This window comes from Streptomyces sp. NPDC048696 (genome assembly GCF_043198895.1).
In the GTDB taxonomy this organism is placed as follows: Bacteria; Actinomycetota; Actinomycetes; order Streptomycetales; family Streptomycetaceae; genus Streptomyces.
Map to the genome: position 1 here is coordinate 339,606 of NZ_JBICVJ010000008.1, position 56,611 is coordinate 396,216.

The 56,611-nt window shown below is 71.4% G+C and carries 51 protein-coding genes and 1 pseudogene (2 of these 52 only partly in view); 24 read left to right on the plus strand and 28 right to left on the minus strand.

Features of this window, described 5'->3' with window-relative positions; genetic code table 11:
- Positions 1-2,011 carry the 3' portion of a type 2 lanthipeptide synthetase LanM family protein gene (locus ACGFRG_RS19590; RefSeq protein ID WP_393265482.1) on the plus strand. Its footprint begins 842 nt before the window's first position, so only the last 2,011 of its 2,853 coding nucleotides appear in the window; its start codon lies beyond the left edge, outside the window; it ends in the stop codon at positions 2,009-2,011.
- A gap of 146 nt (positions 2,012-2,157) precedes the next feature.
- The gene (locus ACGFRG_RS19595; protein ID WP_361425664.1) at positions 2,158-3,180 is read left to right on the plus strand and encodes an ETX/MTX2 family pore-forming toxin; all 1,023 of its coding nucleotides are present in this window, start codon (positions 2,158-2,160) and stop codon (positions 3,178-3,180) included.
- Positions 3,181-3,291: 111 nt separating this feature from the next.
- Here the strand turns inward: ACGFRG_RS19595 and ACGFRG_RS19600 are convergent, their stop codons facing one another.
- Both ACGFRG_RS19600 and ACGFRG_RS19605 read right to left on the minus strand, forming a co-directional pair.
- Positions 3,292-3,696, minus strand: a complete 405-nt coding sequence (locus tag ACGFRG_RS19600) for a DUF664 domain-containing protein (protein WP_393265485.1) — start codon at positions 3,694-3,696, stop codon at positions 3,292-3,294.
- A gap of 178 nt (positions 3,697-3,874) precedes the next feature.
- Positions 3,875-4,972: an ArsR/SmtB family transcription factor gene (locus tag ACGFRG_RS19605; RefSeq protein ID WP_393265487.1), complete on the minus strand. Its 1,098-nt coding sequence runs from the start codon at positions 4,970-4,972 to the stop codon at positions 3,875-3,877.
- Positions 4,973-5,221: 249 nt separating this feature from the next.
- Between ACGFRG_RS19605 and ACGFRG_RS19610 the strand changes: the two genes are divergently transcribed.
- From ACGFRG_RS19610 to ACGFRG_RS19635, 6 genes are all read left to right on the plus strand, one after another.
- Complete coding sequence (locus tag ACGFRG_RS19610; protein WP_393265489.1) at positions 5,222-5,746, plus strand: MepB family protein; 525 nt, start codon at positions 5,222-5,224, stop codon at positions 5,744-5,746.
- Between the two features lie 65 nt (positions 5,747-5,811).
- Complete coding sequence (locus ACGFRG_RS19615; RefSeq protein ID WP_393265491.1) at positions 5,812-6,459, plus strand: HAD-IA family hydrolase; 648 nt, start codon at positions 5,812-5,814, stop codon at positions 6,457-6,459.
- Between the two features lie 176 nt (positions 6,460-6,635).
- Complete coding sequence (locus tag ACGFRG_RS19620) at positions 6,636-7,280, plus strand: dihydrofolate reductase family protein (RefSeq protein WP_361425649.1); 645 nt, start codon at positions 6,636-6,638, stop codon at positions 7,278-7,280.
- 276 nt (positions 7,281-7,556) lie between these two features.
- A complete protein-coding gene (locus ACGFRG_RS19625) occupies positions 7,557-8,657 on the plus strand; it encodes a serine hydrolase domain-containing protein (protein ID WP_393265494.1) in 1,101 nt (366 codons plus the stop codon).
- Positions 8,658-8,929: 272 nt separating this feature from the next.
- Entirely contained in the window at positions 8,930-9,391 is a 462-nt protein-coding gene (locus ACGFRG_RS19630) for a calmodulin-binding protein (protein ID WP_393265496.1), read from the plus strand.
- Positions 9,392-9,610: 219 nt separating this feature from the next.
- Positions 9,611-9,853: a DUF5302 domain-containing protein gene (locus ACGFRG_RS19635; RefSeq protein ID WP_361425641.1), complete on the plus strand. Its 243-nt coding sequence runs from the start codon at positions 9,611-9,613 to the stop codon at positions 9,851-9,853.
- Between the two features lie 171 nt (positions 9,854-10,024).
- Here ACGFRG_RS19635 and ACGFRG_RS19640 read toward each other — a convergent pair whose 3' ends face one another.
- The 7 genes from ACGFRG_RS19640 to ACGFRG_RS19670 form a co-directional block, all read right to left on the minus strand.
- On the minus strand, positions 10,025-13,153 hold the full coding sequence (locus tag ACGFRG_RS19640) for a BTAD domain-containing putative transcriptional regulator (RefSeq protein ID WP_393265500.1): 3,129 nt from the start codon (positions 13,151-13,153) through the stop codon (positions 10,025-10,027).
- Between the two features lie 155 nt (positions 13,154-13,308).
- Positions 13,309-14,604, minus strand: coding sequence for a YhgE/Pip domain-containing protein (locus tag ACGFRG_RS19645; RefSeq protein ID WP_393265503.1), 1,296 nt, complete (start codon positions 14,602-14,604; stop codon positions 13,309-13,311).
- A 185-nt stretch (positions 14,605-14,789) separates the two neighbouring features.
- On the minus strand, positions 14,790-15,692 hold the full coding sequence (locus tag ACGFRG_RS19650) for an SMP-30/gluconolactonase/LRE family protein (protein WP_393265505.1): 903 nt from the start codon (positions 15,690-15,692) through the stop codon (positions 14,790-14,792).
- 265 nt (positions 15,693-15,957) lie between these two features.
- Positions 15,958-17,118: an RNA polymerase sigma factor gene (locus ACGFRG_RS19655; protein ID WP_393265617.1), complete on the minus strand. Its 1,161-nt coding sequence runs from the start codon at positions 17,116-17,118 to the stop codon at positions 15,958-15,960.
- 17 nt (positions 17,119-17,135) lie between these two features.
- Complete coding sequence (locus ACGFRG_RS19660; RefSeq protein WP_361425630.1) at positions 17,136-17,543, minus strand: YciI family protein; 408 nt, start codon at positions 17,541-17,543, stop codon at positions 17,136-17,138.
- 148 nt (positions 17,544-17,691) lie between these two features.
- A complete protein-coding gene (locus ACGFRG_RS19665; protein WP_393265510.1) occupies positions 17,692-18,630 on the minus strand; it encodes a GlxA family transcriptional regulator in 939 nt (312 codons plus the stop codon).
- A gap of 71 nt (positions 18,631-18,701) precedes the next feature.
- The gene (locus tag ACGFRG_RS19670; RefSeq protein WP_361425624.1) at positions 18,702-19,322 is read right to left on the minus strand and encodes a TetR/AcrR family transcriptional regulator; all 621 of its coding nucleotides are present in this window, start codon (positions 19,320-19,322) and stop codon (positions 18,702-18,704) included.
- 102 nt (positions 19,323-19,424) lie between these two features.
- Between ACGFRG_RS19670 and ACGFRG_RS19675 the strand changes: the two genes are divergently transcribed.
- The 4 genes from ACGFRG_RS19675 to ACGFRG_RS19690 all read left to right on the plus strand — a co-directional run bounded on the left by ACGFRG_RS19675 (position 19,425) and on the right by ACGFRG_RS19690 (position 25,247).
- Positions 19,425-20,036: a hypothetical protein gene (locus tag ACGFRG_RS19675; protein ID WP_393265513.1), complete on the plus strand. Its 612-nt coding sequence runs from the start codon at positions 19,425-19,427 to the stop codon at positions 20,034-20,036.
- Positions 20,037-20,149: 113 nt separating this feature from the next.
- Complete coding sequence (locus ACGFRG_RS19680; RefSeq protein WP_393265516.1) at positions 20,150-20,965, plus strand: hypothetical protein; 816 nt, start codon at positions 20,150-20,152, stop codon at positions 20,963-20,965.
- On the plus strand, positions 20,962-23,097 hold the full coding sequence (locus tag ACGFRG_RS19685) for a bifunctional serine/threonine-protein kinase/ABC transporter substrate-binding protein (RefSeq protein ID WP_393265519.1): 2,136 nt from the start codon (positions 20,962-20,964) through the stop codon (positions 23,095-23,097). Before ACGFRG_RS19680 ends, ACGFRG_RS19685 begins: the two co-directional genes overlap by 4 nt.
- Before the next feature lie 2 nt (positions 23,098-23,099).
- Positions 23,100-25,247 (plus strand): bifunctional serine/threonine-protein kinase/ABC transporter substrate-binding protein, encoded by a 2,148-nt coding sequence (locus ACGFRG_RS19690; RefSeq protein ID WP_393265521.1) that lies wholly within the window; start codon positions 23,100-23,102, stop codon positions 25,245-25,247.
- A 27-nt stretch (positions 25,248-25,274) separates the two neighbouring features.
- Here ACGFRG_RS19690 and ACGFRG_RS19695 read toward each other — a convergent pair whose 3' ends face one another.
- Both ACGFRG_RS19695 and ACGFRG_RS19700 read right to left on the minus strand, forming a co-directional pair.
- Positions 25,275-25,442, minus strand: coding sequence for a hypothetical protein (locus ACGFRG_RS19695; RefSeq protein ID WP_393265523.1), 168 nt, complete (start codon positions 25,440-25,442; stop codon positions 25,275-25,277).
- Between the two features lie 32 nt (positions 25,443-25,474).
- A pseudogene (locus tag ACGFRG_RS19700) lies at positions 25,475-25,597 on the minus strand (phophatidylserine decarboxylase associated domain-containing protein); the annotation flags it as partial.
- 46 nt (positions 25,598-25,643) lie between these two features.
- Between ACGFRG_RS19700 and ACGFRG_RS19705 the strand changes: the two are divergent.
- Complete coding sequence (locus tag ACGFRG_RS19705) at positions 25,644-26,486, plus strand: methyltransferase domain-containing protein (protein WP_361425609.1); 843 nt, start codon at positions 25,644-25,646, stop codon at positions 26,484-26,486.
- A 41-nt stretch (positions 26,487-26,527) separates the two neighbouring features.
- Here the strand turns inward: ACGFRG_RS19705 and ACGFRG_RS19710 are convergent, their stop codons facing one another.
- The 3 genes from ACGFRG_RS19710 to ACGFRG_RS19720 all read right to left on the minus strand — a co-directional run bounded on the left by ACGFRG_RS19710 (position 26,528) and on the right by ACGFRG_RS19720 (position 28,459).
- Entirely contained in the window at positions 26,528-26,731 is a 204-nt protein-coding gene (locus ACGFRG_RS19710) for a hypothetical protein (RefSeq protein ID WP_393265526.1), read from the minus strand.
- A gap of 55 nt (positions 26,732-26,786) precedes the next feature.
- Positions 26,787-27,464, minus strand: a complete 678-nt coding sequence (locus ACGFRG_RS19715; RefSeq protein ID WP_393265619.1) for a response regulator — start codon at positions 27,462-27,464, stop codon at positions 26,787-26,789.
- 86 nt (positions 27,465-27,550) lie between these two features.
- Entirely contained in the window at positions 27,551-28,459 is a 909-nt protein-coding gene (locus ACGFRG_RS19720; protein WP_361425603.1) for a histidine kinase, read from the minus strand.
- A 137-nt stretch (positions 28,460-28,596) separates the two neighbouring features.
- On the opposite strand from ACGFRG_RS19720, the gene ACGFRG_RS19725 reads away from it, so the two are divergent.
- From ACGFRG_RS19725 to ACGFRG_RS19745, 5 genes are all read left to right on the plus strand, one after another.
- On the plus strand, positions 28,597-29,340 hold the full coding sequence (locus ACGFRG_RS19725) for an ABC transporter ATP-binding protein (RefSeq protein WP_393265529.1): 744 nt from the start codon (positions 28,597-28,599) through the stop codon (positions 29,338-29,340).
- On the plus strand, positions 29,337-31,682 hold the full coding sequence (locus ACGFRG_RS19730) for an FtsX-like permease family protein (RefSeq protein WP_393265532.1): 2,346 nt from the start codon (positions 29,337-29,339) through the stop codon (positions 31,680-31,682). Before ACGFRG_RS19725 ends, ACGFRG_RS19730 begins: the two co-directional genes overlap by 4 nt.
- 66 nt (positions 31,683-31,748) lie before the next feature.
- Positions 31,749-32,657 carry a LysR family transcriptional regulator gene (locus ACGFRG_RS19735; RefSeq protein ID WP_393265534.1) on the plus strand — a complete coding sequence of 303 codons (909 nt, stop codon included), beginning with the start codon at positions 31,749-31,751 and terminating at the stop codon, positions 32,655-32,657.
- A 105-nt stretch (positions 32,658-32,762) separates the two neighbouring features.
- The gene (locus ACGFRG_RS19740; protein WP_393265536.1) at positions 32,763-32,924 is read left to right on the plus strand and encodes a hypothetical protein; all 162 of its coding nucleotides are present in this window, start codon (positions 32,763-32,765) and stop codon (positions 32,922-32,924) included.
- 13 nt (positions 32,925-32,937) lie between these two features.
- Positions 32,938-33,582, plus strand: coding sequence for a disulfide bond formation protein B (locus tag ACGFRG_RS19745; protein WP_393265539.1), 645 nt, complete (start codon positions 32,938-32,940; stop codon positions 33,580-33,582).
- A gap of 76 nt (positions 33,583-33,658) precedes the next feature.
- Here the strand turns inward: ACGFRG_RS19745 and ACGFRG_RS19750 are convergent, their stop codons facing one another.
- Positions 33,659-33,955 (minus strand): hypothetical protein, encoded by a 297-nt coding sequence (locus ACGFRG_RS19750; protein ID WP_361425585.1) that lies wholly within the window; start codon positions 33,953-33,955, stop codon positions 33,659-33,661.
- Positions 33,956-34,216: 261 nt separating this feature from the next.
- On the opposite strand from ACGFRG_RS19750, the gene ACGFRG_RS19755 reads away from it, so the two are divergent.
- Complete coding sequence (locus ACGFRG_RS19755; RefSeq protein ID WP_393265542.1) at positions 34,217-36,289, plus strand: SpoIIE family protein phosphatase; 2,073 nt, start codon at positions 34,217-34,219, stop codon at positions 36,287-36,289.
- Between the two features lie 58 nt (positions 36,290-36,347).
- Here the strand turns inward: ACGFRG_RS19755 and ACGFRG_RS19760 are convergent, their stop codons facing one another.
- Positions 36,348-36,689 carry a hypothetical protein gene (locus ACGFRG_RS19760; protein ID WP_393265544.1) on the minus strand — a complete coding sequence of 114 codons (342 nt, stop codon included), beginning with the start codon at positions 36,687-36,689 and terminating at the stop codon, positions 36,348-36,350.
- Between the two features lie 203 nt (positions 36,690-36,892).
- Between ACGFRG_RS19760 and ACGFRG_RS19765 the strand changes: the two genes are divergently transcribed.
- Positions 36,893-37,960: a polyprenyl synthetase family protein gene (locus ACGFRG_RS19765; protein WP_361425579.1), complete on the plus strand. Its 1,068-nt coding sequence runs from the start codon at positions 36,893-36,895 to the stop codon at positions 37,958-37,960.
- Positions 37,961-38,272: 312 nt separating this feature from the next.
- Positions 38,273-39,160, plus strand: coding sequence for an oxidoreductase (locus ACGFRG_RS19770; protein ID WP_393265548.1), 888 nt, complete (start codon positions 38,273-38,275; stop codon positions 39,158-39,160).
- A gap of 15 nt (positions 39,161-39,175) precedes the next feature.
- Here the strand turns inward: ACGFRG_RS19770 and ACGFRG_RS19775 are convergent, their stop codons facing one another.
- The 7 genes from ACGFRG_RS19775 to ACGFRG_RS19805 all read right to left on the minus strand — a co-directional run bounded on the left by ACGFRG_RS19775 (position 39,176) and on the right by ACGFRG_RS19805 (position 48,268).
- Positions 39,176-40,936 carry an ATP-binding cassette domain-containing protein gene (locus ACGFRG_RS19775; RefSeq protein WP_393265551.1) on the minus strand — a complete coding sequence of 587 codons (1,761 nt, stop codon included), beginning with the start codon at positions 40,934-40,936 and terminating at the stop codon, positions 39,176-39,178.
- On the minus strand, positions 40,933-42,636 hold the full coding sequence (locus tag ACGFRG_RS19780; protein WP_393265554.1) for an ABC transporter ATP-binding protein: 1,704 nt from the start codon (positions 42,634-42,636) through the stop codon (positions 40,933-40,935). Before ACGFRG_RS19780 ends, ACGFRG_RS19775 begins: the two co-directional genes overlap by 4 nt.
- A 44-nt stretch (positions 42,637-42,680) precedes the next feature.
- Positions 42,681-42,782, minus strand: a complete 102-nt coding sequence (locus ACGFRG_RS19785) for an ALQxL family class IV lanthipeptide (protein ID WP_361425567.1) — start codon at positions 42,780-42,782, stop codon at positions 42,681-42,683.
- Between the two features lie 5 nt (positions 42,783-42,787).
- Positions 42,788-45,556: a class IV lanthionine synthetase LanL gene (lanL, locus tag ACGFRG_RS19790; protein ID WP_393265557.1), complete on the minus strand. Its 2,769-nt coding sequence runs from the start codon at positions 45,554-45,556 to the stop codon at positions 42,788-42,790.
- 429 nt (positions 45,557-45,985) lie between these two features.
- On the minus strand, positions 45,986-46,696 hold the full coding sequence (locus tag ACGFRG_RS19795; protein WP_393265620.1) for a class I SAM-dependent methyltransferase: 711 nt from the start codon (positions 46,694-46,696) through the stop codon (positions 45,986-45,988).
- 198 nt (positions 46,697-46,894) lie between these two features.
- Positions 46,895-47,551, minus strand: a complete 657-nt coding sequence (locus tag ACGFRG_RS19800; RefSeq protein WP_361425558.1) for a DUF6629 family protein — start codon at positions 47,549-47,551, stop codon at positions 46,895-46,897.
- A 63-nt stretch (positions 47,552-47,614) separates the two neighbouring features.
- Positions 47,615-48,268 carry a DUF4232 domain-containing protein gene (locus tag ACGFRG_RS19805; protein WP_393265560.1) on the minus strand — a complete coding sequence of 218 codons (654 nt, stop codon included), beginning with the start codon at positions 48,266-48,268 and terminating at the stop codon, positions 47,615-47,617.
- Between the two features lie 392 nt (positions 48,269-48,660).
- On the opposite strand from ACGFRG_RS19805, the gene ACGFRG_RS19810 reads away from it, so the two are divergent.
- Complete coding sequence (locus ACGFRG_RS19810; RefSeq protein ID WP_361425552.1) at positions 48,661-49,443, plus strand: SDR family oxidoreductase; 783 nt, start codon at positions 48,661-48,663, stop codon at positions 49,441-49,443.
- A gap of 136 nt (positions 49,444-49,579) precedes the next feature.
- Positions 49,580-50,164 carry a HutD family protein gene (locus tag ACGFRG_RS19815; protein WP_361425549.1) on the plus strand — a complete coding sequence of 195 codons (585 nt, stop codon included), beginning with the start codon at positions 49,580-49,582 and terminating at the stop codon, positions 50,162-50,164.
- Here the strand turns inward: ACGFRG_RS19815 and ACGFRG_RS19820 are convergent.
- Both ACGFRG_RS19820 and ACGFRG_RS19825 read right to left on the minus strand, forming a co-directional pair.
- A complete protein-coding gene (locus tag ACGFRG_RS19820) occupies positions 50,161-50,922 on the minus strand; it encodes an endonuclease/exonuclease/phosphatase family protein (protein WP_393265563.1) in 762 nt (253 codons plus the stop codon). The genes ACGFRG_RS19815 and ACGFRG_RS19820 overlap by 4 nt on opposite strands.
- Positions 50,923-51,058: 136 nt before the next feature.
- Positions 51,059-51,370, minus strand: a complete 312-nt coding sequence (locus ACGFRG_RS19825) for a hypothetical protein (protein ID WP_393265565.1) — start codon at positions 51,368-51,370, stop codon at positions 51,059-51,061.
- A gap of 448 nt (positions 51,371-51,818) precedes the next feature.
- Between ACGFRG_RS19825 and ACGFRG_RS19830 the strand changes: the two genes are divergently transcribed.
- Positions 51,819-52,160: a hypothetical protein gene (locus ACGFRG_RS19830; protein WP_393265568.1), complete on the plus strand. Its 342-nt coding sequence runs from the start codon at positions 51,819-51,821 to the stop codon at positions 52,158-52,160.
- Between the two features lie 192 nt (positions 52,161-52,352).
- On the opposite strand, the gene ACGFRG_RS19835 is transcribed toward ACGFRG_RS19830, so the two are convergent.
- From ACGFRG_RS19835 to ACGFRG_RS19845, 3 genes are all read right to left on the minus strand, one after another.
- The gene (locus ACGFRG_RS19835) at positions 52,353-53,342 is read right to left on the minus strand and encodes a winged helix-turn-helix domain-containing protein (RefSeq protein ID WP_393265571.1); all 990 of its coding nucleotides are present in this window, start codon (positions 53,340-53,342) and stop codon (positions 52,353-52,355) included.
- Between the two features lie 338 nt (positions 53,343-53,680).
- On the minus strand, positions 53,681-55,102 hold the full coding sequence (locus ACGFRG_RS19840) for a protein kinase (protein ID WP_393265574.1): 1,422 nt from the start codon (positions 55,100-55,102) through the stop codon (positions 53,681-53,683).
- A gap of 177 nt (positions 55,103-55,279) precedes the next feature.
- Positions 55,280-56,611, minus strand: partial view of a lipase family protein gene (locus ACGFRG_RS19845; RefSeq protein WP_361425531.1) — the 3' portion only. 12 nt of this gene lie beyond the right edge of the window; the window shows 1,332 of its 1,344 coding nt (coding positions 13-1,344); the start codon falls outside the window, past its right edge; it ends in the stop codon at positions 55,280-55,282.

Sequence of the window (56,611 nt, forward strand, 5' to 3'; positions counted from 1 at the left end):
CATGATCGCCGCAGGTCCGGTCCCGGTGATCGTGGACGCGGAGACGCTCTTCGACGCCCCCGCGCCCTTCCCGGCCAGCGGTCGCGGCGACGCGGTGGACGTGGCGGCGGCGGCCATCCGCCGGACGGTGTTGCGTACCGGACTGCTGCCCGTACGCGGTACCGGCTTCGCGCTCGCCGGGGTGGACATCTCCGGCGCCGGGGCCCTGCCCGGCCAGCAGCCGCTGATCCCGAACCCGGTGATCGCGGACGGTGGCACGGCGGCGGCCCGCTTCGAGGTGGACCTGGTGGCCATGCCCACCGCGGCCAACCATCCCAGCCCCGCACCGGTGTTGAGTGCGTACTGGGACCGGATCCTGGCCGGTTTCCGTGAGATGACCGCGTATCTGCACCGGCCCGGCACCGATCCGTACCGGCTGCTGCGCCGCTTCGAAGGCGCGCGGGCACGGCGGATCCTGCGGCCCACCCAGGCGTACGTCGACATCGGCCGGATGCTGTGGCACCCCGCGTCGCTGCACGACGAGGCGGCGGCCGTCGAGCGCGCCCGCGACATCCTGCGGCGCAACGCCGAGGTGCTGCCCGGCGCCCCGACCGACCGTGCGGCCATCGACGGCGAGATCGCGGACCTGCTGGCCGGGGACGTACCCATGTTCACGTTCACCGTGGACGCGGCCGCCGTGCGGACCACGGTCGAGGACTGGCGCACCGCCGATCTGCCGCTGGAGGAGGCGGTGATCCAGGACGCGCTGGTGGGCGCGTATCTCAACGAGCGTTCGCTGCCGGCGCGCGCGCAGGCCGCCGCCGACGCCCCGCACGCCCGCGACCGCGAGCGGCGCCGCCGCGAGCTGGCCGCGCAGATGGTACGGCGGCTGTGCGACGGGGCGGTGCGCGGCGAGGACGGCACGGTCACCTGGATCAGCCCCGTCTTCACCCCGGCGGGCTGGTCCATCAGGGTGCTGCCCGCCGACCTGTACACCGGGCAGGGCGGGGTGGCGCTGACCCTCGCGGAGTACGTGAGTGAGGTGCGGGCCGGGCGGGCGGACGAGGTGGCGGGGGTTGCCGAGACGTTCGAGGGCGCGCTGCGGGTCCTGGTCGGCACCGAGGACCGGACGCCGACGCCGTCCGCCGGGGCGTTCAGCGGCGCGGCGTCGCAGGTGTGGACGTGGCTGGCGCTGCACCGGGTGCTCCGCGAGGACTGGCTGCTGGAGCGGGCCGCCGAACGAGCGCTGCTGCTCGCGCACGGCCCGCTGGTCGACGACGACGTCGAGGTGGACCTCCTCAACGGAGCGGCCGGGGCGGTGGTTCCGCTGCTCGATCTGGCCGAGGCGACCGGCCAGGACCGCTGGCTCGCGGCCGCCGCGCACATCGGCCGTCGGCTGTCGGGTATCGCCACGGTGGACGCGAGCGGTGCGCGCTGGACGACCCGGCTCAACCCCGAGGGCATCGGCGGCTTCGCCCACGGAGCCACCGGCATCGGCTGGGCGCTGCGCCGCCTGGCGCTCACCGAGGCGGGCACCGCCGCCGAGCGAAGCGACTGGGTCCACCTCGCCGAACGTGCCTTCGCCTACCAGGAGTCCCTGTGGCAACCCGAGCAGGGCAACTGGCTCGACGTGCGCGTCGGCGCCGAGGAGGACTTCTTCACCAGCTGGTGCCACGGCAGCGCGGGAGTCGGCATCGCCATGCTCGACCTGCACCGCCGCACGGGCGATCCCGCCCATCTGGACATGGCCCGACGCGCCGCAGGGGCCTGCGCCGCCGAGGGCTTCGGCTGGAGCCACACGCTGTGCCACGGGGACCTCGGCCTGTGGGAACTCCTCACCTCGATGCACGTCGGTGACCGCGACGACCTCGACGGCGAGATCCTCACCGGTCTCGAACAGCGGGGCCCGGTCGGCGGGCTGGCCCGCGAGGCGTTCTCGCCGAGCCTGATGTCCGGCCTGTCCGGAGTCCTGCACACTCTCCTGCGGATGCACCCCGCGGCCGACCTGCCCAATCCACTGCTCCTCGACTGAGACAAAGGGAGGACTTTCAGCCAAGGTCGGCGGGGCTGATGCGATCAAGGACTTAAGTCCCTAGGCCACCATGGGGATCGGGGATTGCATGGCGTACCAGGAATTCCGTCCCGTACGCCCATGCCGCCGAAAGGTCTCGAATCCCCATGTCCCACACCCCCACGCCCGGGATATCCGGTGTCTCCCGGCGCAGCCTGCTGGCCATCGCGCCCGCCGCCGGAGTCGCCGCCACGATTCCGGTGACGCTCGCCGCCGCGACCCCCGCGCAGGCAGCACCGCCCAAGAAGGGCGCCGCCCGCTCCCTCCAGGAGATCACCGACGCCTGGGGCGGCTGGATGGCCCGCGAACGCTATCCCTCCTCCCGGGGCTGTCGGTTCACCGCCTCCACGGAATACGGAAAGCAGAGTTTCCTCGCCGACTATCACCGCCATCAGGTCCGGGCGAAGTATTCCGGCATCACCTACGACCCGAGTGCGCCCTCGCCGATTCCCGGCCAGGTGAGTTCGATCACCACCAACTACCGTAACGGTACGGAAGTCGAGCAGACCGTCACGTACAAGCAGAGCAAGACGACGGAACAGGATCTGCGGATCTCGGTGACCGAATCGCTGAAGATCGGCGTGACGATGGAGGTCTCGGCGGAGATCCCGGCGGTCGCGAAGGTGAGCGAGACGACGTCGATCGAAGCGAGCCTGTCCTCCACGCAGGAGTTCGCGCACAAGGAGACGCAGACCTGGAGCGTCGACCTGCCGTTGAAGATCCCGGCGAAGTCGGTCGTCGAGGCGTCGCTGGTGGTGGGGACACAGCGGTACGACATCGACTGGTCGGCCACGGTGTCGATGTCCGGGATGGTGGCCGTGTGGTTCAACGAAAAGGTCGACCTCAATGGCGGCTCGGACGCGCACTGGCTGTGGTTCGTCCCGATCCAGGACGTCTTCCGCGACTGCCGCACCAACGGCATCGTGGACACAACGGGCTACGAGATCACGGCGGACGCGACGGTGAACGCCTTCGCGACGGGCACGTTCAGCGGCGGCCAGGGAGTCTCCCTGAACATCAACACGGTCCAGAACCCCCTGTCCGGCCGCACAGCACGCGAGGCCGCCCCCCAGACGGTCACGATCCCCCTGACCCCGGACGGGAAGCGGTCTGTGGTGGCGGGGCGCTGAGGGGGGCGTCGTGGTGAAAGGCGCCGCCACTGTCGGCGGTGCCGACACCACGTCGCAAGCTGACGTCAGGCCGACCCGACCCGACCCGATCCGGTCCCGTCCGACCGGAGCCTATTCTCCGACCACTCCGTCGACCGCTTCGCGCAGCAGGTCGGCGTGGCCGTTGTGGCGGGCGTACTCCTCGATCATTTGCGTGAGGACATAGCGCAGTGAGATGGTTTCGCCTCGGAACTCCACGGTGTCATCGAGGGATTCGAAGGCGTCCGCGACCGTGCGGGAGGCTGCGCAGGCCTCCCGCCAGAACGTGAACGCCTCGTCGACGTCGGCGTCCTCCACCAGGAACTCGCCGTAGACGCCGTCGACCGCGGGCCACAGGGCCTTGCCCTGTTCGGCGCTCAGGACCATGCGGAACCAGCTGCGCTCGACCTCGGCCGCGTGCCGTATCAGGCCGAGGAGGGACAGGCCCGAGGTGGCGACTGCCTTGTGTTCAGCTGATCGCTGTTCAGCCCTCGGCACTTCATGGCCAAAGTGGCGCGTTGGTAGTCGAGGAACGAGGTCAGTGACTCACGCTCGGCGGCCACCTTGGGAGGGTTTATGCGCTGGTCATCACTCACTGGTCGATCATGGCAGAGGGCTGCCCGAGGGGTGACGTGGGGGAGGGCCGTCAGGGGTTCGGGTGGGCTGAGGCGCACACTCACCGGGCTCGTTGCCGGACCGCTCGACGGCCGTCCTCGGTGCCCGCCCTCATCTCGACCGGTTCGGGGTTCGTGGCGAGGAGGTCGTGGCCGAGATGGCTGAGGGTGTGGCAGACCTCGCGGCCGTGGCGTTCGGTGGTGATGGCTCCGGCGGTCCGCAGCGCATTGGTGTGGGCGGAGACCGAGGGTGCGGTGATGCCCAGTCGGTCGGCGAGTTCCTTGGTGGTGCACGGTCCTCGGCCGATCGCACGCAGGGCCCGGGCCCGCGCGGGGCCGATCAGTGTGGTCAGCCCGTCCAGCCCCGGCGCGCTCCGGTCACCCCCGGGCCAGGAGCCCGTGGGGTGGAACAGCACCGGTTGACGCCCCGGCGGGAGGAAGAAGCCGATCCCCCCTTCGAGGAAGATCGAGGGCCGGAGTTCCAGGCCGTACCCGCCGAGCGTGAAGACACCGTCGGCGCTCGCGGGAGCCTCGGCGTATCTGAGGATGCCCCCGTCGTTCCAGCTGAGCCGGGGGTACACCCCCTCCAGGAGTCCACCGGCACCCCGCTGGGCGCAGGTGTGCATCCGGCGTGAGATGTCGGCCCGTAACTGCCTTTGAATGTCCGGCCAGTCGGGAGCCAGACACCGCGTGTACAACGCCCGGGCCGCATGGGTCAGCCCTCGCAGCCCGTCGCTTCCCGCGTCGTACAACTCCCTGATGACTCTGGGTGGTTCGGGTCTCCTTCTGGTTCCGATACGGCCGTTGGTGGACTCGGGGCCGTAGAGATCGTCATAGGCGGCGGACAGGTCCGCGCGGACCTGTTCGTCCGGCACGGTGCGGATGGCGTCGAGTTCGTCGCCGATACGCCGGTGTTCGACATCGATCTGAGCGCCCAGGAAGTCCGGTAGACCGTACGGGCTCGCGGCGCAGAGCTCCATCAACGGCCCGGCCGCCTGCGGTACATGTGCCCGCACTCGCCGCCACCAACGGTCGCGCGCTGTCGAGCCGACGTAGTGGGGGCATTCCTGCGGGATCAGACCGAAGATCAAGTGGTCCAGAGGTGAGGTGGCGAACCGCGTACGGGACAAGTCCTGGACGGTGAAGGCCAGTTGCAGCACGGAGTCTCCCTCGGTCGGCGCAGTGATCGTCGCGATGGGCCGAGGGCAGCATGCCAGTCTCCCGCGTGTTTCGCGGGTGTTCCCGGTAGTTCTCGGTGCCGTGGGGGCCGGGCGCGCTCCTGTCGCGTTCTGGCTTCCACGGCCTTCGAGGTATTGCCGGCCGTGGCCTTGGTCGCGGCATCGAGGCTGAAGACCTGCGCGACGCGATCACTCGGCAGTGCGTGGCGGGTGTGATGGCAGGATGGGGGGATGGCGACGCATCAACCCTGGGCAGGGCTCCCCGATGATCTGCTGGCGGCGAAGGCGCTGGTGTACGACCCGAGTGGGATTGTCTGCTCACAGCCGGTGCCCGAGCCCGAGAGCGCGGAGTACGCGGCGTACGGGTTCACGCTCGACGGGTTGTCGGTCAGGTTCCGCGTGGGCAAGACCACCCCGACGAAGGTCGGCCAGTTCGTCACCGTGTGGCAGCGGTCCGCGGAAGGCCCGATCCGGCCCTTCGATGCCGCTGACGGGGTCGACCTGTTCGTCATCAGCAGCCGCGGCAGCGGACACTTCGGTCAGTTCGTGTTCCCGCGAGAGGTGCTGTGCGAGCGCGGCATCGTGTCCCGGAACGGCTCCGGCGGGAAGCGAGGGTTCCGCGTCTACCCGCCGTGGGTGACCACGACCAACCGCCAGGCAGGCAGTACGCAGGCGTGGCAGGTGAAGTACTTCCTGCGTCTCGACGAGGACGGATCTGTCGACGCGACGCGTGCCCGAGCCCTGTACCACCCGTAGGCCCACCGCCGGCCTTCACCGGTGCGGACGGTGTGGTGGCACTGCCGGGCGATAGGCTCCCTGCCATGCACCTCTCGGCCGACGCCATCCTGTTCGACAGCGACGAAACACTCGTCTCCTCCATGCGCTCTGTCGTGCGCGCCTGGACGCAGTGGGCCGAGTCGTACGGGATGACCCTCGCGGATGTCACCCGCGTCGAGGTGCACGGGCGCCCGGCCGCCGCGATCGTCGCCGACCTGTTGCCCGCCCATCTGGTGGCGGAGGCGGTCGCGCGCCTGGAGGACGCGGAAGTCGCCGACGCGGTCGGGGGCGGCGTCGTTCCGGTCCCCGGTGCCGCCGAGCTCCTGGCCGGATTGCCCGCCGACCGCTGGGCCGTGGTGACCTCCGGCACCCGGCGGGTGGCCGAGGCCCGTCTCGCGCAGGCCGGTATCCACCCCAAGTTCCTCATCACCATCGACGACATCACCCACCACAAACCCCACCCCGAACCGTTCCTCCTCGCCGCCCGCCGACTCGGCGTCGACCCGGCCCGCTGCGTCGTTGTGGAGGACGCGCCCGCCGGACTCGCCGCGGGGCGGGCGGCGGGCATGAAGACCATCGCCGTGACCACGACACACAGTGCGGCCGAGCTCGACGCCGACGCGATCGTGGCAGACCTGACGGCCGTGTCGGCCCGAGCCACGGGCACCGGCCTCACCCTCACGGTCGAGTGACGCGGAAGCGTCCCCCTGCCTCCTGCTTCTCTCCCCTCGCCACAGCCATGCACCAGCCCGCACCACCACACACCCCGGAGTGGCGACAGCCGGCAGCCGGTCACGGTCGCAGCGATGAGTTTGTCCCGCCCGGGCAGTCTCATCGTTGTCGACCATGACAACGCAGGAGGAACGACGTGGGTCAGCTGCTGAGGGTGCAGAACTTCAATGTCTCGTCCGACGGGTACGGCGCCGGCGAGCATCAGAGCTTGGAAAGGCCGTTCGGTGACGCCGATCCCGGGGCCATGTTCGCCTGGGCCGGGGCCACGGCGAGCTGGCCCATGCGGACTGAACCCGGCGGCAGCCGCGGTCTCGACGACTACTTCACCCGGGACTTCGCACGCAACATCGGCGCCGAGATCATGGGCCGCAACAAGTTCGGGCCCCAGCGCGGGCCCTGGCAGGACCACGACTGGCGCGGTTGGTGGGGTGACGAACCCCCCTTCCACACCCCGGTGTTCGTCATGACCCACCACAAGCGCCCTTCGTTCACGCTCGCCGACACGACCTTCCACTTCGTCGACGACGACCCGGCCACCGTCCTCGAACGGGCCCGGGAGGCCGCGCGGGGCAAGGACGTACGGCTCGGCGGCGGGGCCACCACCATCCGGGAGTTCCTCGACGCCGACCTCGTCGACACCATGCATGTGGCGGTCTCGCAGGTGCGGATCGGATCCGGTTCACGGCTCTGGAAGTCACCCGACGAACTCCTCGACCGGTTCCACCTCGACGTCGTCCCCAGCCCGAGCGGTGTGACGCACCACCTGTTCTGGCGAAAGTAGAGGTCCGTCCCGCCCCCACCCCGTTCCCCGCGGCCCAGCGCACCGGGGGCTACCCCTACCTGGGGCGGGGTGGGTGGCAGGATCGCTCGGGCCGGTCGCATCCGGACATGCTTGGGCCCCGGCACTCACCGCCGGTTTCCCCGTGTATGCGTAGGAGTTGGCGTCGTGCGTGAGCAGGTATGGCAGAGGTTTCGTTCTTCCGGGGATGCCGGGGATGCCGGGGATGCCGGGGATTCCGGGCGTTCTGCACGGCCGGGCGGTGGTCGGCGCAGAGCCGTGCCGGCTGCGGTCGCCGTGGCGGTCGGCGTCATGACGATGGGTGCGCTGGCGCCGCCCGCCGCGTTCGCCGCCCCGAGGCCGGAGGCGGTCCAGCAGGGTCTGAACGCGCTGGTGCACACCGACGGCCTGCCCGCCGCGCTGGCGAGTGTCCAGGACCGGCCGGGGCATACCCGTACGTACACCGCGGGGGTGGGCGACCTGGCCACCGGTGCGAAGGTGCCCAGAGACGGCCAGGTGCGGATCGGCAGCAACACCAAGGCGTTCACCGCGGTGGTCGTGCTGCAACTGGTCGGTGAAGGGAAGATCGGCCTCGACACCCCGGTCGACACATACCTGCCGGGCCTCGTACGCGGGGAGGGGATCGACGGACGTCACATCAAGGTCCGTCAGCTCCTCCAGCAGACCAGCGGACTTCCCGACTACACCCCTTACCTTAGCGACGACGTCCGCTACTACGAACCCCGCGACCTGCTAGACCTCGCCCTCCAGCACAAGGCCCACTTCGCCCCCGGCGAGAAGTGGGAGTACAGCAACACCAACTACGTACTGGCCGGCCTGATCATCGAGAAGGTCACCGGCCGCCCCGTCGCGCAGGAGATCGACCGCCGGATCGTCCAGCGCCTCGGACTGCGCCACACCTACTTCCCCGCTCCCGGTGACGCGACCATCCGAGAGCCCCACCCCAAGGGCTACGACCGTGATGCGGCGGGCGCCCCGCTCGACGTCACGGAGTTCGACCCCTCCTGGGCCTGGTCGGCAGGCCAGATGGTCTCCACCAACTCCGACCTCAACCGGTTCTTCACCGCGCTCATGACCGGCGGCCTCCTGCCGCCCGCCCAGCTCGCCGAGATGCGCACCACCGTCCCCGCCGGAGAGCCCTTCGCCTCCGGCGCCCGCTACGGACTGGGGCTGGTGAGTACGCCACTGTCGTGCGGCGGTGTCTACTGGGGCCACGGCGGAAGCATGACGGGATACGAGACCCGGGGCGGCGTCACCGAGGACGGCCGCGCGGTCAACGTCGCCGTAACCACCCAGCCGAGCGACAAAGCCGCCATGCGGCACGTGGAACGGCTCGTGGACGCGGCCCTTTGCCGCTGAACCAGGCCTTCTGAGGACCGCGGCCCACCGTCGATGCCCGGATGGCGACGGCGGTGGGCCGCGCCACGATGACGGCGATCGTCACATCGGGCGCAGATCGCTCCAACGACGCTTCCGGGAGACTTCAGGGCAATCCTGGATGCCCCTTGGTGCACTATTGATAGTTACTTGGGGCCCTATTGGGGCTTAGCAGGCCATTTCATTAACTTCCGGATTACGTTCGCCGCAGACGGGTCGTGGACGCGACCCGCCCGACACTGGAGGTATCACTCATGCGACGGACCATCACCAAGGCCGGTAGTCTCGCGGCGGTTTCGCTGTTCGCCCTGGCGTTAGCCCAGCCCGCGCAGGCGGCGCAGAACGGCGGCGCCGGAGCGGGTGCCGCGGCTGCGTCGGCGTCCTACTTCGAGTTCACCGACGGCCACAACACGTTCGTCTTCAAGCTCACCGACCCCGCCCGTATCCAGCAGGCCCGCGCCATCCTGAGCGGCGCGGACACGGAGAACGTCAGCGTCATGGGCACGGTCGTCAAGACGCCCACCTCGTACAACAAGCCCTGGAAGTACCAACTCGCCCCCGACTCCGTGAAGTTCTTCTCCATGGCCATGGAGGTGTGCGATGCGAGCATCTCCTACGTCAACGACCACCTGAGCGAGGTGGGCGGCGCCCTGCTGCCGAAGTCGACGTGGTGTCCCTGGCAGTCGAAGCTGACGCGCGAGGTCACCGCCCCGTAAGGCGTCACGCCCGGGGGCATTGATTGACCTCGGCCGCACTCCGGTCGCCGGACCGCCGGCGGCCGGAGGTGCCGGGGCGGGGGCGCGGCGAGCGCGATCGGGCGGGGCCCGAGGCGGCTGCCGGGCAGCCCGCGCGATCGGATAAACAGGTGCCGGAACCCGGCGATGTGCTCATCATGGCAAGCTGTACGTTCCACAGCCCGAACCCAGGAGGTCACCATGACCGCAGAGCACGCATCGCAAGAAGGTTCGGAGCCGACCGAGGCCGAGGGCACTGCCCTGGCGCCGGACGATGACGGCCAGTACGACCTGAAGCGCAAGTTCCGCGAAGCCCTGGCGCGCAAGCGCGGCGGGCAGGCGGACGCCGCCGCCCGCGGCGCGGACTCCGACGCGTCGAAGGTCCGCAGCGCCCACGGCCCGGCATCGAGCCAGAAGTCGTTCCGGCGCAAGAGCGGCGGCTGAGCCCGAGCGGGCCGCCCACGAGGCCCGGCGGCGCACCGAGCCCCGTCCAGCCCGCCCGGGCTGGACGGGCCTCGCCACCGCTGTGCGAGGCCCGCGAAGGCGGCCTGCTCCGCGGTGAGGCGAGGGCTCACGCCTGCCGAGGTCGGTCCTCGGGGCCCTTCGGGTCGGCTTTCACGCGTCGGTGGCGTACGCGTTCAGCGGCTCCGGTATGGGGATGCCCAGGCGTACGTGGAGGGTGTGGGCGGTGCGTAGGCAGGTGTCCGCGCGTTCGGTGTGGCCTGCGGCGGACAGGGTTGTGCCCAGGGAGAGCAGGGACACGGCTTGGAGCGGGTCGTTGCCGAGTCGTCGCGCGCCCGCGAGGCTGCGTTCCAGGTGCGCCGCCGCCTCTTCGTACCGGCCGAGTGTGTGCAGTGCCTCACCCATGCCGCGCTCGACGTGGAGCTGCATGTGCTCGGAGCCGATTTCCCGGCAGCCGTCGAGGGCCTCGGTATAGCTTGCCACCGCGTCGGCGGGGCGGCCGAGGCGGACCAGGGTGCGGGCTTGGCCCGCCTGTACGTATACGCGTACCGCCGTCCATCCGAGGGGTCTCGCGCGGGACAGGGCGTCGTTGAGGCAGTCCAAAGCTTCGGAGTGGCGGCCCAACTGGCGCAGTGGATGGGCGGTGTTGTGACGCGTCTCCAGCTCGCCCCAGAGGTTGCCACGCCGGACGTGTACGGCGACGCCCTCACGGAACAGGGCGAGAGCTGCCTCGTGGCACTGGGAGGTGGCTCTCGTCGTCTCCAACAGACCGCTCACATTGAGGAGTTGACCGAGTATCGCGTCGTCGCCCGTGGCGCGGCTCAGCTCCAGTGCGCGGTCCACCTGTGCGCGCCCCTCGTCCCGGCGGCATACCTGCCACAGCCCGCCGCCCAGCATGTAGCGCGCGCGGATCTCGGCGGCCGGTGCGCCGCGCAGGGCGGCGGCGTCGGCGAGCGCGGCGGCGGGGCCGTTGAGGTGCGGCCACAGGAAGTCGATTTCGCCGAACGGGTCGAGGGCCAGCAGCAGATCGGCGGCGGGTGCGATCCGTACGCCCGGTCTGCGCGCGGCCTGCCGTAATACCCCGAGCAGGGTGTCGAACGCGTCGCGTACCCACTCCTGCCCCTCCGTCGCGTGCTCGAAGCGGACGGGGGTCGCGCGCGTGACCGCCATGGTCTGCGGGGTGGTGCAGGCGGGGCGGGACAAACGGTAGGCGCCGCGCACCGTGGCCAGGCAGAAGTCGATGAGACGGTCGAGGGCGGCGTCGGCCTCCGAGGGGCGGTCGGGTGATGCGTCGGCATCCGGGGCTTGCGAGGCTTCCGGCTCGTTCGGCGGCGTTCCCGGCGCCCGCGTTTCCTTCGCGCGAGCGCCAGCGCCCGTGACCGTCCCCGTGCCCGCCGCCCTCTCCTCCCCCTGCGCCCGTGCGAACAATCGCAGCAGGTCGTGGTAGCGGTAGCGGCGCTCGCCCGACGACTCCAACAGGCCCACGTCCACGAGCTGTTCGAGCAGCGACTCGGTCTGCCGCTCGTCCCGGTCGAGCAGTGCGGCGGCCATCGGCACCGAGAAGACCGGACCCTCGGCGAGCGAGGCGAGGCGGAAGGCGCGCGCGAGGTCGGGCGGCAGCTGGTCGTAGCTGAGCCGGAACGTCGCGTCGACGGCCAGATCGCCGATCCTGATCTGGTCGAGCCTGTGCTGTTCCTCGGTCAGCCGGTCCACCAGCCAGGCGACCGTCCAGGCGGGGCGCTGGGCGAGGCGCGCGCCCACGATGCGTACGGCGAGCGGCAGTTGACCGCAGGCGGCGACGAGTTCGGCGGCGGCCTGCGGCTCGGCGGCGATACGTTCCGGGCCGACGATCCGGGACAGCAGCACCATCGCCTCGTCCGTCGAGAAGACATCGAGTTCGAGAGCCCGGGCCGTGTGCAGGGACAGTTTCACGCGACTGGTCACCAGGGCCGCGCAACCCGGCGTGCCGGGCAGTAGTGGAGCCACCTGCCGAGGGTCGCGCGCGTTGTCGAGCAGGACCAGGACCCGGCGCCCGGCGAGTACGGAGCGGTAGAGCGCCGCCCGTTCGTCGAGACCGTCCGGTACGGAGGTGGCGCCGAGGGCGCGCAGGAACCGGCCCAGCACCTCCGCCGGTTCGACGGGGTCGGCCGACATCCCGCCGAGGTCGACGTGGAGCTGGCCGTCCGGGTAGCGATCGCGGACACGATGGCCGGCGTGCAGGGCGAGCGCGGTCTTGCCGACGCCGCCGAGACCGGACACCGCGGAGACGACGATCTGCGGGGAATCGGTGTCGAGCGCGGCCAGCAGATCCTCGACCGCCGCCGTACGGCCGGTGAAGTCCGATGGGGGTGCGGGGAGTTGGGCGGGTGTGGGGTGCTGGTAGTCGGCCGTATCGCTCGCTGCCGTGTTCGTCGTCCGGCCGGGAGTCGGATCCGGCGCCGTGTCGGCTTCCCGGAGCGGACCGCTCGTGGCAGCCGGGTTCGCGTTGGCGGCATGCGAGGGGTCGGCGGCAAGGGATGGGTCGGCCCGTAGCACTCGCTCGTACAGGTCCCTCAGCTCCGCGCCCGGCTCCACGCCGAGTTCGGCGGCGAGCACGGAGCGGCCGTCGGCGTACGAGGCGAGCGCTTCGGCCTGCCGCCCGCCACGGTAGAGGGCGAGCATCAGCAGGGCTCGCAGCTTCTCACGCAGGGGGTGCTCGGCGACGAGCAGCGTCAGCTCCGGGATGCTCTCGGCGTGCGCGCCCAGCTCCAGGTCGATGCGGATCCGGGTCTCCAGAGCGGTGAGCCGCCGTTCGACGAGCACGCCCCGCAGACTGTCGGCGTGCGGCCCGCGCACACCGGCCAGGGGTTCGCCGCGCCATAAGGAGAGCGCTGCGCGCAGCAGTCGGCGGGCGTCCTCGCGGTCACCGTCCCGGTCCGCCAGGTCGGCCTCGGCGAGGTATCGGTCGAACTGGTCGATGTCGCAGGCGTCGTCGCCGGTCAGCAGCCGGTAGCCGCCGGGTGCGGAGGTCAGGACCGTCGCGGGTGCGCGCCGTGGCCGACCCGGCTCCAGCTTGCGGCGCAGCTGGAAGATCTGGCTCTGCAGGATGGACAGGGCCTTCGGCGGAACGGTGTGTCCCCACACCCCGTCCGCGAGGTCGTCGGTGGTGACCGCCCGGCCCCGCCGTGCCAGCAGTATCGCCAGGATCGCCCGCTGCTGCGGCGTGAGCGCTAGAGGTTCCCCCGCGCCGCGCACCACATTGACCGGCCCCAGCAGCGCGTAACGAAGCGTGCCTTCGTGCATCGTCCCCCCCGTACTTTTCGCGGGTTTCTCCCTGTGCCCCCGAGGCGCCTGAATTTTGTCCGGACATTTTAGTGAGCACAGCGGTACGAGTGGGTGTGGTTGGCCGTGCGCGGCGGGTCGGACAGATCGCAGGCGTGTTCCGTCCGAAAACGCGCCTACGCGGTCTCCGGAACCATCCGGTGCAGCCCCTTGCGGTCGTAGTACGAGGTCGCGGCCAGACCGAAGGCCAGGGCCAGCACCGCCGCGATGGCGATCATGATCCAGGCACGGGTGAGACCGGCCTCGGCGCGTGCGTCGAAGTAGAGGATGGCCCGCACACCGCCGCCCAGTTGCCGCATCGGTTCGAACACGGCCAGCCAGCGATAGAAGCCGGGCAGCGCCTCCAGCGGAATCGTCGTGCCGGATGAGGGCAGGGCGAGCACGATGAAGACGAACATGGTGACGAGCTGTCCGATGCCCCCGAACGCCGCGTTGATGGCCTGCGTCCCGAGGCCCACCGTGGCGGTGGCGCAGAACGAGAACACCCACAGCAGCCACAGGTGTGAGGCGTCCACTCCCAGGATCACCACACAGGCCAGCATGATCAGACCGGACGTCAGCGCGGCGATCGCCACGGACATCGCCCACTTGATGATCAAGGTCCGCGTGCGGTTGATCGGCACCACCGGGCGGCGGGTGTGCCAGGGGCCGATCTCGCTGTCCGCGTAGCCAAGACCCACATCGACGCCGTTGCTGATGACGTTGCCGCCCATGAAACCGGCGAGCACCAGCAGCAGGGTGTAGTAGAAGGCGGTGAGGCCCAGACCGCTGTGCGCCCCGATCGGGTGGCCCACCTTGACCGTGACGGTGACCGGGTCGGCGAGCAGCAGCCGCGCCGGGCCGCTCGCGCCGGGAGGGGCCGCGGTCAGCGTCTTGCCCAGCTGCAGCGATGCCTGGTGGGCGGCCGTCTGGTTGATGGTGCTGGCGAACGAGGAGGCGAGGCTGCCCACGCCCGGGTTGGTGAGCACGTTCAGCGTGGGCCGGGCCGGGGTCGGCGCCGAGGCGCCGACGAGTGCCGCCACCGACGCGGTGAAGTCCTCGGGCACCTCCAGTACCCCGTAGAGCTTGCCGGAGGCCAGCTGCTGCCGGGCCGCGGCCCGGTCCAGCTGTCTCCAGGACGCCTGCTTTCCGGCGTCGGCCGTCGCGATCGAATCGGTGATCCGGCGGCCGAGGTCGGTCTGCTTCCCCGCCAGTACGGCACCACGGTCGACGGTGACCAGACCGATGGGCAGCCGGTGCAGATGGGCGTTGGGGTTGACGACGCCGCCCATGTAGAAGAGCGAGAGCAGCAGGACCGCCAGCGAGACGATGACGGTGGGGAACTGCCAGATCTTGGGGTTGCGCAGCACCTGGCCCGGGCGCACGCCACCCGACCTCGCCCGGTCCGCTGGGGGCTGGACAGGAGAAGACATGGCGCTCCAGGGGGCTTCGGCAGGTAGGCAGCAGGGGCAACCTAGCCGCGCCCACGTCCTCAGCCCGGCGCCCCGCGCCCGGTGTTTCCATCCGACGGGCGAAGGACCCGTTCGGCAGACCGGGGCGGCGGGAGGGGCGCCGTCACCACCGGCTCGGGTACGACCGTGCCCGAGGCGCCTTGCCGCTATCCGGCTGTCGGCTCGGCGCCGGCGGGTACTTCGTAGATCTTTCCGTCGACACCGGATCGGTAGAGCCTGCCCGCCGAGAACCCGTGGTCGCCGTGTCCGTAGGTGACCTGGGTGGAAAGGTGCATTCCCGACTGCACGGCGCAGAGGCGTCCGCCCTCGGCCCGCCAGATCTGTCCCGCTGCGTGGGTGGCGATCAGCGGGCGCCCTCGACTGTCGAGGGTGAGGCCGTCGGGCAGGGCGAGGGCGTCGGAGAGGTCGGTGGAGATCCAGCGTCGCGGGTGCGCCGGGTCGTCGACGGGAATGCGGTAGAGCCCGGGGGCGACGGTCGTCTGGATGACGTAGACCTGGCTTCCGTCCGGCGATACGGCGATCCCGTTCGGCTGCGGCACCCGTGCCCAGGCGGGGTCGACCCGGCCGTCCGGGGTGACGCGGCCGATGTGGCGGCCGCCCAGCGTCGTGGTGTAGACGGTGCCGTCGGGTGCCAGAGCGACGCCGTCGATACCGCCGAGCCCCGAGGCGTACGTGGTGACCTTGCCCGACTCCGGGTCCACCAGCAGCAGCTTCGACGTCGGAAGGACGTCGCCGGTGAGTGAATGCCCGAGGTCGTTGCCCGTGCCGACGAGGAGCCGGCCGTCCTCGCGGACGACGATTCCGCCGTTGGCGCCGATGTTCGGGGTGAGGGCGACGGGTGTGCTGCCGGGGGAGTCGATGCGGTAGACCCGGCCGGTGAAGTACGCGGTGGCGAACATCCGGCCCCGCTTGTCGACGGCGATCGACTCGACCCAGTCGGGTAGGTGCGCGACTTGGACGGGCGGCGCCGACGGGGTGGCGTCGCATGCGGGTGCCGCGTGGGCGGAGACCGGTGTGAGCAGAGCCGCGGCGAGCGCGACAGCCGGCATGCCGCTCCGGCGCAGCCCTCGTATCGCGGCGCGGGGAACGTTCCTGGGCGTCATCAATTCCCTTTCCGTCTCGCGGTGTTGGCTGATCGGTTGGTGGGGCATCGGTTCCTGATCTTCCAGCACCGTCGAGTATGACGCGCCCACAACCATGGAGAGGGAGGCGCCGACGGCCCGTCGCCGCCCCCGGGTTCACCGTTGGCCGTAGGTGGGACCTCACGCGGGCAGCGGCTGGACCGGCAGCGTGGGAGCAGCCCGGTCCAGCCGATCACCGACGTCCGGGTCCTCTTGCGGAGCTCGCGTTGAGCCGGGCGGCCTGGCGGGTCAGGTGGTCGCGCTCGGCCAGGTTGGGTGCCTTGTGGGCCGCCTCGGCGTACAGCCGTGCCGCCGTCGCCGGATCGCCGTCGCGCTCGTGGAGGTATGCCGCCACCGCGGTGTGGCGGGGCAGGGAGTCGTCCAGCGCGGCGAGTGCGACCAGTCCGGCGCGCGGTCCGTCGGCCTCGCCCACGGCGACGGCGCGGTTGAGCCGGACGACGGGGCTGTCGGTGAGGCGTACGAGCTCGTCGTACCACTCGACGATCTGTACCCAGTCGGTCTCCTCGGCGGTGAGCGCGTCGGCGTGCAGCGCCGCGATGGCGGCCTGGGCCTGGAACTCGCCGAGGAGGTCGCGGGCGAGGGCCGCCTGGAGGATCTTGACACCCTCGGCGATCGCCTCGGTGTCCCACCGGCTCCGGTCCTGCTCGGCGAGCGGTACCAGGCCGCCGTCGGGTGCGGTCCGGGTGGCGCGCCGGGCGTGGTGGAGCAGCATGAGCGCGAGCAGCCCCGCCACCTCGGGGTGGTCGATCGCGGCCGCCAGCTGCCGGGTGAGGCGGATGGCCTCGGCGGCGAGGTCTATGTCGCCGGAGTAGCCCTCGTTGAAGACCAGATAGAGAACGCGCAGCACGGTGGCGACGTCGCCGGGCCGGTCGAACCGCACGCCGGAGACCGTGCGCTTGGCCCGGCTGATGCGCTGCGCCATGGTCGCCTCGGGCACCAGGTAGGCCTGGGCGATCTGGCGGGTGGTGAGCCCGCCGACGGCGCGCAGGGTGAGCGCGACGGCGGACGACGGGGTCAGCGAGGGGTGGGCGCAGAGGAAGTAGAGCTGGAGTGTGTCGTCCACGCCGGGCGTGGGCCCGGCGGCGGGTTCCTCGTCGACGCGTTCCTCCCGTCGGCGGCGGGCGGTGTCCGCCCGGGCCTGATCGAGGAACTTGCGCCAGGCCACGGTGACCAGCCAGCCCTTGGGATCGCGCGGCGGGTCGGCGGGCCAGACGCGGACCGCCTCGACCAGCGCGTCCTGCACGGCGTCCTCGGCCGCCGCGAAGTCGGCTCCGCGGCGGACGAGGACGGCGAGCACGTTCGGTGTGAGGCTCCGGAGCAGGGCCTCGTCCACCTCGTTCATCCGGGACGTCACTCCGTGATGGTGGGAGGGCAGGCCAGGAACGGGCGAACCTCCAGCCACTCGTGGATCGGCTTCCCACCCGCTCCGGGGGCGGCCGACAGCTCCCCGGCCAGCTCGATGGCCCGCTCGTAGGTGTCGACGTCGATCACCATCCAGCCGGCGATGAGGTCTTTGGTCTCGGCGAACGGGCCGTCGGTGACCGGCGGGCGCCCCTCACCGTCGTACCGGACGAACGTCCCCTCGGGGGTGAGCGCCTGGCTGTCGACGAACTCGCCGGTCTCCTCAAGCCGATCCGCGAAGTCGCGCATGTACTGCACGTGGGCCGAGATCTCCTCGGGCGTCCACTGGTCCATGGGCACGTCGTTGAGGCACGCCGGGGCGCCGCGGTAGTGCTTGAGCAGCAGGTACTTGGCCATGGTGGATCTCCTCGGTGCTGATGCGACCCATTGTGGCCGCGTTCACTGCTGGGACGGAGCCGGTTGCGGGTTCTCGACATGGCCGGGCGATTTATCTTTCGCCCGCGTGGCTGAGCCTGCGCCAGCGGAAACGGAATCCCCGGCAGCGTCAGCTGAAGGAGCGGCGATAGGTGTGGGGGCTGACGCCGGTGGTGCGTTTGAAGCGGTCGCGGAAGGCGGTGGGGGAGCCGAATCCCACTTGGGCGCCGATGCGCTCGACGGAGTGGCGGGTGGTTTCCAGCAGGTGCTGGGCCTGGCGGACGCGGGCGCGGTGGAGCCATTGGAGCGGGGTGGCACCGGTCTGTTCGCGGAACCGTCGGATCAGGGTGCGGGTGCTCATCCGGGCCTGGGCGGCGATGTCGCTGAGGGTGAGCTCGCGGCTCAGATTGCCCTGGAGCCAGGTGAGCAGGGGTTCGAGCTCCGAGCCCTGCGGGGTCGGCGCGTGGTCATGGACGATGAACTGCGCCTGGCCGCCCTCGCGTTCGAGGGGGACGACGGAGAGCCGTGCGGCGTCGGCGGCCACCGCCGAGCCGTAGTCGCTGCGGACCATGTGCAGGCACAGGTCCAGGCCTGCGGCGGCGCCCGCCGAGGTGAGGATGTGCCCGTTGTCGACATACAGGACGTTCGGGTCGACCTCGATGTCCGGGTGGGCTGCGGCCAGGAGGTCGGTCGCGATCCAGTGGGTCGTGGCGCGCAGGCCGTCGAGGAGGCCGGTGGCGGCCAGGGCGAAGGCTCCGGTGCAGATGGAGGCGATACGGGTGCCGTGCCCGGCCGCCGCGCGCAGCGCGTCCCGGACGGCAGGGCTGAGCGGCGCCGTGGGGTCGGCGGTGCCGGGCACGATGATCGTGTCGGCCCCTTCGAGCCCGTCAAGACCCCAGGGCGCGCGCAGGGTGAACGCGCCCGCGTCGACGTCGGGTTGCTCGGCGCACACCCGGACCTGATAGCCGGGGCGGCCGTCCGGGAGCCGGGTGCGGGCGAAGACCTCGATCGGGGTGGACAGATCGAACGGGATCACCTGGTCCAGGGCCAGGACGGCGACGGCGTGCATGGCGGGAAGATACCTGCCCGCACTGTGTCGGCGAGCCTCTTGGAGCGCGAAGGCCGGTCGGCCCGTAAGCGTCAGGGGCGCCGTGTCATGCCGTGCATCAGCAGCGTGACCACGGTGTTGAGGACGGCGTCCAGTTCCTGCGGCGGGATGCGGAGGCGGTCGGCTCGCCAGGTGAGGCCGAGGACGCCGTTCATGGTGGCCCACATGGCGGTGGCGGCGAGTTCGGGGTCCACGTCCGGGGTGAACGAGCCGTCCGCGATGCCGTCCCGCACCGCCGCCACGAGCTTGGCGTTCTGCTCGTCGACGAGATCCGCGATCCCGCCCAGACCCTCGGCGTCGGCCGGCGGTTCCGCGAGGAGCCGGAAGTGGTGCGGGCGCTCCATGGCGAAGCGCGTGTACGCCTCGGCGGCCAGCAGGATGCGTTCGAGCGGGGTGCCGGGGGTGGCGTACGCCGCGTCCATGTAGCCGCGGTTCTCCTCGAAGGCCAGCTCGGCCACCGCGATGAGGACGGCGGACCTGCCGCCCACCCGGTTGTAGACCGTCTGCACGGCGACATCGGCACGCTCGGCGACGGCTTCGAGGGTCAGGGCCGCGGGCCCTCCCGCGACGAGGATGGCTTCGGCCGCTTCGATGATCGACCGCCGTGTCGCGGCCGCCCGTCGTGCCGTTCGGGAGGAATCTTGCGTTGCCACGGCGCCACTTTACAGCGCTTCCAAAGTTGGGATAGCTTCCAACTTTGTGAGTGGTTCCAAGATTGCCGGTTTACCGAGCGTCGACCCGGGGGAGCGATCGCGGTGAGCGCAGGGGCATACGGCGACGAGAAGGCGGCCGGGAAGCGCTCGGCGGCGGGGGACGCGGCGCGGGGATTTTGGCCGTACGAGCCGGAGCTCACCCCCGACGACGAGGAAGCGCTCGGGGAGTTCGGCGGCACCTTCCGGCCCACCTCGCGCCATGTGTGGATGATGGCCGTCCTCACCGTCCTCGGGTCGGCCTTCGCGGCAGTGATCCTCGTCGCCATGCGCCTGAGCAGTCGGGACGGTGAGTCGCCGCCGGCCGCGGACTACGTCTTCCTGGCCGTGTTCGCGCTGGTCGGCCTGGGCTCGCCGTTCGGTGTCCGCGCCGCGGTGCGCGACCGCCGGGAGCGCGTCCACCTCTTCGACGACGGACTGGTCGACGTCGACCGGAACGGTGAGGTCGTCGTCTTCCTGTGGCGCGATGTCGCCCGGGTGGTGCGGTCGGGCGTGGGTGACCAGCCGACCCGGGGCGAGATCTGCAGGTCGTACAGCCTTGTACTGAAGTCCGGGCCCTCACTGATGGTGGGTCAGAACTACGGCAACTGCGATCCGTTGCTGCGGGCCGTCGAGACGGCCATCACCGACGGGCGGCTGCCGCGCCCTCGACGGTGACCGGTCGCAGGTGCCGCTGAAATCCGCACGAGCACGACGGGATGGGGAAGTTCGTGACGCCAATACGGGCGACGGTCCAGGCGCAGACGCAAAGACACCTACGGCGGGGACGCGTGGCGCTGGCCCTGTGCGCGGCCGTGCTCGCGGGCTGTTCGGCCACCGACGACGGTGGGCACGGCGAAGCCCGCCCCGAGCGGACCGGCACCACTGCTGCGGGCGTGTCCCCTGAGCCCGCCCCCGCGAGCGCGTCCGCCGCGCGGACGGGTGCCGCCACGCCCGCCCCCCGCTTCCGGGCCGACCCCGCACGCCTCCCCACGACCCGCGCCGCCGCTCTCGACCTGGTCCGGGCCGTCGCCGCGGGGCCCGACAACTACGGTCCCGGCTACGAGAAGCGCTCGCCGTACGAAAGCGATCCGGCCGACCGGCCGGTGCTCGGCGTGGACTGCGTCTGGCGGCAGGCGAAGCAACCCGACGACATCCTCGCCGGCCTCACCCGCTACAGCCGCCTACCCGCGAGCGGCGGCAGGGGCGAGGTCCGTCTGTCCGCCACCGTCACCGTCCACCGCACCGCGGCACAGGCCGACTTGGAGATCGCCGAGACGCTGGAGGAGGCGCTGCGCTGCCCCGACCAGCAACTGCGCGAGAGCGAGCGGATCTCGGGTCTGAATTCGATCGGCTCCGGCTACGGTGCGAACGGCAACACCTCCGCCGACGACTCCCTCATGGAGATGGGCAGCTACCTTGCCCCGGCCCTGGGCGACGGCCCGACCCCGTACTTCTGGAACCAGGTCCGGCTCGGCCCGGTCACGTTGGCCGTCGCCGTCCAGGGCGGCCGGGGCGTCGGTCAGAACGACCTGCTGACCACTCAGGCACGGGCGGTCGCCGAGATGGAGACCGCGGTGCGCACTCGTCTCGGGGGGCAGGGATGAGCGACCGATCCCTGCGCCCCTTCGACCCCGCCTTCGTCGGCGGCCACCGCGTGCTGGCCCGGCTCGGCGAGGGCGGCATGGGTGTCGTCTACCTCGGCCGTACGCGGACGGGGGCGCTCGTCGCCGTCAAGGTGATCCAGGCCGAGTACGCGCACGACGAGGACTTCCGGGCCCGGTTCCGTCGTGAGACACGGGCCGCGCAGCGCGTGGACTGCCCCTGGGTGGTCAAGGTCACCGGCGCCGACCCGGAGGCCGAACAGCCCTGGCTGGCCACGGCGTTCGAGCCCGGGCCCTCGCTCGCCGACGCGGTTCACCGGCACGGTCCGCTGCCGGTACGGGCCGTACGGGTACTGGGCAGGCAACTGGCCCGCGCACTCGACGCCGTCCACGCGGTGCGTCTGGTGCACCGGGACGTCAAGCCCGGCAACATCCTGCTCGCCGTCGACGGCCCCCGCCTCATCGACTTCGGCATCGCCCGGTCCGCCGACGACACCGTGATCACCTCCGCAGACCTGGTCGTCGGTACCCCCGGCTTCCTCTCCCCGGAGCAGGCGGCCCCTGGCGGTGGCCAACCGGGCCCGGCGAGTGACGTGTTCTCCCTGGGATGCGTGCTGGCGTACGCGGCGACCGGGCGGCCGCCCTTCGGCAGCGGCGCCGTCGACGCCCTGCTCTACCGCACCGTCCACGACCGGCCCGACCTCGACGGCGTCGACGAGGAGCTGGCCGTCGTGCTGCGGCGCTGCCTCGCCAAGGCCCCGGCCGACCGCCCGACCGCGGCCGAACTGGATGCCGCGCTTATCGAGGACGTGCCCCCGGCAACCGCCGACTGGTTGCCCGAAGACATCGTCCGGCTGATCGCCGAGCGGTCCGCCGAGATGATGGCGCTGCCGGACATCGACGCCACCCTCGCCGACACGGCGCACGCTCCCGCGCCGTCGCGCCGCAGGTTCCTCGCCCTCGCCTCCGGCGGCGCGGTCCTCGCCGCCGGAGGCGGCATCGCGGCCTGGGCGGCGCTGCGCGGCAGCGGCGGCGGTACCGGCGGGCAACCCGCCGCGCCCGGCTGGGCGCTGGGTGTCCAGGCCGACCTCAGCGGCCCCGGCAAGGCGGCCGGGCAGGCCCAGGAACAGGGGGCGCGGCTTGCCGTCGAGCAGTTCAACGCTCTCGGCGAGCGGCCGTTCACGTTGCGGTTGGCGACCGCGGACGACGGCGGCAGCGCCGACCGCGCCGTCACGGCGGCGCAGCGGCTGGTGGCCGACCCGGACGTGCTGGCCGTCCTCGGTTCGAGCGCCGACGCCACCACCCAGGCCGCGCTGCCCGTCTACGACGCGGCCCTGCTGCCCGTGATCAGCATGTCCGCCGGGCAGAACCTCCTGCAGAACGTCCGCTCCTTCGTACGTGGCCGCCCCCTGCACAACGCGGTGGCGATGAAGCTCGCCTTCCAGCTGAAAGCCACCAGTTCGGCCACACCGGTCGGCCTCCTGCTGGACCGCAGCGGCGGCGACGTCTCCTGGATGTCCATCCAGATGATCAACCTCATCCTGCGCAAGTACGGCGACGCCACCCACCCCCGCGTCGTCCCGGTCGGCACCACCGACCTGGCGCCGGTCCTCGACGACATGCGGGCCCACGGCATCCGCGCCTTCGTCTACGCGGGACCGGTGGACGGCGCGATCCGCGCGGCCCGGGGGCTGGCGCGCTTCGACGGGCCGAAGTACGCGGCCGAGCCCGCCCTGGACGCCCGGTTCGCCGCCGAGCCGACCGCCGAGGGCTGGACCGTCACGGCCAGCGCGATCGGACCCGAAGCGCCGGCCGTGCACTCCTTCGCGCAGGCGTTCCGCACCCGGTACGGACACGCGCCCGGGCTCTGGGCCGCCGAGGGCTACGACGCCGCGAACCTGCTGATCCGCCGCCTCACCGCGGCCAACGGCAGGCGTCCGGCGCACGCGGCGCTCGCCGCCTCCCTCAAGACCGCCCGGTACCAGGGCATCACCCGCAGCTTCGCCTTCGACGCGGAGACGGCGGGGACGCCGATGCTCGCCACCCCCGCCAGCTTCGTCCACGAGGTACGCGGCGGTTCGTTCCGCTATCTGGGCCCCGCGCCGGACAAGGCACCCCTGCCGAAAGGAAAGTGACGGTGCGTCCGCTGCTGGCGGCCGACCCGGAGTCCATCGGCGGCCACCGTCTCCTCGCCCGGATCGGGTCGGGCGGCATGGGCGTCGTGTATCTGGCCCGCTCCGAGGGCGGCGCCCTGGCCGCACTCAAGGTCATCCGCGCCGAACACGCCGCCGACCCCGGTTTCCGGGCCCGCTTCCGGCGCGAGGCCACCGCGGCGGCCCTGGTCGACGGCCGCTGGACCGCGCCCGTCACCGCGGCCGACGCCGAGGCGGACGAGCCGTGGATCGCCACCGTGTTCGTCCCGGGTCCCTCGCTCGCCGAGACCGTCGTCGGCCATGGGCCGCTTCCGACCGCCACCGTACGTGCGTTGGGCGCGCGGCTCGCCGAAGCGCTCACCGCCGTACACGCGGCGGGCCTCGTCCACCGCGACATCAAACCCGGCAACGTCCTGCTCGCCCTGGACGGCCCCCGCCTCATCGACTTCGGCATCGTGCGCGCGGGCGGTGCCACCGCCCTGACCGCGACCGACGTCGTCATCGGCACCCCCGGCTATCTCTCGCCGGAACAGGCCCGCGTCCGCGAGGAGGAGGTGGGCCCGCCCAGTGACGTCTTCTCCCTCGGCTGCCTGCTGGCCTATGCGGCGACCGGCCGCGCGCCGTTCGGCGGCGGCGGGGCGGCCGCCGCGCTGTTCCGCACCATCCATGAGGAGCCCGACCTCGACGGCATCGCGGACCCGGGCCTGCGGGCCCTAATCGCCCGCTGTCTCGCCAAGGATCCGTCCGACCGCCCCACCGTGCCCGAACTCCGCGCCGCACTGGGCGACTTCCGCGCCGACGACTGGCTCCCGCCCGGTGTGCCCGCGCTCATCGCCGAACGCTCGGCCCGCATCCTGAACCTGCCCGAGCCCGAGGCCGAACGCACCGTCCCGCGTACGACGACGGACGTGCCGCCCGCCCCGGGCCGCCGCCGCTTCCTGCTGCTGGGCGCCTCCGCCGCCGGGGTGCTGGCCGCGGGCGGCACCGCCGCCTGGCTCACCGGCGGCAGCCCCGCGTCACCGGCCACCGCCACCCGCCCGACGCGCACCGTCGCCCTGCACGCCGATCTGACCGGTCCGGGCCGGGGCCTCGGCACCCCGGTCGCGCAGGGGATCCGCCTCGCCGCCGCGGAGCACAACGCCCGTACGGACCGGCTGTTCGACATGGCGTTGCAGGTCCACGACGACCTGGGGGACCCGGACCGGTCCCGGGACGCGGCTCGTCGGCTCGTCGCGGACCGGCGGGTGTGCGCGGTCGTCGGGCCGACCTCCGACGCCACCGCGCTCGCGGCCCGCGACACCTACAACAGCGCGTCACTGCCGCTGGTGACCGCGTGGGCGGGCGCCGACACCCTCTACGCCACGGAGTCGGCCACCTCCCCTGCGGTGTTCCAGCTCCGGCCGCCCGACTCCGCGATCGACGCGCCCCTCGTCCGCTACCTCACCGTCGTCCACCCGGCCGCCCGTACCGCCCTCGTCGACGACCGGGCCACGCGCGACTACAGCTGGCTGATCGGCAACTCGCTGCGAGCGGTCCCGACGTTCGGCGCCACGCTCACCACCTGCACCGTCGCCGCCGACACCGACGACTTCGCCCCGGTCGCGCGGACGGTACGGGACGGGGCCCAGGCCGTCGTCTACTGCGGCGGCTCGCCCGAGCGCGCCGCCGCCTTCGCGCGGGCCCTGCGGGCGGCCGGATTCACCGGTACCGCCGCGGCCACCGAGAAGGTGTTCGACCCGGCGTTCTTCGCCCACGCGGGCGCGGCGGCCGAAGGATGGGTGTTCTCGACGACCTTCGTGGACCCCGAACGCACCACGTCCGCCACGGCGTTCGTCCGCTCCTTCAAACAGCGGTACGGCGTCGCGCACGTGGGAAGGGGGGCCGCCGAGGCCTATGACGCACTGGGACTGATCGCCCGCGCCCTGGCCGACGCGCAACCGAGCGGCACGGAGGTGGACCGGGGCACCCTTGCCCACCGGCTGCGGGCCCTCTCGTACCGGGGCATCACCCGGACCTTCGCCTTCCAGAAGGGCACCGGCGTCGCGGGGATGGCCCCCGGGCTGTTCCTGTGGCGGGTGGAGCGGGGGACGCCGGTCTTCCTCGGACAGTACGAGGGAGTCGGGACAGGATGAGCTGGTGCTTCGGCACCCGATCGAGGATCAGTTGGCCGCAGGCCAGGGGATGTCGGTGGTGGCGACGCTCCAGCGTTCGGCGACCGCGTCCTGGACGGCGTGGTTCAGTTCCCAGGTGTCCAGGCGGACGCGGCCCTCGCCATCCAGGACGAGTGGGCGGGTTCCGGCGAGCAGCCCCTTGGCGGCGCGGAACACGACAGCGCCGGACGGCGGCGTATATAGCCGCACAGTGCGGACATCGGCGGGAAGATCTGCTTGAGCGGATCCCGGTCGTACGACGGCGCCCAGGTGACGATGACGTTCAGATGCTGGATCAACTCGTCGACGGTATGTATTTGCGGTTTGAACATATGCAAGTGGGTTTGTGGCGGCCGCGTTCGGTGGAGGAATGGAGCTATGGCTGAGGACACCGCGGCTCGGGCCGCTGATACCGCACGTGGCTACTACAACACCCGTGACGTCGACGGGTTCTACGCCCAGGCCTGGGGCGGGGAGGACATCCATATCGGGCTGTACACCGATGCGCGCGAGCCGGTCGAGGTGGCGGCCGGGCGCACGGTGCAGCGGCTGGCCGCGAAGGTGGCTGACGCGCTGGGGCCCGACAGCACCGTGCTGGACATGGGGTCCGGTTACGGAGGCGCGGCCCGCAGGCTCGCGCAGGGATTCGGCTGCAACGTCGTGGCTCTCAACATCAGCGAGGTGCAGAACCGCCGGCACCGCGAACTCAACTCCCAGCGCGGCCTCGACGGCCGTATCGAGGTGGTGACCGGATCCTTCCACGACATCCCGGCTCCTGACGCGAGCTTCGATGTCGTGTGGTCGCAGGAGGCCCTGTGCCACAGCGGCGACCGGCCCCGCGTGCTGAGCGAGGCCAGGCGGGTTCTCAGGCCCGGCGGTCATGTGGTGTTCACCGACATCATGGCCGCCGAGGACGCCCCGGAGAGCGAGGTGCGCCCGCTGGCCGAGCGCCTGGCCATCAGCGGGTTCGCCACGCCGGGCTTCTACCTGGAGCAACTGCGGGCGCTCGGCTTCGCGGAGGCGGACTTCGAGGATCTCAGCGATCACATGGTGACCCACTACGAACGCCTCGTCGACGAGGTCAGGACACCGGCGCCGGGTCTGGTGAAGGACGTCAGCGCCGAGTACCTGGAAGGCTTGGGAACCAACCTGCCGCAGGTGGCGGCCGCGTGCCGCAACGGTCATCTCAGGTGGGGCATCTTCCACGGCCGCCGCGGATAACCGGGGGTCCAGCCGCTCGATCGTCCCGTGCGGGGGTTTGTCTACCGTGCGCGGACGCGGGTGTCCGCGCGGACTGTGGCGGCGGTGTCGGCGTCCTCGTCGATGGTGACGCCGGTGCGGCCGGTGGCGATGGTGGTGGGTGCGAGGACCATGACCTCACCGAGGGTGCTGTGGTCGGCCCAGATGCACAGGGGGTCGGCGCTGCCCGTGCCCGACGGGTGGGAGGACTCGGCGGTCTTGTACATCTGGCACTTCATGACGGCGTCGCCGAGCCCGCTGGGCCCGAAGCCCGGGGCGGGCTCAGCCGCCGGGGGTGACCAGGCCCGTCTCGTAGGCCAGTACGACGGCTTGGGCGCGGTCGCGGAGGGCCAGTTTGGCGAAGATGCGGGCCACGTGGGTCTTCACGGTGGCCTCGCTGAGGGTGAGGGCCGTGGCGAGTTCGGCGTTCGACAGGCCACGGCCCAGCAGGGCCAGTACCTGGAGTTCACGCGGGGTCAGCGCGGCCAGATCGCGATGCGTCGCGGGTCGCCGGGTCACGGAGGTCGAGGGGCCGTGAGCCGGGTCGGCGGCTCGGCCGGTGGTCGCGTGGCGCTCGACCAGACGGCGGGTGATCGAGGGGGCGAGCAGCGCGTCACCGGTGTTCACCAGGCGTACGGCTGCCGCGAGATGGGCGGCGGTGACGTCCTTGAGCAGGAAGCCGCTCGCCCCGGCGGCGAGTGCCGCGTAGACATAGCCGTCGAGGTCGAACGTGGTGAGCATGAGGACCCGGCAGTGCGGCAGCAGCCGCAGGACGCGCTTGGCGGCCTCCAGACCGTCCAGGTGGGGCATCCGGATATCCATCAAGACCACGTCCGGGCGCAGTAGTTCGGCCTGCGTGACGGCCTGCACGCCGTCCGCTGCCTCGCCGACGACGTCGATGCCGCGCGAGGTGAGGATGAGGCGGAACCCGGTACGGATCAGCTCCTCGTCATCGGCGATGAGGACCCGAGGTCCGTCGGTCTCGCGGGGCGGGTTGCGGTCCTGGCCGACGCTGTGGTGGGCGCGGTCGTCGGGGGCGGAGTCGGTCACGGGCGCTCCAGCGGGATACGGGCCCGTACGCGGTAGCCGCCGCCGATGCGGCGCCGGGCGTCGAAGTGGCCGCCGTAGACGGCGACGCGCTCGCGCAGGCCGATCAGGCCGCGCCCCGCGCCGTCGTCCCGACGCTCACGGGGAGTCGGTCCGGTAGCCGCGCCCGCGTGGTCGCCGGACAGAGGGCTCCTTCGGGTATCCGTACTCCCGTGCTCGCCGGACAGCACGCTCGGTCCGCTGTTGAGCACCTCGACCCGCAGGCTGTGGTCGGCATAGCGGACCGTCACCGCCGCCTTGCCGCCGTCGCCGTACTTGAGGGCGTTGGTCAGCGCCTCCTGGATGATCCGGTAGGCGGTGACGTCGATGCCGGGCGCCAAGGGGCGCGGTTCGCCGGAGATGCGCACCTCGACCGGGAGTCCGGCGAAGGCGATCCGGTCGACGAGGGTGCCCAGTTGGCGCAGGCTCGGCTGCGGTGCGAGCCCGGAGAGGTCCGCTTCGCCGTGCCCGGGTGCGTCCGTGCCGTCGGCTGATGGTGCCAACAGGCCCAGCAGATGGCGCAGTTCGGTCATCGCATCGCGTCCCGCGCCCTCGACGGCCCGCAGCGCGGTCTCCGCCTCGTCGGGCAGTGTGGCCAGCACCTCACGGGCGGCGCTGGCCTGAACGACCATCAGACTGACCTTGTGGCTCACGATGTCGTGCAGTTCACGGGCGATACGCGCGCGCTCGGCCGTGACCGCCGTACGGGCGGCGGCCTCCCGTTCGCGCTCCAGCAACCAGCGCCGGTCCTCCAGCACCTTGCGATAGCGGCGGCGGGCACGCACCAGCAGCACGGTGGTACTGGCGGCCACCGCCGAACTCCCCGTCACCAGGGCGGCAAGCAGCCAGCCCGTCCCAGATATCCCCACGTCGCCCATCGTGCCAGGCGGCCGGGGGACGGGCGTCCCCCTGCGGGTCCACCTCGTACATCCCCAGGATGACCACCACTTCGGGTTACCTCCGGGGGCTGATGTCCGGGCGGCCCACGCCGCTTACCGTCCCTGTCATGAGCACCGAAGACATCGGCGGCACGGTCCTGGGGACCGACCCGGCCGCCGTGCGCGAGAACGCAGTCGTGCGGGTGAGCGGCCTGCGCAAGGAGTACGGAGACACCCTCGCCCTGGACGGCGTGTCGCTGGAGATCGGGGCCGGAGAGGCGGTGGCGGTGATGGGACCCTCCGGCTGCGGAAAGTCGACCCTGTTGAACATGATCGCGGGCCTCGACCGGCCGAGCGCCGGCTCGTTGCGGGTGCATGGCGAGGACCTGGGCGGACTCAACGAGACCAGGCTGGCGCTCTTCCGGCGCCGCCGGATCGGCATGATCTTCCAGTTCTTCAACCTCATCGACGACCTGCCCGCGATCGACAACATCGCGCTGGCCGCCCAGCTCACCGGCACACCGGCCCGGCAGGCCCGGCGCCGGGCGCTGGAGTTGCTCGACGAGCTCGGCATCGCCGATCGCAGGAACGTCTATCCCGCCGCGCTCAGCGGCGGCGAGCGCCAGCGGGTGGCGGTGGCCCGCGCGTTGATGAACCGCCCCGCGCTGCTGCTGGCGGACGAGCCGACGGGCGCGCTGGACAGCCACGCGGGCGAGCAGGTGATGGACCTGCTCATCGACCTCAACCAACTCGGGCAGACCCTACTGATGGTGACGCATGATCAGCGGCTGGCGACGCGCTGCGCGAGCCGCCTGGTGACGATGGCCGACGGCCGGATCACGGGCGAGCGCACCCTGGAGCGGTCGGCATGAGCGCGGTGTGGCAGGCCTCGCGCGCGGCCGTGCGCCGCCGTCGGCTGCAGACCTCCGTGATCGCGGTGGTGGTCCTCGTCTCCAGCATGGCCCTCGTGGTCGCCCTCGGACTCCTGGACGTCGCGTCCGGACCGTTCGACCGGCTCTTCGGCCAGGCGCACGGCGCGCATGTCGTCGCCACCTACGACGCGGCGCGCGTCTCCGGCGCGCAGGCGGCACGGACCGCGCACCGGCCGGGCGTACAGGCGGCGGCCGGGCCGTTCCCACAAGCCGTGGTCGACCTGCCGCAGAGCGCGGCCGGCCAGATGCCCGGAGTGGGAGCCGGCCCGATGACCGTGGTGGGGCGGGCGGAGCCGGGTGGACCGGTCGACCGCCTCGATCTGTTCGCCGGGCACTGGGCCACCGGCCCCGGCCAACTCGTCCTGGCGTTGCCGGACGCGGCCGGGATGGGCACCGGTCCGCACTCCCCGCTCGGCAAGCGGATCCAACTGCCGGGGCTTGCGCCGCTGACCGTCGTCGGCCTCGCGTCCAGCGTGAGCGGCACCGCGCAGGCATGGGTCTCCCCGCAGCAGATCGCGGCCCTGCACCCCACGGCATACCAGATGCTGTACCGGTTCGACCGGGCCGCCACATCCCGCCAGATCACGGACGCCACCGCGAGGGTGACCGCCGGCCTGCCGTCCGGATCGCTGATCGCCCACCAGTCGTATCTGACGCTGAAGGCCCAGGTCGCCTCGCAGCCCGACGCCTTCGTGCCGTTCCTCATGGCCTTCGGGATACTCGGCCTGCTGGTGGCCGTGCTGATCGTGGGCAATGTGGTGAGCGGTGCGGTCGTGTCCGGCTTCCGGCACATCGGGGTGCTCAAGTCCCTGGGATTCACGCCCAACCAGGTGGTCGCGGTCTATCTGGTGATGGTCTGCGTCCCGGCTGCGGTCGGCGCGGCCCTCGGCACGGCGCTCGGCGCGGTGGTCGCGCGGCCGCTCCTGCACCAGGTCTTCCAGGGAGCGCAGCTCGGTACGGTGAACGTCACGCCGACGATCAGCTCCTGGGTGTACGCGACCACGGCGCTCGGGATGCCCGCGGTCGTGGTGCTGGCCGCGCTGATCCCGGCGCTGCGCGCGCACCGGCTCTCCGCGGCACGCGCGATCAGCGCGGGCAGCGCCCCCAGCGGTGGACGCGGGCTGGCGATCCAGCGGTGGCTGAGCGGGGTACGGCTGCCGCGCTCGGTGTCCCTGGGCCTCGGTCTGCCCTTCGCGCGGCCAGGACGGGCGCTGCTCACCGTCTCGGCGGTACTGCTCGGGGTGGCGACGGTGACCTTCGCCACCGGCCTGTCGACGACCATGGTCTCCTACGGCGACGCGATCGAGGGCGTCGGCAGGACGCAGGTCGTCGTCTGGCCCGGGCAGGCCAGGTTCGGGCAGAACCTGCCGCACCAGGGCGACGCGGCGACCCAGGCGCTGCTGCGCGGTCTGCCGCATGCGGCGGACGTGTCGGCCGTGGGCTTCGCCGACGTACGCCTGCTCGGGCAGAGCCAGGGTGTGAGGATCCAGGGTGCGCGCGGGGGCCGGTCTGCGCTCCAGGACGACCTGGCCGGAGGCCGGTGGATGCGCTCCCCCGGGGAGGTGGTGGCCTCCGGCAGGTTCCTGGCCAAGCACGGTCTGCGGGTCGGTGACTCGTTCACCTTGGGCGCGGCGGGCGGTCGTCAGAAGCGCGTGCGGCTGGTCGGGGAGGTCATGTCCGGGCCGGCGGACCTCATGCGCGCCGACTGGTCAACGGTGACCGCCCTGGCACCGGACGCGCAGGCCAACCAGTATTGGGTGCGGCTGGCCCCCGGAGCCGATGCCGACGCCTACATGAAGTCCGTACGGGCCGCCGACCCGGGCCTCGCCCCGAGCGCACAGACATCGGTGAACGCAGGGGCCGTGACGGTCATCAGCTCCGCGTCCGCGCTGACCCTGATGCTGTCGGTGGTCGCCGCCCTGGGGGTGTTCAACACGGTCGTGCTGAGCAGCCGGGAGCGGCGGCGCGACCTGGGAATGCTGAAGTCGATCGGCATGACGCCACGTCAGGTCACGGTGATGCTGGTGGTGTCCATGGCCGGGCTCGGTCTGGTCGGCGGGCTCCTGGGGCTGCCGCTGGGAGTCGCGGCCTACCGTGTGGTGATCCGGATGACCGAGGCGAGCGCCCACCTCGCCTTCCCGGACCGGATGCTGGACGTATGGCACCCGGGGATCATGGCGCTGCTGGCCTTGGCCGGGGTGGCGATCGCCGCACTGGGTGCGGTGATACCGGCGCGGGCGGCGGCTCGGCAGACCATCGCGCGGGTTCTGCATACGGAGTGACGGCGCGGGCTCAGCTGTCGGCCCTGTGCCTGCGTGCCGCTGGCGGTGTGTCCATAGAGTGGCCCTGTGCCCCTGTCCCCGCGTGTGCCCGATCTGCCGGCCCTCGATCTGCTGCTCAGTGTGATCGAGCTGGGGAGCCTGGGGCGGGCCGCCGCCGCGCACGGCATCAGCCAGCCCTCGGCCAGTTCCCGGATCCGCTATCTGGAGAAGCTGGTCGGCATGCCCGTACTGGAGCGCACCACGCTCGGATCCCGACCCACCCCGGCGGGCGCCCTGATCGCGGAATGGGCGCGGACCGTCGTCGACGCGGCGCAGCGCCTGGACGCGGGCATCGGCACGCTGCGCGACCGGCGCGACTCGCAGTTGCACGTGGCCGCCAGCCAGACCGTCGCCGAGTACCTGTTCCCCAAGTGGCTGATGGCGCTGCGCGCCCGGGCGCCCGAGACCACCGTCGCGCTGGAGGCGGGCAACTCGGCCGGAGTCGGCGAGGCGGTTCTGGCGGGGCGCGCGGAGATCGGCTTCATCGAGAGCCCGCGCGCCCCCAAGGGCCTGGAGAGCCGCCCGGTGGCGCGGGACCGGCTGCTCGTGGTGGTGGCGCCGGACCACCCCTGGGCGCGGCGCGGCACGCTCACCGTCGACGAGCTGGCGGGAACCGCGCTGATCATGCGGGAGGCCGGTTCCGGCACCCGGACCTCCTTGGAGCGGGCGCTCGCCGCACAGGCGCCCGGCCGGCCGCCCACGCCCCTGCTGGAGCTGTCCTCCACCACGGCCATCAAGACCGCGACGGCGGACGGGTTGGGGCCCACGGTACTCAGCTCGCTGGCGGTGGACGCCGAACTGGCCGCCGGGACACTGAAGGCGGTGCCCGTGTCCGGCTTCGAGGCGGGGCGCACGCTGCGGGCGGTGTGGCCCAGGGGCGGCCGACCGGCCGGACCGGCCCGCGACCTCTACGCGATCGCCCGCCGAGGGGCATAGAAGCACTCTATGGGTGCATCGATCCGTTGCCGCTACCGGCGGGGAACGGACGGACGGAGGGTGTGAGTGACAAGGAAGTCACCTCACCCCGAGAAGCTGGACACCATGTACACCCTCCTCTTCCTGCTGATCGCCCTGTGCGTGTTCGCGGTACTCGCCGACTGGTCCCGCCGGGCGCGTCTGCTGACGTGGTCGACGACGCTGGCACTGTGCTTCATCGCCTTCCTGCCCCACGTCATCGACCACAGCTACCAGCTGGCCTTCTGAGGAGCACCCCGCCATGAACACCATCACCCCCTTTGCCGAGGCCAGGCTCTCCCACCCCACCGAGGCCAGGCTCTCCAACAAGCTCGGCCTGCTCTTCGCCAACCTGTACGTACTCGGCATGTGCGCCACCATCGGCGGCGCGTACATCTTTCAGTTCGGGTTGTGGGAGTACCCCTGCCCGATGTGCCTGCTGCAGCGCATGTTCATGCTGCTCAGCGCGCTGGGCCCGGCCTTGATCGTGTACCGCTCGCGCAAGGGCACGGTCAGCGGCCAGGACAACGCCTCGGGCTGGGGCTGGGCCCTGGTGTGCGCCCTGCTCGGCAGCACCGTCTCCATCGCCCAGGTCCTGATGCACATCGTGCCTCCGGACGCCGGTTACGCCGGTGCGTTGTTCGGCCTGCACCTGTACACCTGGGCCGCCATCACCTTCGGCGCCGCCGTCCTGGTCGCCGGGATCAACCTGGTGCTGGTCCACCGATCCGAGCCGCTCGACGCCGGACTCGCCTCGCCCGCCCTGCGCCGCACCGGAACCTTCACCCTGGCGGTACTGGTCTTCTTCGCCGTCAGCAACCTCGTCGCCTGCTTCTTGCTGCAGGGCTTCCACTGGCAGATGAGCGGCGACCCCACCAGCTACGCCTTCTTCTCGGATCTGCTCTGAGCCCGAAAAGGCAGCCCGTTCGAAGGGTGGGCGGCCCACGGCGAGCCGCGAATCGCCCCCGCGACAGCGGATCGCCCTAGCGGGTCACCACGGAGAAAGCCGGGTAGACCTTCGGCTGCGGGCTCTCGACGCCGAGTTCCTGCAGGATCGGAACGATGGTCTTGCCGAACTCCTGGAAGGCTTCCTCCGACTCCCATACGTCGACGACCAGCCAGCCGTCGGGAGTGGGGGCGGCGGTGTGCGAGATGAGGCCCTTCACCGGCCAGTCCGCCGGGGACTTCACGGGGCCGGGCCGGCCGGCGACCTTCTCGGCGCTCTGCTCGTACTGGGCCTGGGTCATCCCCGGGACATCGAAGACCGCGACGATCGCCATGCTGAACTCCCGGACAGGGGAAAGTCTGACTCGTCGAGTCGACCATCGCGGTGCACCACCCGCATGTCGGCCGAGCCGAATGGGCCGTACCAGTCGGTATGGCCCATTCGCACGGGACCCGCGGAGAGCACGGTGAGCCGGCATGCGATCCCGCTCCGCCCCCCGTCGGCTCCGCCGCCTTCGCCCGACGACTGTGCACCGGCGCGGCTTGGGGCGGAGGATGGAGGCAGCATGCGCGGGCGCCCCGAGAGGAGCGTGGGAGTGGCAGGGACAGCAGCCGAACGGGCCGACCAGCCGAGGCCGACGGATGCCACGACGGCCGTGGGCGGGCTGCTGGACGTGCTGGGAGTGGCCGCGGTGGTCCTCGACGAGCGGGGCCGGATCGTGCTGTGGAGCCCGCAGGCCGAGGAGCTGTTCGGCTTCAGCTGCCAGGAGGCGCTGGGCCGGCCCGCGGCCAAGCTGCTGGTGGAGGAGGAGCGGCAGCACGAGGTGCTTGAGCTGTTCGGCCGGGTGATGTCCGGGCAGGGGCCGTGGGCCGGGGTGTTCCCGGTGCGGCACCGGGACGGACACATCCTGGGCGTGGAATTCCGCAATATGCGCCTGGAGGCCGAGGGCGGTCGCTTCTTCGCGCTGGGCATCGCCTCGAAGGAGACGACCCTGCGCCGGGTGGAACGGGACCTGGCGCTGTCCTCGGGGCTGGTGGGTCAGTCGCCGATCGGGCTCGCGGTGCTGGACACCGAGCTGCGGTACGTACTGGTGAACGCGGCGCTGGAGGAGATCAACGGGCTACCCGCCCGGGAACACCTCGGCCGCACCCCGAGCGAGATGCTGCCGCACCTGGACACCGAGGCGATCGAGGCCCGGATGCGCGCGGTGCTGAAGACCGGCGAGCCGATGCTGGACGACTTCACCACCGGGTTCACACCGGCCGACCCGGACCACGAGCACGCCTGGAGCGCCTCGTTCTACCGGCTGGAGGACCAGGCCGGACGGGTGATCGGGGTGGCGATCTCGGTGATGGACGTCACCGATCAGCACCAGGCCGCACTGGCCGCCGCCCGCGCCCGGCGCCGCCTGTCGCTGATCGCGGACGCCTCGATCCGGATCGGCACCACCCTCGACCTGGCCACCAGCGCGCGTGAGCTCGCCGACGTGGCCGTGCCCGAGGTCGCCGACATCGCCGCGGTCGACGTGCTGGACAGCGTGCTCGCCGGTTCCCCGCGCGCCAACGACACGCGCGGAGTGCGGTTCCGCGCCCTGGCGCTCAAATCCGCCCATCCGAGCGTCGCCGTCCAGGCCGCCGACCCGGTCGGAGAGGTCGCCCTCTACGGAGCGCAGCGGCTGGTCGCCCAGTGCGCTCGTACGGGCCGTCCGGTGCTGGTTCCCCGGGTGCGCGGCTCGGACTTCGTCCGTATCGCCCGCGACGCGGCTGCCGCGGACCTGTTGGAGCAGGCCGGGGTGCATTCCTACCTCGCCGTGCCGCTGATCGCCCGGGGTGAGGTGCTGGGCGCCCTCGACCTCAAGCGGGCCCACAACCCCACCGCGTTCGACAGCGACGACGTGCTGCTGGCCACGGAACTCGCCGCCCGCGCCGCCGTGTGCATCGACAACGCCCGCTGGTACCAGCAGCAGCGCCACGCCACCCTCGCCCTCCAGCGCCACCTGCTGCCACCGCACCACACCACCGCGCCGCCCGGCCTTGCCATCGCCCACCGCTACCAGCCCGCCGTCGCCGCGGACGAGACCGGCGGTGACTGGTTCGACGCCATCCCGCTGCCCGGCGAGCGCACCGCCCTCGTGGTCGGCGACGTCATGGGCTCCGGCATCACGGCCGCCGCCACCATGGGACAACTGCGCACCAACACCCGCACCCTCGCCCGTCTGGGGCTCGCCCCCGACGAGGTGCTCACGCATCTGGACGAGACCACCCGCGACCTCGGCGAGGCCATGGCCACCTGCGTCCTCGCGCTCTACGACCCGCACACCCGTGTGTGCCGCCTGGCCTGCGCCGGCCACCCGCCGCCCGTCCTGGTACGCGCGCACGGCCGACCGCACCTGATCGACCTCGACCCCGGCGCGCCGCTGGGCGTCGGCTCCGTTCCGTTTCGCACCACTGAGCTGCGTCTTCGGGCCGGCGACGACCTCGTCCTGTACACCGACGGCCTCGTCGAAGTCCGTGACCAGGACATCGACCAACGCCTGGAAGCCCTCACCGACCTCCTGGCCGGCCCGCACCGCCCGCTGGAGGACACCTGCGATCTGCTGCTCGCCGCCATGCGCCGCCCGGACACCGCCGATGACGTCGCCCTGCTGATCGCCCGTGTCCTGCCCTGACCGGACGGTCGTCGCAGGCCGGACCGCGCGGCCCGCGAGCGATCGGCCCTCGGCCGGTCTACGGCGTCGTCGGCCGGTTCAGTTCTTTGATCAGGTCGGCGATTTCCTTCCGGAACTCCGCGACGTTGGCCTTGGAGTCGTTGAAGCCGGCCTTGAAGTCGTCCTTGGCTTCCTTGACATCCGCCTCGAACTCCTTCTTCCGGTCCGCGATGAGCTTGTTCAGCTCGGCCGGCCACATCGCCGGATCGATCCTGGGGTCGTCGTCACCGTCCCGGCGGTCCTGGCTCAGCGCCTGCCCGTCCGCGGGCCCGGGGTGGGACGCGGCGGCGGCAGGTCCCGTGGTTCCTGCGGCGAACGCCCCGCACAGGGCGATCGCGGCGACGGTGACGCAACGGCGCATGACGTGCCTCCTCATCAGTAGACCGGCCCATGTCACCCCCACTACCGGCCCACTCTTGGCCACCCTCCCTCCGGGAGCCACCCGACCCCGCCGAACGGGTGACCGTGCATTGTTCGTCCGGGCCGCAACCCGTGCTCGTCGCCGTCGTTATGAGAGTTGAGGGGTCGAGCGACCGCAAAACGAATGGACGGGGTAAAGGATCGATGAGACACATTCCGCTGCACGGCGTGGGCCTGCTGAGCGGGGCCGGGCCCGGGGCGGAAGGTGAGGAGCTCCTGAGACACGGGATGGAGCTCGTCGATCCCACGCTGCGCGCGGCCGTGGACCGGTTGCACCCGTCCGTGGCCATGGTGTGCCGCTACCACCTCGGGTGGGACACCGACGACCTCCCGGTGCCGGAGTCCGGGGCGGGCAAGCGTGTCCGGGCGGCGCTCGCCCTGTTGTCGGTGCGGTCCGTCGGCGCGCCGGAGCGGTTCGCCGCCGTCGCCGGTACGGCGGTGGAACTCGTGCACCAGCTCTCGCTGCTCCACGACGACGTCATGGACGGCGACGCCAAGCGGCGGGGCAAGGCCGCCGCATGGGCTCAGTTCGGCACAGGCGCCGCCGTGCTCGCCGGGGACGCTCTCATCGTCCAAGCCGTCGCCACGGTCGTCCGGGCACAGGCGCCGGGCGCCCGGGCGGCCACGGAAGACCTCGTCGTCACCGCGGAGCAGATGGTGTACGGGCAGGCGGAGGACCTCGCCCTGGAACACCGGCCCCTGCGGGAGACGTCCCCGAGCCAGTACGTACGCATGGCTCGCGGCAAGACCGGTGCGCTCTTCGGCAGTGCGGCGGCTCTCGGCGCCGTGCTGGCGGACGCGCCGCCGCCCGTGGTGCGCGCCCTGCGCGAGGCGGGCAGCGACCTCGGCGTGGCGTTCCAGATCCTCGACGACGTGCTCGGCCTGTGGGGCGAGAGCTCACTCACCGGGAAGCCCGTCGGCGCGGATCTGCTGCGTGGCAAGAAGACGCTGCCGCTGGTCCTCGCGGCCGGCTCGGGCACCGCCGACGGCGTGCGCGTCGCCGACCTGCTCGACTCCGCACCGCTGTGCCCGGCCCGTATCCCCGAGGTCATGCGCCTGTTGGAGGCCACGGGGTGCCGCGAGCTGGCCGAGGAGGCGGCGGGCCAACACGTGGTGTCGGCCCTCGCCGCACTGGACGAGGCGGGCAACCCGCAGGGCGTACGCCGGCAATGGCACGCGCTCATCGGCTGTCTGGCCCGCCGCAGCCGCTGACCCGGCCCGGTAGGAGTCCGCGCACCGTCCCACGCACGAGGAGGAGACCCACGGTGCCGCCCACCCCTGAGTTACGGCGCAATCGGCATCCTGCCCGGTGCGTTTCAGGCCGCGCTCCGACGCTGGACCCTCAGCAACAGCCTGATGTCTCACATCAACCTGGTGCGCCGTGCGGAGATTCCCGGTTTCGCTGTGACATTCCGCTACCCCCGGGTGCCTTCTCGTCACCGCTCTCACCTGGGCATACTCCACGCCTGCCCCGCTTCAAACCGTCCCGGGGCGAGGGCTGTTCGCAAGGAGCTGGTGGAAGAGATGACGTCGCAGACAGTCCGTGCGGACGCCGCGGGCACCTGGTTGCTCGGAGACCTCACGGTCAACCGGATCGGTTTCGGTGCCATGCGCCTGACCGGCAGCGCCGCCTTCCACCAGGGCATCCCGCGTGATCGTGACCAGGTGATGGGCGTGCTGCGCCGGGCCGTCGAGCTCGGCGTCAATCACATCGACACCGCGGCGTTCTACTTCTCCCGGCTGCGCTCCGCCAACGAACTGATCAACTCGGCGTTGGCGCCGTACGCGGACGACCTGGTCATCGCCACCAAGGTCGGCCCCGTACGGGATGTGTGCGGCGAGTGGACCGACCGGGCGCGGCCCGACCAGCTGCGCGGCCAGGTGGAGGAGAACCTGCGCCAGCTCGGCCGCGACCACCTCGACGTGGTCAACCTGCGTGTCATGGGCCAGGATTCGATCAGCGAGGACTTCGCGGCCCTCGCCGAGCTGCGTGACGCCGGACTTGTCCGCCATCTCGGCCTCTCCAACGCCCGCCCCGCCCACCTCGCCCAGGCCCAGGCGATCGCTCCGGTGGTGTGCGTCCAGAACCGCTACGGCATCGACGCGCGCGGCGGCGCGGAAATGCTGCGCGCATGCGCCGCACACGGCATCGCGTTCGTGCCGTTCTTCGCCATCGCGGGCGCGGGACGCGAGGCGGGCGCCGTCCGGGCCGAGCACGAGCAGGTCCTCACCGTCGCCCGTGCGCACGAGGTGTCGCCGTCGCAGGTACGCCTGGCCTGGACGCTGCACCAGGGCCCACACGTCCTGGCCATCCCGGGAACGGGCAACCCGGACCACCTCATCGACAACCTGGCGGCAGGCGCACTGCACCTGACGGAGCAAGAACTCGCATCGCTCGATGCGGTCGACTGATCCACGTCGGGCCCGTCAGGGGCGTTTCACGGGTGGGTTGGTCGGTTCACTTGGAGGCGGGTTAGCAAACCCCCAGTGGCCGACGAGGTTCGCGTAGAGGGTGGAGGTGCGGACCAGTTCGTCGTGCGTGCCCAACTGGGCTTTGTCGCCGTCGAGTACGAGGATGTGCTCGGCGCGGCGGGCCGAGCTGATGCGGTGCGCGATGACCACGAGGGTTCCCGGGCGGCGCGCGAACGCGGCCTCCACCGTCGCTTCCGCCGCCGGGTCGAGGTTGCTGGTGGCCTCGTCCAGGATGACGATCCGGGCGGGGGAGACGTACACCCTGGTGAGGGCGACCAGTTGTCTTTCCCCTTGGGACAGTTCGGCGCCGCCCGCGCCGATCAGGGCGTCCAAGCCGCCGAGCCGGTCGGCGAGGAGGGCGAGGCCGGTGTCGGCGGCCGCGCCGGTGAGTTCGCGGTCGGTCACGTACGGTGCGAGATAGCCGAGGTTGTCCCGGAGCGTGCCCGCGAACACGTATGCCTCTTGCGGGATGATGCTGAGCAGTCGGCGCAGCTCGGACTCGCGGATCTGCCTGATGTCCGTCCCCCCGAGGGACACGGTGCCGCGCTGCGGTGCCAGCAGGCCGCCGAGCAGGCTCGCCAGCGTCGACTTGCCGATACCGCTCGGCCCCACCACGGCAAGGTGGCGGCCCTCGGTCAGGGTGAGGTCCAGCGCGTCGACGATCGGCGCGGCGTGCGGCCCGTAGGCGAAGGTGAGACCGGTGGCCACCAGGTCGCACCGCTGCGTAGCCAGTTGTTCTCCCACTGCCTGTGTTTGTGGTCGCCGGTCGGTGAAGCCTTCGCCGAGGCGGTCGAGGGTGACCGCGAGTTCCACGCACAAACTGCCTCCGGTGCCCACGAGTTCACGCAGCGCAGGCTCCAGGCCGACGGTGAGGTAGGTCGCCGCGCCGATCACTTCACCGGGTGTCAGACGGCCCGCGTGCACCAAGGACGGCGCCGATGCCAGCAGGACGACGAGCGGGAGCTGGCCGCCGAGAAAGACGATCAGGCTGCGCACTGCCATCGCCCGGGCGAGTACGCGGGAGTGGCCCAGTGATCCGTCTATCGCGGTCCCCACCGCCCGGGTCGCCTCGGCCTCCCCCGCGCAGGCGATCGCGTCGCGGATCCCGCCGAAGACGGTGCCTGCCGTCCGGGCGACCTCTTCCTCGGCCAGGAGCACCTTTCTGCGCCGGGCGGCGAGCCCGGGAAGCAGGAGGGCGAAGACGGTCAGGGAGACGGTGACGAGTACGCCCGTGACCAGGGCCACCGACGGAGCCAGGAGCCACAGCCCGGCCAGCGCCGCGAGGGCGGTGAACAGGATCTGCCGGGCCATGCGCAGCAGTGAGCCGAGGAGGTCGCGTACGGCTTGGACCTGTTCGGTGACGCGGGCGACTTGGGCCGTGTCCGCCCGCTGGTGCGAGCCGGTCGCCGAGGTGACCGCACCCTCGACCACGGCCGTGACCAATGCGTCGCGGACCGGCTCGACGACCGCCGCCAGGTGGGGGAACAACTGCCGGGTCGCGATCGCGGCAACCAGTGCGGACCCCAGCAGGACCGCGAGGAACGCCGTACCGGAAAGGGCCTCGTGGGCGAGGAAGCGTCCGAGCGCCGCGCTCACCAGCAGTCCGGAAAGGAGCGACGGCAGTGACTCGATCGCGGACCAGAGCGCGATGAGGCTCAGAGTGCGGCGCCGCGCCCTCAACTCCCGTACCAGTAGGGCGAGTCCCGCCCGGTTCATGCGAACACCGCGCGGTAGTCGGCGTCGCCGGCCCACAGCACGTCGTGGGGCGCGCAGGCGCGGATGCGCCCGCCGTCCAGCCATGCCACGAGGTCGGCTCTGGCGGCCGTGGTCGCCCGATGCGCGACGAGCAGACGTGTCCGCCCGGCCAGGTGCTCGGTCAGTGCCTCGGCCACCTTGGCCTCGGTCGCCGTGTCGAGGCTGGACATCGCGTCGTCGAGGACGAGGATGCGGCGACCGTGCGCCACGGCCCGCGCGAGCCCCAGCCTTTGCAGTTCACCGCCGGAGAAGGTGGTGTCGTCAAGCGCGGTGTCGAACCCCTGCGGCAGCCGCCGGATGAAGGCGTCCGCCTCGGCGACCCGGGCCGCGTACTCGACCTGCGCCGACGGCGTCTCGGGCCGTCCGTAGGTGAGTGCCTCGCGGATGGTCCTGCCGAGCAGGACGGGCCGGTCGAAGGCGTACGCGATCTCTCGGCGCAGGTGCAGGGGGTCGACCAGAGCCGTGTCCATGCCATCGATCACGACGCTGCCCCGGTCCGGGTCGATGAGACGGGCGGCGAGCAGCGCGAGGCTGGTCTTGCCGGCCCCGGAGCGTCCGACGAGCGCGACCGCGGTGCCCGCCGGTACATCGAGGTCGAGGCCGTCCAGGACGAGTCGGCCCTGGAGACGGACCGTCACCTGGCGGAAGGACAGCGCTCCCGGTCCCGGTGGCAGGGTTCCCGAACAGCCTGTCCGCACCTGGGGTTCGGCGGCCAGTACCTCGGCCACCCGGTTCGTACTGGCCTGTACTTCGCGCAGATAGACCACATGGTGCACCTGGTCGAGGAAACCGAGCGCGAAGGTCAGATACATGGACGCGGCCAGGAACTCACCCGCCGACATCCGGCCGTCCGCCACACCGAGACCGGCCACGAGCAGCACCGCCACCCGGATTCCGGTCAGGGCCAGCTCGGCCCGCCAGGCGACCGTGCGCAGGATGGCCCAGTTCTCCATCCCGCACCGGGCCAGTGCGCGCAGCGGGTCGAGGATGCGCGTGACTTCACGTGCTGCGGTGCCCGAGGCGCGGATGGTCCTGCGGCCGGCCAGCGCGTCCGCGAGCCGCGCGGCGATCGTGCCCTGGAGCTCCGCGTAGCGCTCGTAACAGCGGTACGAGTTGTTCGTCTTGCGCCACAACAGCCATGCCGACGGTAGCGCTCCGGCCAGGAACACCACGCCGAGCCGCCAGTCGATCAGCGAGAGCGCGCTCAGCCCGGCCAGCGAGACGGCGCTCACCACCAGCATCTCGACGAGCACGGGCACGGCGCCGGAGCTGGTCGCCGCGTTGCCGGTCATCCGGCTGACCAGGTCTCCTGCGGGGTACCGGCGAAGGCCGGGAAGGCCGAGGTCGAAGACCTGCCGAAGCAGCCGGTACCGCAGCGAGGCCGCGACGCGCGTCATCACCGACGTCCGGGCCAGCCCGCTGCCCGCCTCCGCGAGGACCCGCAGGAGCAGCATCGCGGTGAGCAGAACGAGCGTTCCGGCGGGGGTGGCGCCGGTCAGTGTCCGGTCGACGGCGCGGGCCAGCAGGGAGGGAAACAGGAGCGATGTCCCGATCGCGACCGTCGCGCACACCAGGCTCACAGCCGTGCCCGCCGGTGCCAGCCGGGCCAGCCCGAGCGCGGTGCCCCGCGGCGGCGCGGTCGGCATCGCTCCTGCTTCCATCACTACCTCCGGTCAGCGCCCGTTCCTGGGCACTGCTCTGGTCGTCACTCGTAACAGCAGCAGCTGCACCGGGTGACCGGCGGCCATGCGGCCACCTCGGGGTTGGTCGCCTCCAGCATCTGGAGGGCGTTGACGTCGAATTCCATGCGATTCACCTCCCTGCCTTCTCGATGTGAACGTCGCCGCCGGCATTGGCGGCAACGAGTTCGTGGGAGCCGGTGAACGTCTGCGGCAGCCAGAGCCGGGGGCCACCGCCACGCAGCCGCAGCAGGAAGGCCAGTACGCCGGAGAAGCCGGTGCCGAAGTCGGCCTGCACGTCTTTGCCGGTCTCGTCGGGGACGACCTTGCGGCCGTCGCGCAGGACATGGCGCATGTCCAGGCTCGCGGCGAGTTCTTCGGCCCAGTCGCGGTAGCGCTGGTCCCCGGTGGCCTCGACCATGTCGAGCAGGAAGTCCCCGTCGCCGGCGAGCCCGTGGCACTGTGTGGTTCCGGAGTGCCAGCGGGAGCGGCGGACGGCGACGGCGGCCTGGTCGGCGAGTTCGCGGTATGCATCCGCACCGGTGTCGCGCCAGAGCTGCACCAAGAAGGTGCCCACGCCCGAGGAGCCGCTGCACCAGTGGGACCGTCGTAGACCGCCGGTGTCGGCGACCCGCCAGTAGGCCGCGCCGTCTTCCACCTCCGCGACCGAGATCAACGTCTCGGCGGCCTGAACGGCCGGGCGCAGATAGCCGTCGTCGCCGGTGGCACGGGCGGCGGCCAGCAGGAACGCGCCGACTCCGGCGGCGCCGTGGGCGAAGCCGTAGTGGGAGATGTCGTGCGAGGAGAGCAGGAAACCCTTCGGGATCGGCCACAGATGGCGGCCGTCCTGTTCCACCGCCGCGCCGACCAGCCCGTCCGCCGCCTGTCGTACGCGGTCGAGGAAGCCGTTCTCGCCGGTGGCCTCCCAGAACCGGAGCTGGGTCAGTCCTGTCCCGGCCATGCCGTGGCACACATCCGGGTTGTCCCAGCGGACGGGCACGTTGCCGGCCAGCTCGGCGGCGCGGCGGAGCGTGCGGTCGTCGCCGAGGATCCGTCCGGCCTCCAGCAGCGCCCACGCGGTGCCGGAGCGGCCGAAATGCAGGCCCGGCAGATACCGGGGCTCAAGTCCGACCCGGCGGTCGATCCACTCCACCGCGGTCCGTATGGCATCGCGCAGCCTCGGTTCGCGGTCGGCCTCGTAAGCGCGGACGAGGACGCCGAGGATGCCCGCGGCGCCGTGCTGGATGTTGAGCGGATCGGTCACCGCGGCCGACTTCGAGGTGGGCCAGAGCCGGTCGGTGCTGTCCGGCTCCATGGTGGCGAGCAGATGCTCGACGGCGCCCGTGATCAGCTCGGTCATACCGGTGTCGGTGAGACGTACGGCCGGGAGCGGCCCACCGGAGGCGGTGGTGCGACCGCCCCGGCCGGTGAAGAACTCGCGTACGGCGGCGAGCGTCGGGCGCCGCTCGGGCTCGTGGTCGAGCAGCGCGAGGATGATCGGGGCACAGTGGCGTGCGGCGGCATTGCCGGGGGAGAGGTGCCTGAGCCAGTGCTCGGCTCGCTCGCGGTCCGTCCGCGTGGCCGGAAGGTCGGCGCTCAGGAGCGGGTCACCACCGCTGACGAGATGGAACAACGTGGCTCCCAGGCTGAACAGATCAGCCTCCTGCCCGGGCGCGGGTCCGAAGCTCGGCGCGTTCACCTGCTCCGGCGCTCCGTATCCGGGGGTGTGCACGCGGAAGACGCGCTCGCCCGGTGGGACGATCATCTCCAGGTCGATCAGCCGCAGTTCGCCGTCATCGGTGACCATCACGTTGTTGGGGTTGAGGTCCCGCAGCACCAGTCCCTCGGCGTGCGCCAGCTCCACCAGGTCGACCAGGCCCAACGCCATCCGCTCCACGGTCTCCGTCGGCGGACCCCAGCTGTCCGTGTCGTCCAGCCGTGTGTTCTTGAGCACCCACTCCCGCAGCGCGGATCCGGAGATCGCCTCCTGGACGAGGAAGACCTCGCCCTGTTGCTCGAACAGGCCGTCGCAGCGCGGAGTGAGGCCGGAGGTGGCGAATCGTTTCAGCATCGAGCCTTCGCGGCGCCGCAGGTCGCGCACGTCCTCGCCGAGAAGGTTGGCGGCGGCGTGCGGGCGTGCCTGCTTGATGATCACCTCTGCTCCGGTGACCTCGTCCGACGCCCGGTACACGCCCCCGGCGTACGAGTGCCGGATCACTTCGCGTACGAGGTATCGACCGTTCAGCAGGACGGGTTTGGGCGCGCCGGCCGGGCCCGCGCTCGGGGTGTCACGGGTGAACGGGTCACTCGGCGCCCATGGGGGCGGGCTGAACCACGGCTTTCGCTGGTCGGGGACGAGTGTGCCGTCCGGGGCGAGCAGCATCGCCGCCTGGATGCCGTCGTTGTCCAGCACCCGCACTCCGCCGAACGCACCGAACCGGTAGTGCACCAGGCTGCCGGGAAAACAGGGACGGTCGGACAGAATGCCCGGCCCGGGCAGCCCCTGCGTCACCTGGTGCAACTCCTCGGCCAGGGTGAGAAGGTCGTCGTCTCTGTCCGGGTAGACCGTGATGAACTTGCCGCCGCCGGCGCGGTCGAAACGGTGGGAGACGAGCTCACCGACCCGCGCGACGGTTCCCGCGAACTTGAAGGCGCACCCGTTGCGGATCAGTACGTCGGCCGACCGGGCGAGGACCAGCGGTGCGGACAGCGGGGTCGCGGAAACATGCAGCTTCCACCCCTGCACCCGTGGGTTCAGCCCGGGTGGAAGAACATGGCACCAGAAGTCCCCGGGCCGTATCAGCCAGTCGGCCGCGGCCCGCGACAGCGACGCCCGGACACAGTCGACGAGCAGTGCGTCATCGCTTGCCCGCGCGCTGCTCTTGGCCGGTAACGAATTCATCTGGGTGACCTCGCCTCTCACCTTGCGGTCGGGCACGAACGATGCTGCGCGTGGTCGATTCGAGCGCGGACGGCGTCCGATGCGAGTCGGTGGCCGATACGCCGGTACGCCTCGGCCCAGCTGCCGAGGACCAGTTCGCGGCAGCCCCGAAAGTCCCTGAAATTCCCTGGAAGTGCCTGCCAGAAGTGCGGGAAGGAGCCGACGCGTACAAGCTAGGACGGGCCGGAGGAGCGCGGTATCCCTAACTCTTGGGATGGCGCGGGTTGGTCAGGGCGGGTTGTACCGCTGGGAGGGGGCGGCCGGTCCGACGCGCCCTCAAACGGGTCGCGGCAGAGAAGGGCGGCGACGCGGAGCGTCGGCAACCGACGACAACGCGGCAGATGGGCGTGCCACGCCCCCGCGTCCTAGGCAAGATCCACCGGGCAGGCCCTAGCGCCCCGCGCGTCCCAGGAAGAGGCTTGTGGTCACCCTCAGTTGGGCGTGTCCGCCGTCCTCGTCCAGGATGCGGGCCACCTCGTCGAAGATCTGCTCCCGGGGGTCTGCCGGGAGGGCTCGGTAGCCGCCGTACGAGGCGAGCAGGCCGAGGATGCCGGACGTGGAGCGTTCGTGCACGCGGGTGTAGAGCCGGTGGTCCGGGTCGACGAAGCGGTTCGCGGTCATGTCGCGCCACTGGCGGGCCTGGGGGCCGCGATGCACGGGGCGGGGGCGGGGATCGAGGAGGGTGTCGGCCGGTATCTCGATGCCGAGCCTGGCGTGGGCGGCCGTCAGGCGGTCCACCAGGTGGCCGGACGACAGGGCCCAGTGGTTCCAGAAGAGGGCAATGGCTCCGCCGGGCCGGAGCGCGGCCCGTGCCCTGGCCCAACGCACGGCGGGATCAACCCAGTGCCAGGCCTGCGCGCAGTACAGCAGCCCGTATTGTCGCGCCGGGCGCCAGGTCTCGAAGTCGGCGACCTCGACGGTCACATCGGGTAGTTCCGCGCAGCGGCGGCGCAGTACCCGGGCCATACGGACGTCCGGCTCGACGCAGGTCACCGGCAGGCCGGGCCGCGCCAGGGCCAGCGTCGCCTTGCCCGTCCCGGCACCGACCTCCAGCGCCGACTCGCTCGCGTCCAGGGCGGCGAAGTCCCGTACGTCCTGGATGAGCTGCGAGGGATAGCCGGGCCTGGCGGCGTCGTACTGCTCGGCGTCGTCGCCGGGTCGTGGCCGGGTGTCCCGTACGGCATGCGGGCCACGGTAGGTGACCGGCGGCCGGTCCGCACAGTGCGCCTTGCCTTACGTGGCTTGTCCGGGACTTCCCGGTGGCAGTTTGTCCCTCACGAGGCCCTGTTCACGCCCTGTTCACGCTGCTGATCGGAAGCCTCGGCTTGAGTGCGGTGGGGCTGGTGGGCGACGCCGCTTGATCCACAGCGTCAGGAGAACCGAAGACGCGGCGGCGAACGCGCACCAGGTCGAGATGTACTCCTGGCGCCACAGCACGGCGGTCACCGCGGCGCCGATGGCGACGAGGACGCCGAACAGGACCAGGCCCCGGTCGCCGGACAGGAGCAGGGAGCCGATGGTGGCGAGGAGATACCCCGCGACGATCAGTTGCGCATGCGGTAGCCCCAGCGAGTACCCGACGGTGTGTCCACGGATCTCGGCGGTCACGGTGCGAGTGGCCAGCGCGTAGGTGAGCACCGTCGTGGTCGCGAGCCCTGCTGCCAGGGGGACGAACAGACGGCGGCGGGCGCTGCGCGGGGCGGCGCACAGCACGGCCGCCGGTACCCACAGCGCCAGCAGCGGGAGCGCGATGATGGCCCAGGCCACCGTGGCGGCTCCGGTGCCGCCGTTGTTGTGCCAGACCACGGCCTCGATGATCTGGTGGCTCCCCAGGAGCAGCGGCAGCGCGGCCAGCGGCAGGTCACGGGGACGCCGGGCCGCCAGGGTCACCGAGACGACCCCCACGGCCGCGATGCCCGTGCCCGCAACGAGGTCGGCTGTCGCGCTCCAGCACATGAAAGCAACCCTACGTCCGCCCTGCAGCGAGAAAGGCTGCATCGGCCTTCGAAGGCGTACGAGTCAGCCGCCCTGACCGGCGTTTCCGACCGCGCCGACCTTCACCGGGGAGCCGGAGCCGTCCGTGACGGGCAGCGTGCCGGCGCCCGGCCAGTGGAGGGTGACCGACTTCGTCTCGTTCGGCGGGGTCACCAGCAGGCCTGTGACGCGTACGCCGGAGCCGCCCGACTTGTTGATCGGGTAGTAGATGCCGAAGTCCGTGGACTGCCCGCTCTTGAGGATGAGCGAGTTGGTCTTCTCGCCATTGCGCTTCGCGGACAGCGACCCCGCGTTGGTCTTCAGGTCCACGCCCGCGTACCCGGATATCGCGCACTCCCGGCCGCCGCTGTTCTTCAGATGCACCGTGACGGTGCCATCGGCGTCGCCGGTGATGGTGTTGTCCGTCGCCGTGATCTTCAGCTGGTCGGTGCGGCACTTGCCGACCTTGCCGTTCTTACCGGAGCCGGTCCCCGCGGCCGCGCCCTGCCCGCCGGATGCCTTCCCGCCGCCCTGATCGCTGCCCGAGGCCGACGAGCCGGACGGGGATACCGTCTTGTCGCCCGCAGTGGCGGACGGAGAGCCCTGCGCGGTGCCCGAGTCCTGACACGCCGTCATCAGCATGGCGCCGCCGACGAGGGCTGCGGAGAAGAGTAAGGCGTTGCGACGGTTGCCGGACATGAAAGACCCCTTGATATCCAGTAGTTGGAGCTGAAGATGAGCTGAAGCAGAAGCTGAAGCGGCTTCGGCTCGTGGGTACGTGCTCGATCACTATGAAGGAGCTATGAGCCGAGAGGCTGTCTGTGTCGCCGTCCCACGACACCGCTGTTGCAGGCCGGTGACATGGTCACGGCATACGGAAGCAGGGGGGAGCGACTGCGCCCGACCTGGGGTTCGTCCGCGACGCCGACGTAACGCTGCACGCATACTGATGAACTGGCAGCGCGTCCCCACGCTTTTCGATATCCGGACACGGGGGTTCACGGAACCTGATCATGGTCCGTATGCTCGCGGCGACGGCACGGAGGTACAGACGGCCGGGCCGTCGCCGACACCGACGAGAGGGGCCCGCGATGGACCGGACCGTGACGAAGCTGCCCAGTACCGGTCGGGGCGTCCTGGTCACCGGAGCGTCCCGGGGCATCGGACGGGCCGTGGCCGCCGCGTTCGCCCACGCCGGTGACCGGGTCGCCGTCCACTGCTCCACCGTTGGGCCGGACGCCGAGGAGACGCTGGCCGCGCTGGAGGGGCAGGGGCACGTGCTGATCCCCGCGGACCTCGCGGACCCGGATGGCGTCGAGGAACTGGCGGCCCGCGCCGACGCGGCGCTCGGCGGGGTGGACGTTCTGGTCAACAACGCCGCCGTGATGGTGGCCCACCCGCTCGCGCAGACCTCGTACGAGCAATGGCAGCAGGCCTGGCGACAGACCGTCGACGTCAACCTCCTGGGTCCCGCCCACCTCAGCCATCGGGTGGCGAGCCGCATGATCGAGGCGGGTCGCGAGGGGCGGATCGTCAACATCGGCTCGCGCGGCGCGTTCCGGGGAGAGCCCGACCACCCCGCGTACGGGGCCACAAAGGCAGCTTTGCACGCCCTGGGCCAGTCCCTCGCGGTCTCTCTCGCCCCCTACGGTATCGCCGTGGTGTCCGTCGCCCCCGGCTTCGTGGCCACCGAGCGGGTCGCGGGTCGCCTGGAGGGACCCGAGGGAGAGGGCATCCGGGCGCAGAGCCCGTTCGGGCGCGTCGCCGACCCGAGCGAGATCGCCGCAGCCGTGCTCTACCTGGCCTCCCCCCAGGCCATGTGGAGCTCGGGCACGGTGCTCGACGTCAACGGAGCCTCGTACTTGAGGACCTGATGAGCTTCACGTACGGAACTGTCATGCGTCCGCACCAGCAGTCCAGCACCAGCACTGCCGCCGACGCGCGCTTCGCGGCCGAGGCCGCCGCAATCGTGATCCGTACCCGAACGTCACGCAGCCCAGGAGCCCACTCATGCGCCACTTCGATGTAGAGACGCTGTCCGCGGGCCGCTGGCGCAACGGCGGCGGCACGACCAGGGAGATCGCCTCACGGCCGGCGGGTACCGACGAGTTCGGGTGGCGTGCGAGCGTCGCCGACATCAGTCGGGGCGGGCCGTTCTCGGCGTTTCCGGGCGTGGATCGGACGCTCACCCTGCTGACCGGAGACGGCGTGCGGCTGACTTCCTCCGGAGTGTTCGACCGGCTGCTGGCGCGTGCGGGCGAGCCGTTCGGATTCTCCGGCGACCTCGCGCTGGTCGCCGAACTGCCGGGCGGGCCGTGCCGGGTGCTCAACCTCATGGTGCGGCGCGGCCGCTGGACGGCCCAGGTGGACCGGGTCGCCGACCCGGTCGTGCCGCGCCCCGGGCACTCCGGGGTGCTCTATGTGCTGCGCGGCCGCTGGCAGACGGCCGCACCCGGGAGTTCCGGAAGTGTCCTCACATCCGGTCAGGGTGTGTGGTGGGACGGAGACGAGGCATCGGCGGGAGCGATCACACCGCTCTCGCCCGACGCCATCGCCCTGTGGGCGGATGTCGCGCCGACACAGTCACAGCACTAGGCGGGGGGCACACGCAAAGCGGCCAGTACCGGAAGGTGATCCGTGGCTGCCCGGAGGTCTCGTTCCGAGATCCCGGACAGGCCCATCGGGACGCCGCAGCCCAGCACCTGCACCCCCTCGGTGGCGAAGACGGCGTCGATGCGCTGCAGCGGATCGCCGAGCCGGGTGGTGTGCTCCCGGCCCCATGGCTTCGTCGCCCAGCAGTCCTGCAGGGCGTGGGCGAGCAGGCCGAAGGTACGCCCGTCGGGCCGGTCGTTGAGGTCGCCCGCGGCGACGGCGTGCGGTACGTCCATGGCCGACAGCCGGTCGAGGAGCAGGCGGCCCTGCTCGTAGCGCTCCTGGTCATTGATGCTCAAGTGACAGCTGAGCACGCCGAGACGGGCCCGGCCGAACCGGAGCACGGCGGTCGCGAAGCCCCGTTGGTGCAGGCCGGGGGTGCGAGGCAGCAGGACGTCCTCGGTGCGCTCCACGTGAGCGCGGAGCGAGGCGAGGATCAGGGGCCCGGAGGCGGTGGCGCCGCCCGCGACGTATACGAGCCCGGACGTCCTTGCGAGGTCGGCGGCGACCTTGCGCCAGCCGAAGAACCGCGGCGCCTCCTGAACGCAGACGACGTCAGGCCGGCAGGCCCGGATCACCCGGGCCAGGGCCGCGACGTCGTCGCGCATGGAGCGGATGTTGTAACTGAGCACGCGGACGACTACGGAGCCGTCGTGCTCCGTCGCCGATGCGGGCAGATCCTCCACGTTTCCCCTCTCCATGCCAGTGCCTCCAGGCGCGGCTTCCAGCCGCGCTCGAACAGATGCAGCCACTCGCTCATCTCGGCCGGCCGGGCCGGTCGTTGGGCGGCCTCGGTGCGCATACGGATTCCCGCTGCCGAGCTGGTCTGTCGGTTGGTCAGCTCTGTGCGCCGAGCGCGGCTTCGGCGAACTGGGGCCACTGGTCGGCGTGTGCGAGAGGCACGGCGACCCAGTCCTTGAACGGGCGGTGTTTGCCGGAGGGGTCGAAGAGTTCGGCGCCGGACAGGGCGAGTGCGGCCTGGTGGGCGGGAGTGGCGTCGCCGAGCTTGACGGCGAAGACATCGTCCTTGAGGCATGCGAAGGCTTTGCCATGGGCCTTGAGGGCGCGGCTGCCGAACATGGCGCCGGTGGTGGCGCCACGAGGAGCGAGGTCGGCTGCGATCGCCTCGAACAGTTCGTCTGGGGTCATGTCCGGCTTTCTTGAGGAGCGGGAGCGGGGGCGCGGACGGACAGGTCGCGGGTCGGGGCTCGGAGGCGATGGCGTCCTGCGTGGTGGCACTCGGGTGCCGTCACATGCGTCCAGGACACCGGGCAAGGGAGCGCATGAGCGCTTGACGCCGCCGCGCCAGCCCTTGCACGCGATGATACGGACGTTTCGCAGGCGCGGGGGTGGTCACGGCACGCGCCACCCCCGACGGCGTCCATGGGCCGCCCGTATGGGGCCCGTGTGGCCCGGTCAGCGACCCACCGACGTCGATCCCTATCGGCCGGAACGCTCCTCGCCCGAAAGGCAATTCTGAAAGGAATGCGAAAGAAAATCGCCCGCGCGCATGCGGCGCTGTTAGCGTCCGGGCAGCCGACCCGTATCCGACGGAGTTCGGCTCGTCCAACTTGGCACCCTTACGAAAGGGAGTGCAATGCGAAAGTCCGGGAAGATTGCCAAGATTGCTATTGCGGCCGCCGGAATGGCGGGCGTGCTGGCCGTGTGCGGTCCGATGGCGCAGGCGGCTCCGGCGGGGCACACTGCGCAGGTCAGCCGCGTCACGGACTCGGCGTGGTCCTCGACCGTGGGCTTCAGCGGGAGGATCGTCGCTGTGAACAACAGTTCCCTTGTGTTGGCCACCAGCAACGGAAACGTGACCTTCGACCTCACGCAGGGGCCCTCCCGATCCGGCTCCCTGCAGACCGGCCTCAGTGCCTATGTCGCGGCCTACGCACAGAATGACACCTGGGTGGCGACCGCCATATTCACCTACTAGTAAATCGAGCGCCTCTTTCCGCGGGATGCGGATGGACTTCCCGCGGAAAGAGGCACCCGGGCCGCGCTCCGTGCTCGGTTCGCGGCCGGCGCGGTCCCGGCTCACGCGGAGGTGCATACCTCCAAGATCTGGGCGTCGGACGATGTCGACGGCCCAGCGAGTGGACGGGCGGCGGGGCTTCCTCCGGGAGCGTTACGGACGGGCGTTGAGGAGGGCCAGCCCGAGAGGGGTGGGGCTGTGGAGGGCGGTGTTGCGGTGGCGGAGGGTACGGATCAGTCCCGCCTCGCGTAGGACGGTGGCGTGCTCGCTGGCACTGGCGGGCGCTGTCGCGGTGAGCGTGGCCAGTTCCTTCGTGGAACAGCCCGGGTGTTCTGCGATGGCGGTCAGTACCGCTGCCCGCGTGCGGCCCAGCAGCGCCGGGACGGCCGCGGCGGAGGCGGGCTCGGCCTCGGGGGAGAGGGCCGTGAACTGGCGCAGGGGCTGGTCGTGGAGGGCGGGGTAGGTGAGGAAGAAGGGCGCGGGCGAGATGACGATGGTGCGTGCGCAGAAGGCCGACGGGACCAGCACGATCCCTTCCCCCTCCAGGTGGAGGTCACGGTCGGCACCGTTGATCATCCTGACCTCAAGCACCGGCGGGTTCCATCGCATCCACTGAGGGTTGGCCTGGGCCAGCAACCGCTCCACACCGCCGGTGAGGAGGTGGCGGGAACGCACGGTGCGGTCGGCCATGAAGTCGGCTGTGAGCTGCGGCCACAGCGGGCCGAGCAGGCTGGCGTGGAGCTCGCTCAGCCCCGTGCAGACCTCATGGAACAAGGACACGTCGTCGGCCAGGTGGCGAGCCCACGTGGGGAGGCTGCGGTGCTCCGCCGCGTCCGCCAGATCCGCCTGGATCTGGCGCGGTGATGTGGCGCGCACGTGCTCCAGAACGTCCTCGGGAGTCCCGGCTTCCGTTGGGCTGAGGAAGTCAGGCGTGGAGCCGACCGCGGGCATGAGGGAAAGAGCCATACGGGCCTGCGCGGACATCCCCGCACGAGCCTGCCGCCGCCACGCGTCCAGCCGCGCCGGCTGGCTCCGGTCCTGAAGGGCTCGTACGGCCAGTTCCAGCTCAAGAAGTGGCAGCGGGGTCTCGGACACACGCGTACGAGCCAGGTCCTGAAGCGTGAAGTGAATGCGATAGACCATGAAATCCCCCATGCCGCACAGCCGCAGGCGATCCTCCCGAGACATCGGTGTCCGGGGTAGGTCGAAATCAAGCCGACCGGTGGGTGCTGTCGCACCTCGCAACCGCCTGGCTTCGGTGAGCCCGGCAGGTACGAACGTGCCTCACACTGTGAAAATCACAGCCGCTCTCGTCGCGCTCGCCCTCGCGGGAGGCGCCGGAACCGCCCTGGCCGCCGGGGACGGAACCGGCAAGTCGGCCGCGCAGCCCGTCGGCGGGGCGATGTTGCGGAATGTGGTTACGGAAGCCGATGGCCGGCAACGGACACCCCGGCCTGTCTTCGTCTTCGGGACACTCTCCGTCAGGCGGGGCGGCTGCCCGGGACCTTCCACCACAGGAGCCAGGCACCGGTGCCCAGGAGCACCATGTTGGCCGCGATCTGGGCCGGTGCTTCCCCGAAGCCCGTGTCGACGGCTCCGTCCCCGAACAGTTTGGGCAGCACCAGTTCCTTGGTGGCGAAGTACAGCACCAGGTCGAACACGACGATGATCGGCCAGGCCACCGCCGGGTGCCAGCGCGGCCGAGGCACCGCGTGGATGAGGGAGATCACGCCCGTGAGCGTGAGAACGGTCGGCATGATGTCCGGCCGCACCGTGTCGAGGTAGTTCCACGGCAGTGTGGTGCCGACGGTCCACAACAGCGCCATACAGCCGATGAAGCGCCACGCCATCGCCCCGAGGACCGACGCCGACGCCGGTGCCCCGGCCCGGGCCGAGGCGACGTCCGGGGCCGTCGGCGCGAAGTGGTTGGCGGGGCCGCTGGGCGGCACGGGCTGCGCCGGGAGCCAGGCGCCCACGGTCGGCGCGTGTGACGGCGGTGGTGGGAGCTGGCCCGCGGCAGGGGCACCCGGTGTCGGCGCCGGAACCACTATCTCGGTCGGGGTGGGAGTCGGCGCGGCTGCTCCGGTACGTGCCACCTGCTCGAGCGCGTTGAGCGCCTGCGCGGCCGAGGGGCGCCGTTCCGGTTCCTTGGTCATCAGCGCGGCGAGCAGTGGCTCCAGGGCGCCCGCCCGGGTCGCCGGGCGTGGTGCCTTGGTGACGACGGCGATGCAGAGCGCACTGAACGTGTCCCCGCTGAAGGCATCCGCGCCCTCGACGGCGTTGTAGAGCGTCGCGCCCAGCGACCACAGGTCGTTGGCGGGGGTCGGCGGTCGGCCCTCCAACTGCTCCGGGGCCATATAGGCAGGGGTGCCGATGACCGACCCGGTGCGGGTGAGCGCCGTGGTCGCGTCGGCCAGGTGCGCGATGCCGAAGTCCGTGATGATCACCCGGTCGCCCATCAACAGGACGTTGTCCGGCTTGAGGTCACGGTGGATGACACCGGCCGCGTGGGCCAGTTGGAGCGCCTTCAGCATCGCCGTGCCTATCTCGGCCACCCGGCGGACCGGCAGCGCGCCTTCGCGCGCGATCAGCGCAGCCAACGACGTACCGGTGACGAGCTCCATGACGATGACGGGTGCGCCCTCGTGCTCGACCACGTCGTGCACCGTGATGATCCCGGGGTGGTTGAGCCGCGCGGCGACGCGCGCCTCACGCGACACACGCTGGAGGAACCCGTCGCGCTGCTCACTGGTGAGGCCCTGCGGAAGCAGGACCTCCTTCACCGCCACATCCCGGTCGAGGGCATGGTCCCGCCCTCGCCACACCCGGCCCATGCCGCCTTGGCCGATCAACTCAACAAGCTGGTATCGGGCCCCGATCAGCGCCCCGTTCTCTGCCGTCACAGGATTCACCCTAACCTCACCCCAGCCTGGCCGAAGGGCACTTCGACACTGATCGGCGGGCAGTGCGTGCGCGCCGGGGTCGGCGTGCGGGAGCTTGGTATGGGGCGGCCGCCGCCGATGGGGGTGGCGGCGGCCGCAGAGAGTGGAGAGGACGTTCGTGTGCGCGCCGCTGCGGTGTCAGGACCCCGAGGTGGGCTGCTCCGGCGCCAGTGAGTTGCCCGGCGCGATGTGCCCGCAGTCGGACGGAGCCTTCTTGCCCGCGAACCGGTCTCCGAGCCAGTCGATGGCACCGGGGGCCCAGACCGCGGCCACCGCGACGTGGCCGAGGAGGTTGTACTGGTGGTAGGCGATCGAGCTGTTGCCAGTGGCGCAGTACTGCCGGGCGAGGGCGCGGACGTCCCCGGCGACCATGACCCCGTCGCCGGTGCCGATGCCCGGCGGGTTGCCGAAGGTCCCCTCGGCGAGGCCTCCGTTGCCCTGCGCGATGAACCCGGGAACGGTCGGGGTGGCGGCCGAACCCAGGTTGATCTTGTTGACCGTTTCGACGAACGCGGTCACCGAGTTCGGGTCGGCATACTGCGGCTTCGCCATCTTCTTCCAGGTCAATCCGGGGTAGTGGCCAAGTGCGTCGAGGAGCGAGCCGTGCTCCACCTTCTCGTAGACCCGTTGGCCGTAGGGGTTCATGTACTGCTTGAGGTCGATGCCGTACGACCGGGCGACCCCGATGATCGCCATGGGGATGACACCGGACCACACGAGGGAGCCGTCCACGTACTTGAGGTTGTGCGCCGGATCCACGAGCAGGCCACCCTCGGCGAAGCCCACCAGCCTCTTGTTGACGTCGGGGGCGTACGTCGGTGCGAGCGCCGCCGCCCAGTTGGTGGCGATGGAGCCGCCGGAGTAGCCCATCAGGCCGACCCTGGTGTCGGTGTTCATGCCGGTCCCGGCCTCGGGGTCGGTCGCGGCGCGGATCGAGTCCAGGGTGTTGGCCGCGTACTCCGGTCCGGCCGCGAAGTCGGCGGTCTGCCCTTCGGTGTCGGGGATGACGACGTTGTACCCCTTGGCCAGCAGCGGCGTCAGGAAGACGTTCTCGACGTTCGCGATGACCCCGCCCAGGGTGACGTCACCGGCGATGGCGCGGGAGGGCCCGTCCTTGGGGTTGAGGGAGTCGTAGAACGACTGGTAGGACACCACCTTGCTGCTGTCGCCCGTGATGCTGCGCACCACCGTGGTCACGTTGGCGGCGGGGCGGCCCTGAGCGTCACGGGTGCGGTAGAGCAGCTGGACCGCTGTGACCGGCGAGGGCAGTCCCTCGATGTGGTACCGCAGCGTCCGCCTCTTCAGCACGGCCCCCGGTGCGTACGAGGACAACGGCGTGCTGCTGTCGTACGTGTAGAAGGGGTCGCTCGCCGCCCCGGCTGCCGAAGGCGCGGCAGCGGCAGCGGTGACCGCCGGAACGCCGGCGCCGGCCAGCACCGTGACAACTGCGGTCGCCAGCACCCGCTTGGT

What these genes read in the sequence shown, in the direction of transcription:
- ACGFRG_RS19595 (WP_361425664.1), top strand. Translation starts at nt 2,158, where the DNA reads ATGTCCCACACCCCCACGCCCGGGATATCCGGTGTCTCCCGGCGCAGC.
- ACGFRG_RS19610 (WP_393265489.1), top strand. Translation starts at nt 5,222, where the DNA reads ATGGCGACGCATCAACCCTGGGCAGGGCTCCCCGATGATCTGCTGGCG.
- ACGFRG_RS19615 (WP_393265491.1), top strand. Translation starts at nt 5,812, where the DNA reads ATGCACCTCTCGGCCGACGCCATCCTGTTCGACAGCGACGAAACACTC.
- ACGFRG_RS19630 (WP_393265496.1), top strand. Translation starts at nt 8,930, where the DNA reads ATGCGACGGACCATCACCAAGGCCGGTAGTCTCGCGGCGGTTTCGCTG.
- ACGFRG_RS19635 (WP_361425641.1), top strand. Translation starts at nt 9,611, where the DNA reads ATGACCGCAGAGCACGCATCGCAAGAAGGTTCGGAGCCGACCGAGGCC.
- ACGFRG_RS19640 (WP_393265500.1), bottom strand. Translation starts at nt 13,153, where the DNA reads ATGCACGAAGGCACGCTTCGTTACGCGCTGCTGGGGCCGGTCAATGTG.
- ACGFRG_RS19645 (WP_393265503.1), bottom strand. Translation starts at nt 14,604, where the DNA reads ATGTCTTCTCCTGTCCAGCCCCCAGCGGACCGGGCGAGGTCGGGTGGC.
- ACGFRG_RS19650 (WP_393265505.1), bottom strand. Translation starts at nt 15,692, where the DNA reads ATGCCGGCTGTCGCGCTCGCCGCGGCTCTGCTCACACCGGTCTCCGCC.
- ACGFRG_RS19660 (WP_361425630.1), bottom strand. Translation starts at nt 17,543, where the DNA reads ATGGCCAAGTACCTGCTGCTCAAGCACTACCGCGGCGCCCCGGCGTGC.
- ACGFRG_RS19665 (WP_393265510.1), bottom strand. Translation starts at nt 18,630, where the DNA reads ATGCACGCCGTCGCCGTCCTGGCCCTGGACCAGGTGATCCCGTTCGAT.
- ACGFRG_RS19685 (WP_393265519.1), top strand. Translation starts at nt 20,962, where the DNA reads ATGAGCGACCGATCCCTGCGCCCCTTCGACCCCGCCTTCGTCGGCGGC.
- ACGFRG_RS19705 (WP_361425609.1), top strand. Translation starts at nt 25,644, where the DNA reads ATGGCTGAGGACACCGCGGCTCGGGCCGCTGATACCGCACGTGGCTAC.
- ACGFRG_RS19710 (WP_393265526.1), bottom strand. Translation starts at nt 26,731, where the DNA reads ATGTACAAGACCGCCGAGTCCTCCCACCCGTCGGGCACGGGCAGCGCC.
- ACGFRG_RS19725 (WP_393265529.1), top strand. Translation starts at nt 28,597, where the DNA reads ATGAGCACCGAAGACATCGGCGGCACGGTCCTGGGGACCGACCCGGCC.
- ACGFRG_RS19730 (WP_393265532.1), top strand. Translation starts at nt 29,337, where the DNA reads ATGAGCGCGGTGTGGCAGGCCTCGCGCGCGGCCGTGCGCCGCCGTCGG.
- ACGFRG_RS19740 (WP_393265536.1), top strand. Translation starts at nt 32,763, where the DNA reads ATGTACACCCTCCTCTTCCTGCTGATCGCCCTGTGCGTGTTCGCGGTA.
- ACGFRG_RS19745 (WP_393265539.1), top strand. Translation starts at nt 32,938, where the DNA reads ATGAACACCATCACCCCCTTTGCCGAGGCCAGGCTCTCCCACCCCACC.
- ACGFRG_RS19750 (WP_361425585.1), bottom strand. Translation starts at nt 33,955, where the DNA reads ATGGCGATCGTCGCGGTCTTCGATGTCCCGGGGATGACCCAGGCCCAG.
- ACGFRG_RS19760 (WP_393265544.1), bottom strand. Translation starts at nt 36,689, where the DNA reads ATGCGCCGTTGCGTCACCGTCGCCGCGATCGCCCTGTGCGGGGCGTTC.
- ACGFRG_RS19765 (WP_361425579.1), top strand. Translation starts at nt 36,893, where the DNA reads ATGAGACACATTCCGCTGCACGGCGTGGGCCTGCTGAGCGGGGCCGGG.
- ACGFRG_RS19770 (WP_393265548.1), top strand. Translation starts at nt 38,273, where the DNA reads ATGACGTCGCAGACAGTCCGTGCGGACGCCGCGGGCACCTGGTTGCTC.
- ACGFRG_RS19775 (WP_393265551.1), bottom strand. Translation starts at nt 40,936, where the DNA reads ATGAACCGGGCGGGACTCGCCCTACTGGTACGGGAGTTGAGGGCGCGG.
- ACGFRG_RS19780 (WP_393265554.1), bottom strand. Translation starts at nt 42,636, where the DNA reads ATGGAAGCAGGAGCGATGCCGACCGCGCCGCCGCGGGGCACCGCGCTC.
- ACGFRG_RS19785 (WP_361425567.1), bottom strand. Translation starts at nt 42,782, where the DNA reads ATGGAATTCGACGTCAACGCCCTCCAGATGCTGGAGGCGACCAACCCC.
- lanL (WP_393265557.1), bottom strand. Translation starts at nt 45,556, where the DNA reads ATGAATTCGTTACCGGCCAAGAGCAGCGCGCGGGCAAGCGATGACGCA.
- ACGFRG_RS19800 (WP_361425558.1), bottom strand. Translation starts at nt 47,551, where the DNA reads ATGTGCTGGAGCGCGACAGCCGACCTCGTTGCGGGCACGGGCATCGCG.
- ACGFRG_RS19805 (WP_393265560.1), bottom strand. Translation starts at nt 48,268, where the DNA reads ATGTCCGGCAACCGTCGCAACGCCTTACTCTTCTCCGCAGCCCTCGTC.
- ACGFRG_RS19810 (WP_361425552.1), top strand. Translation starts at nt 48,661, where the DNA reads ATGGACCGGACCGTGACGAAGCTGCCCAGTACCGGTCGGGGCGTCCTG.
- ACGFRG_RS19815 (WP_361425549.1), top strand. Translation starts at nt 49,580, where the DNA reads ATGCGCCACTTCGATGTAGAGACGCTGTCCGCGGGCCGCTGGCGCAAC.
- ACGFRG_RS19820 (WP_393265563.1), bottom strand. Translation starts at nt 50,922, where the DNA reads ATGGAGAGGGGAAACGTGGAGGATCTGCCCGCATCGGCGACGGAGCAC.
- ACGFRG_RS19825 (WP_393265565.1), bottom strand. Translation starts at nt 51,370, where the DNA reads ATGACCCCAGACGAACTGTTCGAGGCGATCGCAGCCGACCTCGCTCCT.
- ACGFRG_RS19830 (WP_393265568.1), top strand. Translation starts at nt 51,819, where the DNA reads ATGCGAAAGTCCGGGAAGATTGCCAAGATTGCTATTGCGGCCGCCGGA.
- ACGFRG_RS19835 (WP_393265571.1), bottom strand. Translation starts at nt 53,342, where the DNA reads ATGGTCTATCGCATTCACTTCACGCTTCAGGACCTGGCTCGTACGCGT.